Source organism: Amycolatopsis sp. NPDC033938 (genome assembly GCF_055575975.1).
On sequence record NZ_JBVIRO010000002.1, the window covers coordinates 663,801 to 720,827 of the forward strand.

46 protein-coding genes (1 of these 46 cut by a window edge) are annotated in these 57,027 nt (G+C 69.6%); 28 read left to right on the forward strand and 18 right to left on the reverse strand.

Annotated features, from left to right (window positions below; all coding sequences use genetic code 11):
- Both ACZ5ZX_RS09790 and ACZ5ZX_RS09795 read right to left on the reverse strand, forming a co-directional pair.
- A protein-coding gene (locus ACZ5ZX_RS09790; RefSeq protein ID WP_465501580.1) for an HNH endonuclease signature motif containing protein crosses the window boundary here: on the reverse strand, positions 1 to 619 show its start. The gene continues 638 nt to the left of window position 1, outside the view; the window shows 619 of its 1,257 coding nt (coding positions 1-619); it begins with the start codon at positions 617 to 619; its stop codon lies off the left edge, out of view.
- Between the two features lie 848 nt (positions 620 to 1,467).
- Positions 1,468 to 3,519, reverse strand: a complete 2,052-nt coding sequence (locus tag ACZ5ZX_RS09795; RefSeq protein ID WP_465501581.1) for an RICIN domain-containing protein — start codon at positions 3,517 to 3,519, stop codon at positions 1,468 to 1,470.
- A gap of 229 nt (positions 3,520 to 3,748) precedes the next feature.
- Between ACZ5ZX_RS09795 and ACZ5ZX_RS09800 the strand changes: the two genes are divergently transcribed.
- Genes ACZ5ZX_RS09800 through ACZ5ZX_RS09810 form a run of 3 tightly spaced genes read left to right on the forward strand, consistent with a single transcriptional unit; the run spans position 3,749 to position 9,182 of the window.
- Positions 3,749 to 4,807 (forward strand): hypothetical protein, encoded by a 1,059-nt coding sequence (locus ACZ5ZX_RS09800; protein ID WP_465501582.1) that lies wholly within the window; start codon positions 3,749 to 3,751, stop codon positions 4,805 to 4,807.
- A gap of 29 nt (positions 4,808 to 4,836) precedes the next feature.
- The gene (locus ACZ5ZX_RS09805; RefSeq protein WP_465501583.1) at positions 4,837 to 8,817 is read left to right on the forward strand and encodes a TNT domain-containing protein; all 3,981 of its coding nucleotides are present in this window, start codon (positions 4,837 to 4,839) and stop codon (positions 8,815 to 8,817) included.
- Complete coding sequence (locus ACZ5ZX_RS09810) at positions 8,817 to 9,182, forward strand: hypothetical protein (protein ID WP_465501584.1); 366 nt, start codon at positions 8,817 to 8,819, stop codon at positions 9,180 to 9,182. The genes ACZ5ZX_RS09805 and ACZ5ZX_RS09810 overlap by 1 nt, the downstream gene beginning before the upstream one ends.
- A 98-nt stretch (positions 9,183 to 9,280) precedes the next feature.
- Here ACZ5ZX_RS09810 and ACZ5ZX_RS09815 read toward each other — a convergent pair whose 3' ends face one another.
- The 5 genes from ACZ5ZX_RS09815 to cbiE are packed head-to-tail and all read right to left on the reverse strand — an operon-like array spanning position 9,281 to position 16,075.
- On the reverse strand, positions 9,281 to 12,400 hold the full coding sequence (locus ACZ5ZX_RS09815; RefSeq protein WP_465501585.1) for an arabinosyltransferase domain-containing protein: 3,120 nt from the start codon (positions 12,398 to 12,400) through the stop codon (positions 9,281 to 9,283).
- A gap of 33 nt (positions 12,401 to 12,433) precedes the next feature.
- Positions 12,434 to 13,180 carry a cobalt-precorrin-6A reductase gene (locus ACZ5ZX_RS09820; protein ID WP_465501641.1) on the reverse strand — a complete coding sequence of 249 codons (747 nt, stop codon included), beginning with the start codon at positions 13,178 to 13,180 and terminating at the stop codon, positions 12,434 to 12,436.
- Positions 13,177 to 14,172, reverse strand: a complete 996-nt coding sequence (locus ACZ5ZX_RS09825; protein WP_465501586.1) for a Gfo/Idh/MocA family protein — start codon at positions 14,170 to 14,172, stop codon at positions 13,177 to 13,179. The genes ACZ5ZX_RS09820 and ACZ5ZX_RS09825 overlap by 4 nt, the downstream gene beginning before the upstream one ends.
- A complete protein-coding gene (gene cobM / locus ACZ5ZX_RS09830; RefSeq protein WP_465501587.1) occupies positions 14,169 to 14,930 on the reverse strand; it encodes a precorrin-4 C(11)-methyltransferase in 762 nt (253 codons plus the stop codon). Before cobM ends, ACZ5ZX_RS09825 begins: the two co-directional genes overlap by 4 nt.
- Positions 14,927 to 16,075: a precorrin-6y C5,15-methyltransferase (decarboxylating) subunit CbiE gene (gene cbiE, locus ACZ5ZX_RS09835; RefSeq protein ID WP_465501588.1), complete on the reverse strand. Its 1,149-nt coding sequence runs from the start codon at positions 16,073 to 16,075 to the stop codon at positions 14,927 to 14,929. The genes cobM and cbiE overlap by 4 nt, the downstream gene beginning before the upstream one ends.
- Before the next feature lie 59 nt (positions 16,076 to 16,134).
- Here cbiE and ACZ5ZX_RS09840 point away from each other — a divergent pair, with 59 nt between their 5' ends.
- The 4 genes from ACZ5ZX_RS09840 to cobC are packed head-to-tail and all read left to right on the forward strand — an operon-like array spanning position 16,135 to position 21,122.
- The gene (locus ACZ5ZX_RS09840; RefSeq protein ID WP_465501642.1) at positions 16,135 to 18,099 is read left to right on the forward strand and encodes a putative cobaltochelatase; all 1,965 of its coding nucleotides are present in this window, start codon (positions 16,135 to 16,137) and stop codon (positions 18,097 to 18,099) included.
- Entirely contained in the window at positions 18,099 to 18,713 is a 615-nt protein-coding gene (gene cobO, locus ACZ5ZX_RS09845) for a cob(I)yrinic acid a,c-diamide adenosyltransferase (RefSeq protein WP_465501589.1), read from the forward strand. The genes ACZ5ZX_RS09840 and cobO overlap by 1 nt, the downstream gene beginning before the upstream one ends.
- Positions 18,707 to 20,041 carry a cobyrinate a,c-diamide synthase gene (locus ACZ5ZX_RS09850; protein ID WP_465501590.1) on the forward strand — a complete coding sequence of 445 codons (1,335 nt, stop codon included), beginning with the start codon at positions 18,707 to 18,709 and terminating at the stop codon, positions 20,039 to 20,041. The genes cobO and ACZ5ZX_RS09850 overlap by 7 nt, the downstream gene beginning before the upstream one ends.
- A complete protein-coding gene (gene cobC, locus ACZ5ZX_RS09855; protein ID WP_465501591.1) occupies positions 20,034 to 21,122 on the forward strand; it encodes an Rv2231c family pyridoxal phosphate-dependent protein CobC in 1,089 nt (362 codons plus the stop codon). The genes ACZ5ZX_RS09850 and cobC overlap by 8 nt, the downstream gene beginning before the upstream one ends.
- Before the next feature lie 13 nt (positions 21,123 to 21,135).
- Here cobC and ACZ5ZX_RS09860 read toward each other — a convergent pair whose 3' ends face one another.
- Genes ACZ5ZX_RS09860 through ACZ5ZX_RS09870 form a run of 3 tightly spaced genes read right to left on the reverse strand, consistent with a single transcriptional unit; the run spans position 21,136 to position 23,818 of the window.
- A complete protein-coding gene (locus tag ACZ5ZX_RS09860) occupies positions 21,136 to 22,356 on the reverse strand; it encodes a GNAT family N-acetyltransferase (protein ID WP_465501592.1) in 1,221 nt (406 codons plus the stop codon).
- Positions 22,357 to 22,409: 53 nt separating this feature from the next.
- On the reverse strand, positions 22,410 to 22,625 hold the full coding sequence (locus ACZ5ZX_RS09865) for a ferredoxin (protein ID WP_465330256.1): 216 nt from the start codon (positions 22,623 to 22,625) through the stop codon (positions 22,410 to 22,412).
- Positions 22,626 to 22,627: 2 nt separating this feature from the next.
- Positions 22,628 to 23,818 carry a cytochrome P450 gene (locus tag ACZ5ZX_RS09870; protein WP_465501593.1) on the reverse strand — a complete coding sequence of 397 codons (1,191 nt, stop codon included), beginning with the start codon at positions 23,816 to 23,818 and terminating at the stop codon, positions 22,628 to 22,630.
- Positions 23,819 to 23,931: 113 nt separating this feature from the next.
- Here ACZ5ZX_RS09870 and ACZ5ZX_RS09875 point away from each other — a divergent pair, with 113 nt between their 5' ends.
- Both ACZ5ZX_RS09875 and ACZ5ZX_RS09880 read left to right on the forward strand, forming a co-directional pair.
- The gene (locus ACZ5ZX_RS09875; protein ID WP_465501594.1) at positions 23,932 to 24,498 is read left to right on the forward strand and encodes a TetR/AcrR family transcriptional regulator; all 567 of its coding nucleotides are present in this window, start codon (positions 23,932 to 23,934) and stop codon (positions 24,496 to 24,498) included.
- 40 nt (positions 24,499 to 24,538) lie between these two features.
- Positions 24,539 to 25,453 carry a phosphotransferase family protein gene (locus tag ACZ5ZX_RS09880; RefSeq protein WP_465501595.1) on the forward strand — a complete coding sequence of 305 codons (915 nt, stop codon included), beginning with the start codon at positions 24,539 to 24,541 and terminating at the stop codon, positions 25,451 to 25,453.
- Here ACZ5ZX_RS09880 and ACZ5ZX_RS09885 read toward each other — a convergent pair.
- Together ACZ5ZX_RS09885 and ACZ5ZX_RS09890 are read right to left on the reverse strand one after the other, a co-directional pair.
- Positions 25,434 to 26,636, reverse strand: a complete 1,203-nt coding sequence (locus ACZ5ZX_RS09885; RefSeq protein ID WP_465501596.1) for a cytochrome P450 — start codon at positions 26,634 to 26,636, stop codon at positions 25,434 to 25,436. The two genes, ACZ5ZX_RS09880 and ACZ5ZX_RS09885, sit on opposite strands and share 20 nt — an antisense overlap.
- 129 nt (positions 26,637 to 26,765) lie before the next feature.
- Positions 26,766 to 29,531 carry an FAD-binding and (Fe-S)-binding domain-containing protein gene (locus ACZ5ZX_RS09890; protein ID WP_465501597.1) on the reverse strand — a complete coding sequence of 922 codons (2,766 nt, stop codon included), beginning with the start codon at positions 29,529 to 29,531 and terminating at the stop codon, positions 26,766 to 26,768.
- A 94-nt stretch (positions 29,532 to 29,625) separates the two neighbouring features.
- Between ACZ5ZX_RS09890 and ACZ5ZX_RS09895 the strand changes: the two genes are divergently transcribed.
- From ACZ5ZX_RS09895 to ACZ5ZX_RS09925, 7 genes are all read left to right on the forward strand, one after another.
- Positions 29,626 to 30,807, forward strand: a complete 1,182-nt coding sequence (locus ACZ5ZX_RS09895) for a GAF domain-containing sensor histidine kinase (RefSeq protein WP_465501598.1) — start codon at positions 29,626 to 29,628, stop codon at positions 30,805 to 30,807.
- Positions 30,777 to 31,418, forward strand: a complete 642-nt coding sequence (locus tag ACZ5ZX_RS09900; protein WP_465501599.1) for a response regulator — start codon at positions 30,777 to 30,779, stop codon at positions 31,416 to 31,418. Before ACZ5ZX_RS09895 ends, ACZ5ZX_RS09900 begins: the two co-directional genes overlap by 31 nt.
- Positions 31,419 to 31,619: 201 nt before the next feature.
- The gene (locus ACZ5ZX_RS09905; RefSeq protein ID WP_465501600.1) at positions 31,620 to 32,429 is read left to right on the forward strand and encodes an ABC transporter ATP-binding protein; all 810 of its coding nucleotides are present in this window, start codon (positions 31,620 to 31,622) and stop codon (positions 32,427 to 32,429) included.
- Positions 32,426 to 33,202, forward strand: a complete 777-nt coding sequence (locus ACZ5ZX_RS09910; protein ID WP_465501601.1) for an ABC transporter ATP-binding protein — start codon at positions 32,426 to 32,428, stop codon at positions 33,200 to 33,202. Before ACZ5ZX_RS09905 ends, ACZ5ZX_RS09910 begins: the two co-directional genes overlap by 4 nt.
- The gene (locus tag ACZ5ZX_RS09915) at positions 33,199 to 34,077 is read left to right on the forward strand and encodes a branched-chain amino acid ABC transporter permease (protein ID WP_465501602.1); all 879 of its coding nucleotides are present in this window, start codon (positions 33,199 to 33,201) and stop codon (positions 34,075 to 34,077) included. Before ACZ5ZX_RS09910 ends, ACZ5ZX_RS09915 begins: the two co-directional genes overlap by 4 nt.
- Positions 34,070 to 35,227, forward strand: coding sequence for a branched-chain amino acid ABC transporter permease (locus ACZ5ZX_RS09920; RefSeq protein ID WP_465501603.1), 1,158 nt, complete (start codon positions 34,070 to 34,072; stop codon positions 35,225 to 35,227). The genes ACZ5ZX_RS09915 and ACZ5ZX_RS09920 overlap by 8 nt, the downstream gene beginning before the upstream one ends.
- Complete coding sequence (locus ACZ5ZX_RS09925) at positions 35,224 to 36,474, forward strand: ABC transporter substrate-binding protein (protein ID WP_465501604.1); 1,251 nt, start codon at positions 35,224 to 35,226, stop codon at positions 36,472 to 36,474. Before ACZ5ZX_RS09920 ends, ACZ5ZX_RS09925 begins: the two co-directional genes overlap by 4 nt.
- On the opposite strand, the gene ACZ5ZX_RS09930 is transcribed toward ACZ5ZX_RS09925, so the two are convergent.
- Positions 36,416 to 37,489 (reverse strand): Glu/Leu/Phe/Val dehydrogenase dimerization domain-containing protein, encoded by a 1,074-nt coding sequence (locus tag ACZ5ZX_RS09930; protein ID WP_465501605.1) that lies wholly within the window; start codon positions 37,487 to 37,489, stop codon positions 36,416 to 36,418. The genes ACZ5ZX_RS09925 and ACZ5ZX_RS09930 overlap by 59 nt on opposite strands.
- 111 nt (positions 37,490 to 37,600) lie before the next feature.
- Between ACZ5ZX_RS09930 and ACZ5ZX_RS09935 the strand changes: the two genes are divergently transcribed.
- The 3 genes from ACZ5ZX_RS09935 (at position 37,601) to ACZ5ZX_RS09945 (ending at position 39,087) form a co-directional block, all read left to right on the forward strand.
- A complete protein-coding gene (locus tag ACZ5ZX_RS09935) occupies positions 37,601 to 38,080 on the forward strand; it encodes an Lrp/AsnC family transcriptional regulator (protein WP_465501606.1) in 480 nt (159 codons plus the stop codon).
- A gap of 132 nt (positions 38,081 to 38,212) precedes the next feature.
- A complete protein-coding gene (locus ACZ5ZX_RS09940) occupies positions 38,213 to 38,479 on the forward strand; it encodes a hypothetical protein (RefSeq protein WP_465501607.1) in 267 nt (88 codons plus the stop codon).
- Positions 38,480 to 38,520: 41 nt separating this feature from the next.
- A complete protein-coding gene (locus ACZ5ZX_RS09945) occupies positions 38,521 to 39,087 on the forward strand; it encodes a GNAT family N-acetyltransferase (protein ID WP_465501608.1) in 567 nt (188 codons plus the stop codon).
- A gap of 73 nt (positions 39,088 to 39,160) precedes the next feature.
- Here ACZ5ZX_RS09945 and ACZ5ZX_RS09950 read toward each other — a convergent pair whose 3' ends face one another.
- Positions 39,161 to 39,790 (reverse strand): YigZ family protein, encoded by a 630-nt coding sequence (locus ACZ5ZX_RS09950; protein ID WP_465501609.1) that lies wholly within the window; start codon positions 39,788 to 39,790, stop codon positions 39,161 to 39,163.
- A gap of 551 nt (positions 39,791 to 40,341) precedes the next feature.
- On the opposite strand from ACZ5ZX_RS09950, the gene gltB reads away from it, so the two are divergent.
- The 4 genes from gltB (at position 40,342) to ACZ5ZX_RS09970 (ending at position 49,050) form a co-directional block, all read left to right on the forward strand.
- Positions 40,342 to 44,880, forward strand: a complete 4,539-nt coding sequence (gene gltB / locus ACZ5ZX_RS09955) for a glutamate synthase large subunit (RefSeq protein ID WP_465501610.1) — start codon at positions 40,342 to 40,344, stop codon at positions 44,878 to 44,880.
- A complete protein-coding gene (locus tag ACZ5ZX_RS09960; protein WP_465501611.1) occupies positions 44,873 to 46,324 on the forward strand; it encodes a glutamate synthase subunit beta in 1,452 nt (483 codons plus the stop codon). Before gltB ends, ACZ5ZX_RS09960 begins: the two co-directional genes overlap by 8 nt.
- A 231-nt stretch (positions 46,325 to 46,555) precedes the next feature.
- Entirely contained in the window at positions 46,556 to 47,968 is a 1,413-nt protein-coding gene (locus ACZ5ZX_RS09965) for a Dyp-type peroxidase (RefSeq protein WP_465501612.1), read from the forward strand.
- Positions 47,969 to 48,264: 296 nt separating this feature from the next.
- Positions 48,265 to 49,050: a DeoR/GlpR family DNA-binding transcription regulator gene (locus ACZ5ZX_RS09970; protein ID WP_465501613.1), complete on the forward strand. Its 786-nt coding sequence runs from the start codon at positions 48,265 to 48,267 to the stop codon at positions 49,048 to 49,050.
- Here ACZ5ZX_RS09970 and ACZ5ZX_RS09975 read toward each other — a convergent pair.
- Positions 49,040 to 49,933 carry an ROK family protein gene (locus ACZ5ZX_RS09975; RefSeq protein ID WP_465501643.1) on the reverse strand — a complete coding sequence of 298 codons (894 nt, stop codon included), beginning with the start codon at positions 49,931 to 49,933 and terminating at the stop codon, positions 49,040 to 49,042. The two genes, ACZ5ZX_RS09970 and ACZ5ZX_RS09975, sit on opposite strands and share 11 nt — an antisense overlap.
- A 208-nt stretch (positions 49,934 to 50,141) precedes the next feature.
- Here ACZ5ZX_RS09975 and ACZ5ZX_RS09980 point away from each other — a divergent pair, with 208 nt between their 5' ends.
- A complete protein-coding gene (locus ACZ5ZX_RS09980) occupies positions 50,142 to 50,351 on the forward strand; it encodes a CbtB domain-containing protein (protein WP_465501614.1) in 210 nt (69 codons plus the stop codon).
- Positions 50,352 to 50,365: 14 nt separating this feature from the next.
- A complete protein-coding gene (locus tag ACZ5ZX_RS09985; protein WP_465501615.1) occupies positions 50,366 to 51,127 on the forward strand; it encodes a CbtA family protein in 762 nt (253 codons plus the stop codon).
- Positions 51,128 to 51,212: 85 nt separating this feature from the next.
- On the opposite strand, the gene ACZ5ZX_RS09990 is transcribed toward ACZ5ZX_RS09985, so the two are convergent.
- Complete coding sequence (locus ACZ5ZX_RS09990; RefSeq protein ID WP_465501616.1) at positions 51,213 to 52,670, reverse strand: cobyric acid synthase; 1,458 nt, start codon at positions 52,668 to 52,670, stop codon at positions 51,213 to 51,215.
- A complete protein-coding gene (locus ACZ5ZX_RS09995) occupies positions 52,667 to 53,599 on the reverse strand; it encodes a cobalamin biosynthesis protein (RefSeq protein ID WP_465501617.1) in 933 nt (310 codons plus the stop codon). Before ACZ5ZX_RS09995 ends, ACZ5ZX_RS09990 begins: the two co-directional genes overlap by 4 nt.
- Positions 53,600 to 53,635: 36 nt before the next feature.
- Between ACZ5ZX_RS09995 and ACZ5ZX_RS10000 the strand changes: the two genes are divergently transcribed.
- From ACZ5ZX_RS10000 to ACZ5ZX_RS10010, 3 genes are read left to right on the forward strand one after another with little or no spacing between them, the layout of a single operon-like run.
- Positions 53,636 to 54,241 carry a bifunctional adenosylcobinamide kinase/adenosylcobinamide-phosphate guanylyltransferase gene (locus tag ACZ5ZX_RS10000; protein ID WP_465501618.1) on the forward strand — a complete coding sequence of 202 codons (606 nt, stop codon included), beginning with the start codon at positions 53,636 to 53,638 and terminating at the stop codon, positions 54,239 to 54,241.
- 9 nt (positions 54,242 to 54,250) lie between these two features.
- Positions 54,251 to 55,270 (forward strand): nicotinate-nucleotide--dimethylbenzimidazole phosphoribosyltransferase, encoded by a 1,020-nt coding sequence (gene cobT / locus ACZ5ZX_RS10005; protein WP_465501619.1) that lies wholly within the window; start codon positions 54,251 to 54,253, stop codon positions 55,268 to 55,270.
- Entirely contained in the window at positions 55,267 to 56,028 is a 762-nt protein-coding gene (locus tag ACZ5ZX_RS10010; RefSeq protein ID WP_465501620.1) for an adenosylcobinamide-GDP ribazoletransferase, read from the forward strand. Before cobT ends, ACZ5ZX_RS10010 begins: the two co-directional genes overlap by 4 nt.
- A 243-nt stretch (positions 56,029 to 56,271) precedes the next feature.
- Here the strand turns inward: ACZ5ZX_RS10010 and ACZ5ZX_RS10015 are convergent, their stop codons facing one another.
- On the reverse strand, positions 56,272 to 56,898 hold the full coding sequence (locus ACZ5ZX_RS10015; protein ID WP_465501621.1) for a hypothetical protein: 627 nt from the start codon (positions 56,896 to 56,898) through the stop codon (positions 56,272 to 56,274).
- Positions 56,899 to 57,027 lie beyond the last annotated feature (129 nt).

The window sequence follows — 57,027 nt, forward strand, 5'->3', positions numbered from 1 at the left end:
ACGTTTCCAGGTCGAGTCTGGCTTTGAGGCCGAGGGTGCCGTCACGGTGTTTGACGAACCGTAACTCTGGCCGGGTGTCTTTGGGGTCTTCGTTGCGGGGTTCTTTGCCGTCGGGATCCAGCTTGTCCAAGAGTCGTCGTCCGGCACGGGCGATCTGCCGCGGCCCGGCACACCGGGCCAAGTCGACGAGGATTTTCTCCCCGCCCCGCACCGCCTCCTCCGAGACAGTGGAGGGGATCCGGGCGAGGGTGCGGATGATCGCGTCGATCTGCGCACCCCCGATCGCACCCTCCGCGGCGGCCGCCGCGGTCAACGGCGCCAGCGGCGGCTCAGGATCCCCACCGATAGACGGCCCCGGATGCAACGCCAGAACCCGATCGGCACGGGCCCCAGCTTCCGCGTCCGTCACCTGAAAGTCCTCGAAAATCATCGCCGCCAACGTCGAATGACCGGAGCAGCCGCGGATACCGCGGGAATTGATTTCCGCGAGGATCGCGTACTGCTCTGCCTCCAATTGACGTTTCAACACTTCGATTTCCTGTTTGCGGGCATGCAGCGTCGCAGTGTCGGCACGCCACCACTCGGAACGCACCACCTGAGGACTGTTTTCGCTGGCCACGACCCCAACAATACCCGTGCTCGAACAGGTGTGCTATCACATATTCAGACTACTGCGGCAACGAAACTGCGTGGAGCGCCAAACTTAAAGGCGTGTAGCGCGCGTAGGCACCTTCGCTGGGGCTTGAAACGCCACTGGCCGACCGAGATATGGAAGTGTCCTTTGTGGATATTGGTGCCTTTTTCCGCGTTGAAGTACATGAAGGCGTGCTGGTTGAGTTTCCTCGGCTGAGCCTAGGAGCTGCGTCACCGAAACTACGTGGAGCACCAAACTTAAAGACGCGTAGCGCGCGTAGGCACCTTCGCTGCGGCTAGGAACGCCACTGAATGAGACGTGGAACTGTCCCTTGTATACATTGGGTCCGTTGTTCGGGTGCTGGGAAGGCGTGACGGTCCAGCTTCCTCGGCTGAGCCTAGGAGCTGCGCCACCGAAACTACGTGGAGCGATAAACTTACGAGACGCGTAGCGCGCGTAGGCACCTTCGCCGCGGCTAGGAACGCCACTGACCGAGACGTGGAACTGTCCCTTGTGGATACCGGTACCGTTGAAAGTACATGAAGGCGTGAAGGTCGAGTTTCCTCGGCTGAGCCTAGAAGTCGCGCCACCGAAACTACGTGGAGCACCAAACCTAAAGACGCATAGCACGCGTACGCGCCTTCATCAGGCCTCGAAACGCCACTGACCGAGACACGGAACAGCCCCTTGTGGACATCGGCGCCATTATCCGGCGTTGAAGCACATAAAAGCCCCCTCACCTACGTCTAGCGCAAGCAAGGGAGCCTTCATGTACTGGGAAGCCGTGAAGGTCAAGTTTCCTCGGCCACCACGCCATAGGAGCTACGGAAGCGTCACACGGTCGGCGTGACGGTCCACTGCTGCTCGTCGCCGTTGCTGTCGGCGTACTGGCGGACGAGGGCACCGTTGTGCGTGGCCGAGTGCTCCACCGTGACCGCGCCGCCGGTCTGGGCGTTGACGAGCTTCACCGCGCCGTTGCGGCCCGCGTAGAACACCCACTGCTGGTTGGCGCCGCCGTGGCAGTCCCACTGGCCGAGGTCCGCGCCGTTGGTCGCGCGGGAGCTCAGCACATCGAGGCACTTTCCGGACTGGACGTTCTTCAGCGTGTACTTGTGGTCACCGGCGTCGGCAAGGACCCAGCGTTCCTTGGGCGCGCCGCCGATGCAATCCCACAGCTCGGTCAGCGCGCCGCGGGCGAGCGCGCCCTGGTCCGGCTGGTCCCATGTGCCCGCCACCTGGAGGCAGCGGCCGGACTGGAGGCCCTTGAGGTAGACCTCGCCCGGCTGCATGGCGAGCGTGGCCGAGTTGTGGTTCACGTCGACGAGCCGCCACGCCTGGTTGCTCGCGTGGGTGTTGGTGTACTGCACGACCAGCGCGGCGTTCTCCGTGCCGCCGCCCGCGACGGTCGCCGCCTTGCCGCTCTTGACGTTGCGCAGTTCGACCATGCCGTAGTCGCCGACCGGGAGGAATTCCCACAGCTGGGCGGTGTCGGTGCCGTTGCAGTCCTGCTGCACCAGCTGGTCGTCGTTGTTCACGCCGCCGCCGGCGACGGTGAGGCATTTGAGCGAGTTCACGTTCTCCAGCAGGTAGCGGCCGTTGCCGCGGTCGTGCAGGACCCAGCGCTGCTTGATCCCGCTGACACAGTCCCACAGCTCGGTACCGGCGCCGTTCGCGTTCGCGCCCTCGCCCGGCCCCCACAGTCCGGCCACCTGCAGGCACCGGCCCGACTGCAGCCCCTTCAGCTCGATGACCATGCCCTCCTTGGGCTTGGCGAGGTCGAGCTTGGCGGCCTCGTGCTGGCCCTTCGCGAGGAAGTCGGTGAGCACCTTCAGCGTCGGGTTCTTCAGCGCCTCCTTGGCGGCGGCGACCAGGTTCGGCTGGAAGCCGTCCCGCTCCGCGTTGGCCAGCACCTCCTGGACCTGGCGCAGCTTGGCCTCGCGGTCCTTGGCGTTCGCGGCGTCGATGTCCCGCTGATGCGCGGCGTGCACCCCGGTGAAGATGAAGTCGTGCAGTGCCTTCGGGTCGGCGCTGTCGAGCGCGGCACGGGCGGCGAGCCGTACTTCGGTGCCCTCGGTCTTGCGGTAAATGAGATCCACGAAATCGCGGTCGGAAAGGGCGAGCATGTTCGCGTCGGCCGCGACGTTCATCGCCGCCGGTGCGGCGGACTCGCGGGCGGCTTTGTTCGCTCGCGCTTCTTCTTCCTTGCGCTTGGCCTCGTCCGCGTCCGCCAATTCTTTCTGACGATCGATTTCCCGGAGGGCTTTGATATCGGTTCCGATGAACTTCTGCAACGCTTCCGGTGTCGCGTTTTCCGGGCGCAGAACCGTGGCGGCCCCGGTCTTCACCTGGGAACCGTCCTTGGCGTTCTGCCAGATCGCGAAAACGAAATCCTTGCCCGACATCGCGTAGATCTCGTCGCCCGGCTTCCAGCCGGGGACCTGGGCGACCGCGTCCTGACGCAGTTTGCGCTTCGCGGCCTCGGCCTGCTCGCGCTCGGCTTCCTTCTTGATGTCGAGCAGCGCGGCGGTGCGGACGCCGGTCTTGATGAACCGGGTGGGAGCGTAGGAGTCTTCGCTGGTGAACGCCGCGAGGGCGGCGCTCTTCAGCTCGCTGCCCTCTTTCGCCTTGCGCCACACGGCGACCACGAAGTTCATGTCGTTGAGCGCGAGCAGGTCGCGGTTGTGCGGGATGGCGGCCCAGTCGAGCGCCTCCATCTTCTCTTCCACAGTGGACTGCTCGAGCGGTGCGTCGGCCGCCACCGCGGTAGTGGCGGGCGCCGCCGTCCCGGTCGCCGGAGCGGCCTCGGCGACCCCCGCGCCGAGTGACGAGACGAGTACGGCGAGTACGGCGACGCCGGTGGTCGCACGAATTCTCAAATTACGCATTCCGCGATAACTCCCCAGTTTTCGAATTCCTGAACCGCTCATCGCGATGATCCACTGTCGCGTTACCGGGATCGCCGTGTGAGCTGCTTCACCAGACTAAAGTAGTTCCCTGCTTGCTTACCGATCAGTTCGTGCGGTTGGATCTGCTCGCACTGTTCTCTGCATTTCTTACTGGGGTCTGGGGCGGATCGGTCGATCCGCGAAAATTTCGCATGGCTAGGGGGATTCGATGACGACCAAGCGATCGTTGGTGACGATCGCGCTGCTCGCCGCGCTCGGCGCCGGGACCGCGGTTCCGGCGGCGTACGCGGCCGACGCGGCGGCGCAGGCGGGCGCGGCCACCGCGCTGCCCGCGTGGAAGCGGGACTTCGTCGTCCGGCTGACGGAGACCGATCCGCGGCCGGAGGTGGTGCTCGCGGCTTGGGCCGCGTTGCGCAACGGGGACAACGGGATCCTGACGTTCATGGCGCCCGACGGCGGTTTCGCCAAGGCCAAGGCGCGGCACCTGGAGCAGGCGAGCCGGTACGACACGATCATCGCCAGGGTGCTGCGGACGACGACCCGCCAATCCTCTCCCGCGGTCTGGCGTGCCGCGGATTTCGCCTCCCGCGGGGTTTTCAGCGACAAGGACTATTTCGTCAACACCGGCTGGGACGCGGCGATCGCGGAGGACGAGCGGACCGAGAACCACGAAGAGGCGCAGGTCGCGCAGCAGGCGCAGGCCGATCGGGACTACGTCGCGTCGCTGGCGCGCGACGATCCCGGTGCGTGGGTGCGCGCCGCCGCGACGCTGGCGGGCCGGGGCGACGCCGAACTGGCCGACTTCTTCAAATTCGGCTGGGACACCGCCGCCCGGGGCGACACCGAGGCGCACCGTGTCCGCGTCGGCGATCAGGAAGCCGTGTGGCAGCACCGCGTGACCACCCTGCTCCGGGCAGCCGAGGAGGCGGAGGACGCGCTGGCGAACGCCGACTCCGCCATGGTGGACAAGGCCCGTGAGACAGCGCTGAACGCGTGGCGTGACGTTTCCGGCCTCGCCGCGTCCGCCCAGCGGGGCTGGGACGCCGAACGGGCGCGTGCGGCCGGGCAGGCCGCGTCCTGGCGCGCGGTCGCCGAGTTCGCCCGCACCGCGGCCACCGCCCAGAACTGGCACGACATCTCCGAACACGCCGGCGCGACGGGTACTTCGTGGACCGGCGAGCGCGACTGGGCCGAGGCGCAAACACGCCAGTGGACCTCGCTGCTCGAGTCCGCGCGCGCGGCCGAAGCCCGCGTCGCCACCGTCTGATCTTCACACTCACTGGGAGCACTTTCTTCATGTACGAAAAGAAAACCGGCCTGAGACGTGCCCTGGTGCACGTCCTGGTCATGCTGCTCGTGCTGGCGCTGCCCGCCGGATTGGCGGGCCAGGCGGTGGCGGCCGAACCGGCGCCGCCGCCCACCGCGGCACCGGCACAGGACCCGCCTCCGCCGATCGACGAAGAAGACGCGTTCAACCGCGAACTCGTCCGGGACATCGCCGATCACGCCGAGGACGTCGAAGTCCGGGACGCGGCCCGTGCCGCGCTCGCGACCGGCGACCCGGCCAAGATCCGCGAGTATCTGGACACCGGTGACGCGCTGGCCAGGAAGGCGGCCGCGGACCGCAAGAAGCGGGTCGCCGCCGAGAACCGCGCACTGGTCACCGACTGGTCGAAGACGGCGGGACCGATAGCGCGTCAGCGTGCTCTCGACGTCCTCGCGACCAACGACGACAAGAAGATCGCGGACTTCGTCGCCTTCGGCAAGGACCTCGCCGACGCGGAGGACCGCGACACCGTCGAGGACGCCGCGGCCAAGGCGGAGCGCATCAAGGCGCGGGTCGCCGACATGGTCGCCCGAGGCGGACCCGAGGTCCAGGTTCTCGGACAGGCCGCTTTGGACAGTGGTGATCCCGCTGTCATCGAGGAGTTCTTCACCACCGGCTACACCGAGGCGAACAAGCGCGACGGTGAAGCCCGTGCCGCGATCGAAGCCGCGCAAACCGCGCGGAACAAGGCGTTGCAGGAGCTGCAGGAGCTCGCCGACCGGTCCGCTCGCGCCTCGAACGCCCGTACCCAGATCCTGAAGTCCAGCGTCCAGGCCGTGAAGTCGCTGACCGACGCGTCGAACGCGATGGGTTTCGGCAACCAGGCGGCCAAACGCGCCGACCAGATCTTCGAAGAGGACAAGCCCGGCCGTCCGGCCGGGAAACGCGGCCGCGCGGCCGAACTCGCGGGGCTCACCGCCGAGGCCAAGCGTCAGTTCGACGGCGCCACCGCCGCCGCGAGGGAGGCGACCACCCAGGCCGGGCTTTCGGACGCCGCCGCGCAGCAGCTCAAGGAAACCGGGCTGACCCAGGGACTCGACTGGGTTCAGGTGACCAAGGCCGTCTCCGCGGCCGCCCAAGCCGCCGTCAAGGCGGCCGAGACCGCTTGGCACGCCACGGAAGCGACCGAAGCCGCGAGTCTGGCACTCGACGCCAACGCGAACGCGCAGGCGCACGCCGACAACGCCAAGAAGTACCGCCTGTCGGCCGAGGAACACGCGCGCCAGGCGCATGATCTCGAACTCGCCGCGGCCGCTCAGGCCACCGCGGCCCAGCAGGCCGCTGCCAACGCCCACGACGCGCGGATCAAGGCCGAGCAGGCCGAGAAGAACGCTTGGGCGCACGCGGCCAAGGCCCGTGCCGCGCTGGACCGGGCCAGGGCGCAGCGCGCGATCGCGCAGCGGGCGATGACGAACGCGATCAGCCAGGCCGGGATCGCCAACGCCGCCACCCGCCGGGCGATCGGGCAGCAGGACATCGCCATCCTTCACGCGGGCAAGGCGATCGAGGCGCACAACAACGCCGTCGGCGCCGGGAACCGGTTCATCGACGCGGGCAACAAGGCCGCCGACGCCGCCGGGCGGGCCCAGCGGGCCAGGGACGCGCTGAACTCGGCCGAGTTCAACCTCGCCGCGGCGGACGCCGCCGCGGCCGCCAAGGCGGGTACCCCGGAGGCGGACACCGCCGCCAGGGAAGCGAAACGCGCCCGCGACGAGGTCAACCTCGCCCGGCCTGCCGCGGAGAGCTCCCGCAACGAGTCCAACGCCGCCGGTGCGGCCGCCGCCGCGGCGGGCGCCGAAGCGTCGCGGGCCAGTGCCGCCGCCGCGCAGGCGAGGGCCGAAGCCGCGACAGCGTCCCGCGAAGCCAAAAAGACCCACGACGAAGCCATGCGGTCCCGCGCCGAAGCCGATCGCGCCAACGCCGAGGCCGTCACCGCGAACACCGACGCGCAGGCCGCGGTCAATCTCGCACAGGCCGCGATGGAACAGGCCGCGCAGGCCAAGACCGACGCCGAACTGACCAGATCGGAGGCGGAGGCGGCCGCGAGCGAGTCCGTCATCGCCCAGGTGCAGGCGAAGGTCGCGGGCCGGGCGTCGCTCAACGCCAGGGTCGCCGCGAGCGGTATCGCCTCGCCTGCCGCGCAGGCGCTCGACCTGGCCGGACCGCTGGCGGAGACGGATTCCGACGCGGCGCTCGCCGCCGACGTCGCGACCGTCGCCCTGGCGATCGGCCAGGATCAGGCCGCCAAGGCCCAGTACCACGCCGACCAGGCCGACCAGGCGGCAGACGAAGCCGCCGAAGCCGCGAAACGAGCGCTCGGCGAAGTCGCTCCGGCATTCCAGGCCGCGGCGAACGCGGCCCGATCGGCGGCGAACGCGGTCCGATCGGCGGAAACGGCGATCAAGGCGGCCAGGCAAGCGGCCGTCGACGCCGCCTTCGCCCGCGACGCGAGTCGCCGCGCCGGATACGCCGACGCGCAGGCACGGCAGGACGCCGAGTCCGCGCACGGGGCCGCGGCCGCCGCGTCGAACGACGCGTCGATCGCCCGGCAGGCCTACAACCAGGCGCTGAGTGACGCCTCCGTCGCCGACCAGGCGGCGTCCGCGGCGGAGGGAGCGCTCAAGCAGGCCGACGGCGCGGCGACGGCCGCGGAGACCCTCGCCAACACGATCGGCCCGATCGCGCAGCAGATGCGCGATCTCGCCACCACGCTCGAAGGAATGGCCCCGCAGATCCGCGAGGCGGAGCGGACCAAGTGGGTCACCGACGTCCAGAAGTGGCTCGACGAACACCTTCCCGGCGACACCAAGGGCGAGTTCCTCAAGGGTGTCGCCGGCGAGATCGTCAACATGGGCTTCGGGATCTGGACCCTCGCCAGCTGTGGGATGGGCCCGCAGACCGGCTCCGGCCCGATCATGGGCAGGGAAGAGGCCTGCAAGTCCATTGTGGACGGTATCGGCAAGGTGATCGCCGACCCGAAGCAGCTGCTGCACTGGGACGAGTGGGCGAAGAACCCGGCCAAGGCGCTGGGTATGACCGTCGTCGACATCGGCTCGTTCTTCATCCCCGGCGCCGGTGGACTGAAGGTCGGCGAAGGGGTCGGCAAGGGCGCGGGCAAGGCGATCGCCGCCGTCGGCGCCGGTGCCGCGAAGACCATCGGCTCGGTGCTCATGAAGGGCATGCTCGAGATCGGCGGCACCAGATTCGCCGAGCTGGTCGGGAAATTCGGCTCGGTCAACCTGTCGAAGGTGCTCGGCGAGGTGAGCATCGCCCAGTTCGTCAAGACGCTCGACTCGGTCGGGGCGGCCTACGTCACCAAGTACATCGCCGACAAGGGTGGCGTCGACCTGGGCAGGCTGCTCGTCGACAAGTCGCCCGCCGACGTCGCGAGCGCGCTGAAGATGGTGGCGGACGCGTCCGACCGGGCGGCGCTGGCCAAACTGGTCGACGAACTCACCACCCGCGGCAAACTCGGCCCGGACGTCATCCCGGCCAACGTGCCCGCGAAGCTGCTCGACGGCTGGAAGCCGTTCGAGAAGATGAGCCGCGAGGACATGGCCAAACTGTGGGTGCCGGACGGCGGCTGGGACAAGACCGGCGCGTGGGACTGGCCGAAGGCCGCCCCGAACAACGGCAAGGTGCCCGGGACGAGCAACCCGAACTACCAGCCGAGGCCGGGCGACGTGTGGGACCGCTTCGGCGACGCGAAGTTCGGGAAGAACCTTTCGCCCGACGGAGTGCCCTACGCCGAGCGCGCGATCCCGCCGACCAACCTCGGTGACGGCTACCATCGCTACGAATGGATCAAGCCGTGGGATTCGAAAGTGGGCGCGATCGAATCCAGCAAGGTCGCCCCCGCCTTCGGCCAGCCTGGCGGCGGGATCCAGTTCCAGACGTCGAAGACCGTCCAGGAGCTGATCGACCTCGGGTACCTGAAGGAGATCTTCTGATGGACGTTCGGCAGCTGCTCGCGGCGCTGGACCAGGCGGGCGTCGACAGGGCGGCGTACTACTTCCCCGGGATGCCGCCACGGGAGAGCTCCCCGGACGGTGGCACCTATCTCGAAGTCGAGGGCGGCCGCTGGCACGTCAAACAGGCCGAACGGGCCGAGTCGTGGACGCGCGGGTCCTTCGACACCGAGGACGAGGCGTGCCGGTTCATGTACGACCTCCTCACCTGGAAGGCGCCCGAGCCGTACCGGCAGACGCCCGAGGAGGCCGAGGCCTCGCGGATCCACAACGAGCGCAGGCAGGCCGAAGAGCGGCGTGAGATGGAAGAGCGGCTGGCCCGCTACAACCGGGAGCACGGCCGGTAAGGCGTCGGTACCGGGGTTGAATGTCCGTGAAGGCCTCCTTCCCTACCTTGAGAGTAGGGAAGGAGGCCTTCACGGACACGCGTATTCGGCTTGGCCTGCTAGCGCGTCGGGTCCTTGCCGTTCGGCTGCCGCGGTCCGGGACCCGGCGACCACCAGCCCGGGACGACCTTCTCGCCGTGGATGATCGTCGGCGCGATCCCCTCGGTGAACGGTTCGACCTGCAGCAGCTGGCCCCATGACTGGCTCGGCTGGCCGATCAGGTAGCTGGGCACCTCGGGTTCGTCCGCGACCTCTTCGAGCCAGCCGATCGGGCCGCCGTTGGTGCTGGACGCCCAGTTCGCCTCGTCGGCGACGGCGCCGGCGGTGATCCGGTAGTCGGGCATCTTCGAGATGCCGTCGTGCGAGGTCACCGGCTGCACGCACGGGTAGACGAACGACGCGGGCCAGTCGACGTACACCTGCTTGCCCGCGATCTTCTCGGTCAGCGTGGTGAACGTCGGGACCCGGGGCGCGGACGCGGCGATCCAGCCGTCCTCGGTGAGGTCGTTGTCCACGATGTTGATCCGCACCGACGTCGTCTCGGCGGGGAGGTCGCGCAGGTTGATGCGGGTGTCGTTCCAGCCGTTCGTCCCCGCGCCCGGCGGGAGCACGAACTGGCTCCGGAGCACCTTCACGCCTTCACCGGTGTTCACGCCGTAGTCGAGGCTGACCGACGTCGGCCGTCGTGACGCACCGGCGGTGGCGACCACGATCTGGCCGTCCGCGGGCTTTTCGGCGAGGGCGTACCAGTCGCTGCGCAGCCGTCCGGCCCGCGTTTCGGGGTCGAGGAAGCTGCTCCACATCGGCACTTCGTCGGGTTTGAACCCGTGCGGCGGTTCGGCCAGCGGGTCCTTGTCGTCGATGGCGCGGGTGTGGAACCCGGTCTGCACGCGGCCGTTGTCCTGTTCCGGATCGGGCAGCGGCGGCGGGGTCTGCCCGGCGGGCGGCTCCTCCTTCTTCACCGGCACGGTCCGCTGTTCGGGCTGGGCCCGCAGGATGCTCGTGGCGGCGTCCCGTTCCACCATCACGTGGTCGGAGAGGTTGCAGCTCTTGCCGGACAGATGCCCGAAGTTCGCGGCGCCGAGGCTGTAGGAACCGGCCTGGTTGTGGATCGCCCACGCCATGCTGACGAACTCGCCCGTGGCCATCAGACCGCAGACGACCACCAGTGAGAGTGAACCGAGCCGCAGCGACCGTCCCCGGCCTTCCTGCGGCCCGACGGGCAGACCCGGCCGGTGCGCGCGGACGTTCTCCACGAACGCGTACACCCCGGAGATCCCGGCCGCGATGAGCAGGATCGTCGACAGCGGGATCCCGCCGATCGAGGGCGCCACCGCGGTCCATTGCACGCCGAGTTTCGAGACGAACCAGTACGAGTTGGGTCCGGTCGCGGCCAGCGCGCCGACCACGAGCAGCCCGGCGAGGAACGCCGCCCGGTTGCGCCTCGACCGCAGCACCGTCGAACTGGTGGCCAGCGCGGTCAGCGCCGCCATGGCCGCGCCGACCGCGGCGAACGCGCCGAAGTGATGCGTCCACTTGGTCGGGGTCAGCGCCAGCAGCAGGAAGAACAGCGCGACCGTGCCGATCAGGCGGCGGCTGGGACCGAGCGCGGCGCCGGGGATCCGGCCGCGGCGCAGCAGCACCACCAGACAGGTCCCGGTGCACAGCAGCACGAGCAGGACGGGGAACCGGCGCGGTGCCGAACCGTCCGGCAGGCTTTCGAAGAGCAACTGGTAGCGCGCGAGTTCCTGGAACCACGACAGGTTCGGGCCGACCTGGGTGCGGATCCGGGTCGCCTCCTGGACGGTGGCGAAGGTCTGGTCGGCGAACACCACGACCAGCACCAGCAGCCCGGCGGCCAGCACCGGCGCGAGCACCGGCAGCCAGCCGTTCTCGGCGCGCTGGCGGACCAGTTTGAACAGCGGGCGGGCCGCGACCAGGAACGGCGCGACGGCGATCAGCCCGGTCGGTGTCGCGGCCAGGGTGAACCCGGCGGCGGTGAGGCCGAGGGCCAGCGGCAGCAGGCGGCGGGTCACCAGCGCGCGTTCGACGGCGCAGATCGCCAGCAGCGAGCCCAGCGCGGCGACCGGTTCCGGCCGGACGCCGTTGTTGAACGGCATCCACCAGACCAGGAACACCGCGGCGGCGGCCCAGCCCGCCGCGCGGCTCGTCCGGACCTGGGTGCCGAGGCGGGGCATGACCTCGCGGCTGATCAGCAGCCAGCTCAGCACGCCGAGCAGGAACGACGGGAGCCGGATCCACGGCGGCACCGTGCTGACGTGCGCCATCAGCTGATACACGTGGTAGAACCAGCCGAACGGCGCCTCGGCGACACCGAACCAGCGGTGGTAGTTGGTCAGGTAGCCGGTCTCTTCGGCGACTCTCGACATCGTGAGGATGTAGCCGTCGTCCGAGGTGACCGGGCCGATGAAGACCCAGGCGCCGAGCGCGACGATCACCGTCGCGTCGCGGGCGGTCAGCCGCCACCAGCCGACCGGCGCCCACCGGGGCGCACGGCGCGCGAAGCCGGAGTCCATCCGCCACACCGCGATCAGGCAGCCGATGAACGACAGCGCCGCGATCACCCCGATGATCCACTTCAGCACCGTGGGTGAGGTCTGGTAGCGGGTGTCCGGGACCACCGAGACGTGCAGGCCGTCGATCGGGTCCTTGCCCGCGTTGAGCGACGAGTAGATCCCGACCAGCCGCGGCCGGACGTCGCCCTCGGCGTGGAACACCACGGTCTCGGCGACGGTCACCGTCATCTGGTTCGCGTCGGTACGGAGCTTGACGTCGCAGTTGTGCGGGGACGCCGACTGAGGAGGCAGCGGCTGCTGCACGATCTGCTGACCCTGGCTGGAGGCGAGCAGCACGCCGTTGTCGATGCGCAGCTGCAGGCCGACGCCCTTGCCCGCGCGCGGGTCGGTGCGGCCGTCGGGCACGGTGGAGAACAGCAGTGCCTGGCCCTGCGAGCGCGCGTCCAGCGAACGGATGGTCGTGCACGGCAGATCGACGCGCAGGTCCTGTGCCCAGTACCCGGTCAAGGGCGCGTTGACGGAGCGGGTGTCGCCGCCCGTTGGCCAGACGACCTCCGCTGTGTCCTGCACCACCGGCAGGAAGGGGAAAGCCAACGCGCACAAGGCGGACAGCAACCCCAGCGTGACAGCGATCAGACGCATCGGCGCAACGCTAACGGGTCTGCTCCGAACGGCTTACGCAGGGCTGCCCTTGTCCGGGGCCCCGAGCCAGGTTAAGGCGTCCTGAACCGTCGTCACGCTGGCCGTTTCGGGTCGCGGAGGCCGTCGGACGACGACAACGGGGAGGCCGAGTTCGCGGGCGGCGGTCAGTTTCGCCGCGGTCATCGCGCCGCCGCTGTCCTTCGTGACGAGCACCTGGACGCCGTGCCGCTCCATCAGTTCGCGCTCCTTCTCGACCGTGTACGGGCCTCGGTCCAGCAGGACTTCGTGCCGCCGGGGAAGCGGCGCCTCGGGCGGATCGACGCAGCGGATCAGGAACCAGAGGTCGTCCAGCCCGGCGAAGGCGGCGAGCCCCTGCCGTCCGCTGGTGAGGAACACGCGTTCGCCCAGTTCCGGGAGCAGCCGCGCGGCGTGGCCGAGGTCGTCCGCCCAGTGCCAGGTGTCGCCTGGTCGCTCGGTCCAGCCAGGCCGGGCCAGCCTGAGCAGTGGCGTTTTCGTCGCCTGCGCGGCCTTCGCCGCGTTGGCGCCGATGCGTTCCGCGAAGGGATGCGTCGCGTCGATCATCGCGGCGACGTCGTTCTCGGTCAGCCAGCGTGCGAGACCCTCCGGGCCACCGAAGCCACCGACGCGGACTTCGCCGTCAGGCAGTTTCGGGCGCGCGACCCGGCCCGCGAGTGACGACACGACGTGCTCGCCGCGCGCCACCAGCTCCGTCGCCAGCTCGCGGGCTTCACCGGTGCCGCCCAGGATGAGCAGCGTCATCGAGCCACGGCCGCGCGCCACCGTTCCAGCGTGCGCAGGTTGGCGAGCGTTTCCGCCCAGGTGAGTTCGGGCGCCTGCCGGTCGGCGAGATGCGCGGCGACGTGGTCGGCTTCGCGAGCAAAGAGGCCTTGAGTCGCTTCCACCTCGATCGCCTCGGGCTCACCGCCTTCCGGCGTGAGGATGATCTGCGACGACCTCGGCTGGCGCATTTCGTGGATCCACGCCGGTTTCGGCACGTACAGCTGCCCTTGCGAGCCGTAGACGCGGATGTGGTCGTCCTGGGTCAGCTGGAAACCGCAGGCCAGCTGCGCGAGGACGCCGCCGGGCAGCCGCAGCAGTCCGAACGCGACCTCGTCGACGCCGTTCTCGTCGAGCTTGGCCATCCCGAGTACCTCTTCGGGCTCGACGACGTCCTGCCCGGTCGCGGCCTGCGAGACCAGCCGCGCGAGCGAGGTGCAGTAGCAGCCGACGTCGAAGATCCCGCCGCCGCCGAGCGCCGGATCGGTGAGCCGGGGAGTGGCGAAGTTGTAGCTGAAGGCGACGTCGACGGCGCGGACCTCGCCGATGGCGCCGCTGGAGATCAGCTCGGCCAGCCGCCGGATCTGCGGGTGCAGCCGGTACATGAACGCCTCCATGAGGAAGACGTCGTTGGCACGCGCCGCTTCGATGACCTTCTCGGCTTCGCTGACCGAGACCGTCAGCGGTTTCTCGCACAGGATGTGCTTGCCCGCCTCGGCCGCGCGGATCGCCCATTCGCCGTGCAGCGGATGCGGCGTCGAGATGTAGACGGCGTCGACGTCCGGATCGGCGAGCAGGTCCTCGTAGGAGCCGTAGCACTTCGGGATCTCGAAGCGGCTCGCGAACTCGGCCGCCCGGGCACCGGACCGCGCGGCGACGGCCTCCAGCACGCCGTGCTTGCTTTCGTCGACGCCCGCCGCGAACTCGGCGGCGATGGTCCCGGCGGCCAGCAGGCCCCAGCGCAGTTCCTTCATAACGACTCCGGTTGGTTGGCTCGATCACGAGTGGCCGAGTACAGGAAACTGTCGGGAAACCCTTCGGCGGCAAGGACTCTTCCGACGAAGATCATCGCCGCCCTGGTGATGCCGGCTTCGCGGGACTGCGCGGCGATGGTGCCGAGCGTTCCGCGCAGCACCTGTTCGCCGGGCTGACTCGCCAACGCGACCACGGCCGCGGGGCAGTCCTCGTCGTAGAAAGGCCGCAATTCGTCGACTACTTGCTCGATGCGATTGACCGCCAGATGCAGCGCGAGGGTGGTGCCGGTGCGCGCGAAGTTCGCCAGCGTTTCACCCGGTGGCATGGCGGTGGACCGGGCCTGTGCCCGGGTGATGACCAGGCTCTGGCCGACCTCGGGCACGGTCAGTTCGCGGTTGAGCAGCGCGGCCGCGGCGGCGAACGCGGGCACCCCGGGCGTGACGTCGTAGGGAACGCCCGCGGCGTCGAGACGGCGCATCTGCTCGGCGACCGCGCTGTAGATCGACGGATCACCCGAGCACAGCCGCGCGATCTCGTGGCCCTTCTCATGCGCTTCGACCATCCGCTCGACGATCGCGGGCAGAGCGAGGTTCGCGGTGTCGACGAGCACCGCGTCGTCCGGGCAATAGGCGAGCAGATCCGTCGGCGTCATGCTGCCGGGGTACAGACAGGTTCCGCAGCGGCCGAGCAGGTCACGGCCTCGTACGGTGATGAGGTCGGCGGCGCCGGGGCCCGCGCCGATGAAGTGCACTGTCAAGGTTTGCTCCGATAGGTCCACTGTGTCACGGCACGCGCCGGGGTCCAGCCGGTGAATCCGCCCAGCGGCGCCGCCTGTTCGACGCCGATCCGGATCAGCTCACCACCGTGTTCGGTGTACGCGCGGGCCAATGCCTGTTCGGATTCGAGGGTCACGCCGTGCGCCACGATCCGTGCGCCGGTCGCCAGGCACGCGTCGAGGACACCGGGCACGGTCAGCCCGCCACCGACGAAGATCGCGTGCGGCTTGGCCAGTCCTTCGAGTGCTTCGGGCGCCGCGCCGATCACCACGTCGAGTTCCGGGACCCCGAGCGCGTCCGCGTTCCGGGTGATCCGCGCGCCCCGCTCCGGCGACCGCTCGATCGCGATCGCGCGGTTCAGCGGATGCGCCCGCGACCACTCGATCCCGACGCTGCCCGCGCCCGCGCCGACGTCCCACAGCAGTTCGCCGGGCGACGGCGCCAGCCTGGCCAGCGCGGACGCGCGGAGGTCGCGTTTCGTGAGCTGACCGTCGTGCTCGAACACGTCGTCCGGGAGGCCGGTCAGCGGCAGCGCGGGTCCGTCGGCCTCGATGGCGAACACCGTCAGCGAGCCCGGGCCGATCCGCTCGTCGGGGCCGCCGAGATCGGACAGCGCGGTGACGCGGCTCTTGCCGTAGCCACGGACTTTGAGCAGGTCGAGCAGGTCTTCGGCGTTCGCGCCGAGGACGAGGATCTTCCGGCCGGGAGCCAAGGCCCGGCTCACCCGGCCGATCGCGCGGCCGACGACGGTGACCACTTCGGTCTCCTCCGCCGACCAGCCGAGCTTCGCGCGGGCGAGCGTCACCGAGGAGAGGGCGGGGAGGATCTCGACGTCGTAGCCGCGCTGGACGAGCGTCGTGCCGATGCCGGACAACAGGGGATCGCCGCTGGCCAGCACGCAGACGCGGCCTTCGCGTTCGGCGAGGAAGTCGTCCAGGCCGGGAAGGAGCGGGCTGGGCCATGGTTCGCTTTTCACCCCGGCGGGCAGGTACGCGAGCTGACGCGGAGCTCCTACGACCACGTCCGCGTTCATCACCGCTTCCCTGGCCTGCGAGGACAGACCGGGCCAGCCGTCGGCTCCGATCCCGACGACCGTCAGGGGTGATTTTTCGCGCACGGTCGTCACCGTAGATGAAGGTTTTCCTATGCGATGATCGGCCGAGGTCGCCGACGATGAGGAGTGCTGTGAAGCCGTACCCGTTCACCGCCGTTGTGGGGATGCCGGATCTGCGCCTGGCGCTGGTGCTTTCCGCCATCTCGCCCGCCGTCGGCGGGGTGCTGGTGCGCGGGGAGAAGGGCACGGCGAAGTCGACGATGGTGCGCGCGCTGGCCGGTCTGCTGCCCGGCGTCGACGTCGTGGACGCGTGCCGGTTCTCCTGCGACCCCGTCGAACCCGACCCGGCCTGCCCGGACGGTCCGCACGCCGAGGGCTCGCCCGCGCACCGCCGTCCCGCGCGCCTGGTGGAACTGCCGGTCGGCGCGGCCGAAGACCGCGTGATCGGCTCGCTGAACCTGGAACGCGCGCTGGCCGACGGCGTCACCGACTTCCAGCCCGGCCTGCTCGCGGCCGCGCATCGCGGGCTGCTGTACGTCGACGAGGTCAACCTCCTGCACGACCACCTGGTCGACACCCTGCTCGACGCCGCAGCCATGGGGCGCGCGACCGTCGAGCGCGAGGGTGTCTCGGTGTCGCACGCCGCGCGGTTCGTCCTGATCGGCACCATGAACCCCGAGGAAGGCGAACTGCGGCCGCAGCTGCTGGACCGCTTCGGCCTCACCGTCGAGGTGGCGTCCAGCCGGGATCCCGAACTGCGCGTCGAGGTCGTCCGGCGGCGGCTCGCCTACGAAGCGGATCCCGACGGTTTCGCCGGTCAGTACGCCGCTGCCGACGCCGAACTGGCCGCGGACATCGAGGCTGCGCAACGGCTTCTGCCGTCGGTCAAGCTGCCCGACGACGCGCTGCGGCAGATCGCCGAGGTCTGCGCGTCCTTCGAGGTCGACGGGATGCGCGCGGACATCGTGACCGCGCGGACCGCCGTCGCGCACGCCGCCTGGGCCGGGCGCACCGAGGTGACCACCGACGACGTCCGGGTCGCGGCCCGGCTCGCGTTGCCGCACCGCCGTCGCCGCAATCCTTTCGACGCGCCCGGAATCTCCGAGGAACAGCTGGAGCAGGCACTGCAGGACGCCGAACCGGAAGGACCCGGCCCCGACGATGACGGCCCCGGTTCCGGTACCCCACCGGAGGGTGGCGAGGCTTCGGGGCCGCCGCCGTCGGAAGGCGGGCAAGAGCCCTCAGGTGGTGGAAAGAGCGGCGGCGAGCAGAAGCCGGTCGGCGCAGGGGAAGCCTTTCGTGCCAGGCGTTTCGAGGTGAAGGGCACCGGCGAGGGCGCCGCCGGACGGCGGTCCAGGGCGATCACCGACAACGGCCGGACCATCGGTGTCCAGCCCGCCGGGGTGAAGGACGGGCATCCGCATCTGCTCGCGACCGTGCGCGCGGCCGCGCCGCATCAGCGCTCCCGCGGCCGGAGCGGCGCCGGACTCGTGGTGCGGCCCCAGGATCTGCGGTTCGCACGGCGGGAAGGGCGCGAGGGCAACCTGGTGCTGTTCTGCGTGGACGCGTCCGGTTCGATGGGCGCGCGGCAACGGATGCGCGAGGTCAAGACCGCGGTGCTGTCGTTGCTGCTCGACGCCTATCAGCGCCGGGACAAGGTGGGCTTGGTGACCTTCCGTGCCTCCGGTGCCGAACTCGCGCTGCCGCCGACGATCAGTGTCGACGCGGCGGCGTCCCGTTTGGACGGTCTCGCGACCGGCGGCCGGACCCCGCTGGCGGAAGGACTCCTTGAAGCGGCGAGGGTGCTGCGCATCGAAGCGGTCCGCGATCCGCTGCGGCGCCCGCTGCTCGTCGTCGTCACCGACGGCCGCGCGACCAGTGGCGCCGACGCCGTCCAGCGGGCACGGCAGGCGGCCGGGCTGCTCGCCGGCAACGTGACTTCGATCGTGATGGACTGCGAGAGCGGCAAAATGCGCCTCGGGCTCGCCGCGGAACTGGCGGAACACCTTGGTGCGGAACATGTTCCGGTCGCCGAGGTCGCCGCCGACACGCTCGCGGGCGCCGTCCGCAGCCGTATCTCCGGAAAGGCGGCGTAATGCCACAGGGCAAACCGGAAACCGTGCCCGCCGACGGGCTCACCACCCGTCAGCGCCGTAATCGTCCGCTGCTCGCCGTGCACACCGGCGAGATGAAGGGGAAGTCGACGGCCGCGTTCGGGATGGCGTTGCGCGCGTGGAACCAGGGCTGGTCGATCGGCGTGTTCCAGTTCGTGAAGTCGGCGAAATGGCGCGTCGGCGAGGAAGCCGCGTTCCGCGCGCTCGGCAAACTGCACGAAGACACCGGCCAGGGCGGGCCGGTCGAATGGCACAAGATGGGTGAAGGCTGGAGCTGGGCGCGCAAATCCGGGACCGAAGAGGACCACGCCGCCAACGCCCGCGAGGGCTGGGCCGAGATCAAACGCCGTCTCGCCGCCGAAACCCATGACTTTTACGTCCTCGACGAGTTCAGTTACCTGCTCAAATGGGGCTGGCTCGAAGTGGACGACGTCGTCTCGGCGCTGACGGAACGCCCGGGTCATCAGCATGTGGTGATCACCGGCCGGTACGCGCCGCCCGAACTGATCGAGGCGGCGGATCTGGTCGCCGAGATGACCAAGGTCAAGCATCCGATGGACGCCGGGCAAAAGGGCCAGCGAGGCATCGAATGGTGAATCGCGTGGTCATCGCCGCGCCCGGATCCGGACACGGCAAGACCACGATCGCCACGGGGCTGATGGCGGCGTTGCGCGCGCGGGGACTGAAGGTGTCCGGGCACAAGGTCGGCCCCGACTTCATCGACCCCAGCTATCACGCCCTCGCGACCGGGCGGCCCGCGCGGAACCTCGACCCGTTCCTGCAGGGTGAGGAGCAGCTGATCCCGTTGCTGCTGCACGGTTCCGCCGGGGCCGACATCGCGGTCATCGAAGGCGTGATGGGCCTGTTCGACGGGGCGCTCGGCACCGAGGGCTACGCCTCGACGGCGCACGTCGCGCGACTGCTGGACGCGCCGGTCGTGCTCGTCGTGGACGCTTCGGCCGCGTCGCGCAGTGTCGCGGCGACCGTGCTCGGGTTCGCGCAGTACGACACCCGCGTCCGGCTCGCCGGGGTGATCCTCAACAAGCTGGGCTCGCAGCGGCACGCGGACGAGATCGTCACCGCACTGGAGGCGACCGGGGTCCCGCTGCTGGGAACGTTGTACCGCAACGAAGAGATCCACGCACCCAGCCGTCATCTCGGCCTCGTGCCCGCGGCGGAGCGGGCCAGTGAGTCGGAGCGGCTGCTGCCGGAACTGGCCGGGTGGATCAGCGAAGGCGTCGATCTCGGCGCTGTCGTCCAGGTCGCGCGATCGGCTTCGCGGCTTTCGGGTGAGCCTTGGCGGCCCCCGCTTTCTCACGACGGTCCGCGTACGGTGGTCGCCGCCGCGGCGGGTCCGGCGTTCACCTTCCGCTACACCGAGGCGGTGGAACTGCTCGCCGCTGCCGGTGTCGACGTCGTCGATGTGGATCCCTTGCAGGACAAGGAACTTCCCGAAGGCTGCGCCGGGCTGTACTTCGGCGGCGGCTTTCCCGAGGTCCACGCCGAAGAGCTGTCGGCGAACGTCCCGCTGAGGACGGCGGTCGCACGAGCGATCGGCGACGGGATGCCTGTCGTGGCCGAATGCGCGGGACTGTTGTATCTGTGCCAGGACATCGACGGGCTGCCGATGACCGGTGTCCTCGACGCGTCGGCCACCATGACCAAACGCGGGAAACTCGGCTACCGCAAGGCGTTCTCACCCGCGGACAGCGTGCTCGCCGTCGCGGGCCAGCGCGTCACCGGGCACGAATTCCACCGCACGGTGATCGAACCCGGCAGCGGACCGACACCCGCCTGGGGCTGGGACCGCACGCCGGACGGATTCGCTTCGGCGTCACTGCACGCGTCGTACCTGCATGTCCACTGGGCAGGCTATCCCGAACTCGCCGAGCGGTTCGCCGCCGCGGTGCACGCCCATGGCTGACTACGATCTCTGGCACCACGGCGACCGCGAGGTCGGCGAGGGACTCGTCGATCTGGCGGTCAATGTCCGGCTTCCGGCTCCGCCCGCTTGGCTGCGTGCGGAACTGGCGGCGGCACTGGACGATCTGGCCGCGTATCCGGACGTCACCGCGGCGACCGCGGCGGTGGCCGCCCGGCACTCCTTGCCGGAGTCGCGGGTCTTGGTGACCTCTGGCGCGGCCGAGGCTTTCACGTTGCTGGCCACGGCGTTGCGGCCTTCGCATGCCGTGGTCGTGCACCCGCAGTTCACCGAACCCGAAGCCGCTTTGCGCGCGGCCGGTCATACCGTGCACCGGGTCCTGCTGTCGCCGGACGACGGTTTCCGGCTGCGTCCGGTTCCCGAAGAAGCGGATCTGGTGTTCGTCGGCAACCCCACGAATCCGACTTCGGTCCTGCATCCGGCCGCGGACCTGCTGGCGCTGGGCCGCCCTGGCCGCTTGGTCGTCGTCGACGAGGCCTTCCTCGACGCCGTCCCCGGCGAAACCGAAAGTGTCGCGGGGCAACCGGGTTTCGCCGTTCTCCGGAGCCTGACCAAGACGTGGGGCATCGCCGGTCTCCGCGCCGGGTACGTACTCGCGGACGAGTCCATTGTGGACACTCTGCGCGCGGTTCAGCCGCCGTGGTCGGTCTCGTCGCTCGCCGCCGTCGCCGTGGTGGCTTGTTGCCGCCCGTCGGCGCTGGAAGAGGCGGAAAAGCTCGCGGTGGCGGCGGAATCGGATCGGGAGTACCTCGTTTCCGGCCTGACCGCACTGGGCGTCGAGGTGCTGGGGGAGCCGCGGGGGCCGTTCGTGCTCGTGCGGCTGCCCGGCGCGGACGGCGTGCGGGACCGGTTGCGGGAGGCCGGTTTCGCGGTCCGGCGCGGGGATACCTTTCCGGGGCTGGACGCGCGGTACCTGCGGATCGCGGTGCGGGACCGGGAGACTGTGGACGCGTTCCTGACGGCGTGGGCTGAGGTGGTGGTGGGGGGGGGGTTGGGGGGGGTGGGGTATTGGGTTACCACCCCCTACCCCCCCCCCACGACCACCGTCACCGACCCGCCATAGTGACTTGCCCTCATCAGAAGGACTCCAGGCAGCACGGCTCCCGATCGGTGGCGAACGCCGCCGTCGCCCGGGAAACCGCCCCGGCCGTCCGCTCCTTGATCCGCCCCGCCGCGGCCAGCGTGCTCGGCCGGGTTCCGCCGAGGAAGATCGCGCCGAGGTCGGTCACGTCCAGTTCGAGATCCGGCGCGTCCTCGACGGGGGTCACCTCGGCGTGGCCGTCGGCGCCGGTGACGAGCCGCCAGTTCCCGGTGTTCCACGGGCAGAAGGCGTCGCGCACGCCGAACACCAGGTCCACCGGAGCGTTGTAGCGGCGTGTGACCAGGGCACGATCGACGTCGACGAGCCGGAACCACAGCGAGTCGCCGGCGGAGCGGGTCATGGCGCGCGGATCGGCCAGCAGGTGGATGAGCGGTTCGTCGAGGGCCGCGAAGGTCTCCACCGTGACGACCAGGTCGTAGTCGAGCAGGAAGCGATACAGCGTCGCGTACGCCTCCGGCGTGGTCGCGACCAGTTCCTGCACGGTCAGGATTCCCTGCGGGCCCTCTTCGTTCCAGCCGTTCTTCACGCGGTAGATGGCGTAGCCGTCCGGCAGGACGGCGAACTTGAGCGCCGTCGCGCCGTGACGGCGGTACTCCGGGTCGTCGAGGACGAACTCCCACGTCGACTCCGGCCGGTCGAGCGCGCCGACCCGCTGCGGCGCTTCCTTCTCGTAGATCGACTTGATCAGCGGGATCGCCTGCGCACGCCTGACTTCGCGCACGGGTTCGGCCTCGAGTTCGACGCCGGGCCGGAACGCCGACTTCGCCCGCACCTTCGCCCGGTAGAACTGCGCCGCGAGGCCGTAACCGAAGCGGGGATAGATGACCGCTTCGGACGCCCACAACGCGGCGATCGGCTCGCCGCCGTCCTCGTGCAGGCCGTGCAGCTGCGCCCGCATGACACGGGTGAGCGCGCCGCGCCTGCGGTGTCCTGGAGCGACGCCGACCGAGGTCACCGCGGCGAGCGGTGTCTGTCCGGCGCCGGGCACGGTGATCTTCCGGGTGAGCAGTTCCCCGGTTCCGATGAGTTCGTCACCGTCGAAGACGCCGTGCGCGCGTTCCGGCTCGAACACCAGCCGTTCGCGGTGCTTCAGCCCTTCCGTGAGATCGGTGAGGAAAGCGTTCGCGAGCAACTCGGCGAACGCGGGCAAGTCGTCGGTGGTCAGGGTGCGGATGGTCAGGCTGTCATCGCTCACACCGTCGTCCTACGCCTGTTCACCGACGACCGCCACGCATTAAAGTGCGGAAATCAGGGCCGAGGCCCGATCACCTTTCCGTCCTCCTTGACCTCGATGGCCATCGCGGGACAGGAATCGGCCGCGTCGAGCACGGTCTCGTCCGCGTCGACCTGGTCCGCGATCACCGTCGCCGTGGCACCTTCGAGTTCGAAGACCTCCGGCATCAGCGAAGCGCACATCCCCGAGCCGATGCATGTTCCGCCATCGACCTCGACTTTCCAGCTCATGGTCACCATCCGATCGGCATGGAGCGGGGCCCCCGCACCAGCATTTGCGTCTTCCACACGATATCGCCGTCGAGGCGCAGTCCGGGAAGATCGCGGAGCAAGGCCCGCAGGGCCTCCTGCAGTTCCAGCCGGGCCAGCGGGGCACCGAGACAGTGGTGCACGCCGTGACCGAAACCGAGATGCGGATTGGCTTCCCGGTCGAAGTCGAGGGTTTCCGCCGAGCTGAACTGGAGCGCGTCCCGGTTGGCGGCGCCGATCGCGACCATCACCGGTTCGCCTTCCTTCACCAGCACGTCACCCACCTGGATGTCTTCGGTGGCGTAGCGGGCGAATCCGGCTCCGGCACCCAAGGGGATGAACCGGAGCAGCTCCTCCACCGCGGCCGGGATGAGGTCCAGGTCCGCGCGCAACCGGGCCAGCTGTTCCGGCTGGTCGAGCAGCGCGTAGACGAAGTTGGGGATCTGACTCGCGGTGGTCTCGTGCCCGGCGATCAGGATGCCGATGCACATGTCGACCAGTTCCAGCTCACTGAGCCTGTCGCGGACGTCGCGCGCCTCGATCAGCGCGGTCATCAGGTCGTCCTGCGGCCGGGCACGGTGTTCTTCGACGAGCACGTGCATGTACGCCCGCAGCTCCTCCTGGTTGGCCATCATCTGTTCGGTGGTCAACGGGCTGGTCGACAGCGCGGCGTCGCTCCAGACACGGAACTTCGGCCGGTCCTCGACGGGGACGCCGAGCAGTTCGCAGATCACCGCGACCGGGATCGGCAGCGCGTAGTCCTCGACCAGGTCGGCGGGCTGGCCCTTGGCCTTCATGTCCTCGATCAGTCCCGCCGCCAGTTCCGCGACCCTCGGCCGCAGCAGTTCGACGCGGCGCATGGTGAACGCCTTCGCGACCAGCGTGCGCAGCCGGGTGTGATCTGGCGGGTCCATGCTCAGGATCCCGCCGGGACGCCTGCCCGGCGCCATCCTCGGCTCGTCCCGGTCCGTGGCCATCGCGCGGGAGAACCGCCGATCGCCCAGCACGAAACGCGCGTCCGCGTACCGCACGGCGAGCCAGGCGGGCTCACCGTGCGGCATGCGGATGCGGAGCATGCCCTCGGCCTCGCGGGCGGCGGCGTAGGCCTCGTCGAGTTCGAGTCCTGCGTCCTCGTTGAACGGATACGCGACGAATTCGGTGTGCGTGGTGGTCATTTGTCCGGAAACCCCCCGGCTCGGCGGTTTGTAAGCGGCTGCTTACAACGCTAACCATGATCACGGACAGCGTCAATGCGCCTACCGTGCGACAGCCGGATAGCCTGTGCCCGATGACGGAAGAACCGCAGGTCCGCAAGCGCGACGCGGCCGCGACCAGGGCGGCCCTGCTCGACGCGGCCGGGGTCCTGTTCGGCGAGCGCGGTTTCGACCGGACGACGGTGCGCGACATCGCGAAGCTCGCCGGGGTCAACCAGGCGCTGTTGTTCCGCTACTTCGGTTCGAAGGACGCGCTCTTCGAAGAGGTGCTGGCACGCGGTGGGCGCGAGCAGCTCGCCACCACCCCGCCGGGTGAACTCCTCGGGACGGCGCTGCGCAGCATGCTGCAATCCGACACCGGCCGCGATCGCTCCCTCGACGCCTACCTGCGCTCGACCGGGCACGACAGCGCCGCGGCCGCGGTCCGGCGGCAACTCGGCGAGGAATACGCGAAGGTACTGGCCACGCTGACCGACGCCGAAGACGCGGAGCTGCGCGCCGACCTCATCCTGGCGTGGCTGCTCGGGATCGGCCTGGTTCGCGAAATCACCGGCAAGGAACCCCTGGCCAGCGCGGATCCGGACGACGTCTGCCGCCTCGTGCTCGGCGCCGCGCGGACGTTGCTGGAACGCAGCGGGTAATTCGGTCGCCGCCCGTGCCGCGCTGCCCTACGGTCGCGTCGTGACCTCGTTTCCACCCGCCGGCACCGAAGCCGAGTTCGACGCTCTGACCAGGCAGGACCTGATGCCGGCGGTGACGTCGCTGTCCGGGTCGCTCGGCCTCGGCGACGTCGTCCCGTTCACCGAAGGTTCGCTGCCGGTCTACGCCGTCGGCGAAGATCTGGTGCTCAAACTGTTCCCGCCGGTGCATCTCCACGAACTCCCCACCGAACGGGCGATGCTCGAGGTCCTGCACGGGAAACTGCCGATCCCGACACCCGCGGTGCGGGACGTGGGCGAGCGGGACGGCTGGGGCTACGTGCTGATGGAACGCCTTCGGGGTGAAACCCTCAAGGACGCCTGGCCGAAACTGTCCACAGAGGACAAACACCGGCTCGCACCCGAACTCGGCGAGGCGCTGGCCGCCCTGCATTCGCTGCACGACCCGCGGCTGGACGTCCTTGGTCCGCCCGACTGGGCCGCCTTCATCGCCGGACAGCGCGCGAAAGCCGTCGAGCACCATCGCCGGACCGGCCTCGACGAGAGCTGGATCGGGCAGATCCCGGCGTTCCTCGATTCCGTCGAGCTGGGCAGCCCGCCCGTGGTCCCGCTGCACACCGAATTCATGCGCGATCACGTCATGGTCACCCACGACGGCGAACGCCCGCGGCTGAGCGGGCTCTTCGACTTCGAACCGGCGATGCGGGGCGCGGCCGAGTACGACTTCGTCGCCGTCGGCCTGTTCGTTTCCGGCGGGGACAAGGATTTCCTGCGGCGACTGCGCGCCGGGTACGGCGCCGATCCGGACGAGGACTTCGCGCGACGCTGTCTGGCGTACGCGCTTTTGCACGTCTACAGCAATTTCACCTGGTACTTCAAGGTTCTTCCGGCGCCGGAAGAACCGACGCTGGAGAGCGTCAGCCGCGCTTGGTGGTAGCCCACGTCACCGGCACGGCTTCGGGACCGCGGATCGAAAGCGGCGGCCGCCAGACGATGGCCGAGGCCGGGACCGCGAGATCCAGTCCGGGCAGTCCGTCGAGCAGGGTCCGGAAGGCGATTTCCCCTTCGAGCCGGGCGAGTGCTGCGCCGAGACAGAAGTGGAGTCCGTGCCCGAAGCCGAGTTGCGGCGCGTTCCGGCGCCGGATGTCGAACCGCGAGGCGCCGGGAAAGGCGCTCTCGTCGCGATTCGCCGCGCCGGTGTGCGCCAGCACGGCCTCACCGCGCCGGACCAGGCCCGCGCTCAATTCGACGTCCTCCAGCGCGACCCGCAGCAGCGACGCGTCAGCCGGTCCGTCGAACCGCAGGATCTCCTCGACGGCGCCTTCCGTCAGCGCGGGATCCGAGCGCAACGCGGCGAGCTGGTCCGGATTCTCCGACAGCAGCACGATCCCGGTCGCGATCAGGCTGACCGTGGTCTCGTGCCCGGCCAGGAGAAGCTGCGTGGCCAGGTCGATCAACTCGGCCTCGGTGAGCCTGTCACCGTCCTCGTCGCGGGCGTGCACAAGCACGCTCAGCAGGTCTTCACCCGGCGTCACCCGCTTGACGGCGACGAGGGCCGCCATGTCCTCCGCCCCGTCTCGCCGGGCCTGCGCCACTTCCTCGGGGCTGTGCGCCACCGGGGTGACGATCACCCGCGACCACTGGCGGAACCGTTCCCTGCCCGCGAACGGGACGCCGAGGATCTCGCACATGACGGCGGTGGGCAGCGGAAAGGCGAACATCTCCACGAGATCGACCGGCGGCCCGTGTTCGACCATCGCGTGCAGGAGTTCGTCGGCGATCTCCTGGATCCGTGGCCGCAGCGCGGCGATCCGGCGGACGGTGAAGGCCTGCGCCGACAGCTTCCGCAGCCGGGTGTGATCCGGCGGGTCCATGTTCAGGATGCTGTGCTCACCGGTGGAGAAATCGCCCGGTTCGATGAGACACGGCGCACCCGGAGCGAGCAGGTTCCGGGAGAACCGCTTGTCCGAGAAGATCAGCCGGACGTCTTCGTACCTGGTCACCAGCCAGCCTTCGCAGCCGCTCGGGAAGACGACCTTGGACATCGGCGGATGGCCGGCGTAGATCGCGCCCATCGGCGTCGCGGGATCGTCCTTCGCCGCTGGATACGTGGCTGTCATGGGCCGATGATGAGCGGGCGGTTCCGGGATCGGAAGCCTCCGGCCGGTCACCCGCCCGAAGAGCCGAAGATCCTTCTCATACCGTGATAATCGCCAAGGCGGTGCTGATGGCCAAGGCAGTGCTAAGGGCTAAGGCAGTGCGCGCCGGAGTAGTTCCGCGAGGTGCACGGCCCGGCGTCCGTCCAGTTGCTCGATCTGCGTCCGGCAGCTGAACCCGTCGGCGACCACTTCGGTCCCTTCGGCCGCGGCGCGGATCGCGGGCAGCATGCGATCCTCGGCGCAGGCGACGGAAACGTCGTAGTGCCCGCGTTCGAAACCGAAGTTGCCGGCCAATCCACAGCAGCCGGAGTCCATTGTGGAATTGTGGATACCCGCGGCGCGCATCGCGGCCTCGTCGGCGTCGAAACCGAGCACGGCGTGCTGATGACAGTGGACCTGGCTGAGCGCCTCGACGTCGAGCGAGCGGAACTCCAGCGGCGAGTCCTCGACGAGTTCGGCGAACGTCCTGGTCTGCCCGGCGAGCAGTTTCGCGACCGGGTCACCCGGCAGCAGGGCCTCCAGATCACCGCGGAACAGCGCCGTGCAGCTCGGTTCCAGCCCGGCGACCTGGTACCCCGCGCGCAGATACGGTTCGAGGACGGAAAGCGTGTTGCGCAACACCTTCTTCGCCATGTCGAGCTGCCCGGTGGAAACCCAGGTGAGCCCGCAGCAGACACCGCGATCCGGCAGGACGACGTCGTACCCCGCCGCGGTGAGCACTTCGGCCGCGGCGTCGAGGACGTCCGGGGTCAGGTAGTTGTTGAACGAGTCCGGCCACAGCACCACCGGCCTCGCCCCGGTCGCCCAGCCCCGGAGATCCTTGCGCCGCTTGGTGAACGGCAGCCGGGCGAAGGTGGGCAGCTCCCGTTCCGGCGCGATCCCGCCGAGCCGTTTCAGCAGACCGGGGAACCGGCGCGACATCGTGTTCGCCAGCCGCGGCGCCAGCGCGGCCGCGCGCAACCACACCGGGAGCCAGCCCATCGAGTAATGCGACGCCGGACGCAGCCGTCCCTTGTGATGCTGGTGCAGGAATTCCGCCTTGTAGGTCGCCATGTCGACATCGACCGGGCAGTCGGACAGGCAGCCCTTGCACGACAGGCACAGGTCCAGCGCCTCGGCGACCTCCTTCGAACGCCAGCCGTCGGTGATCAGCTCACCGTTCACCATCTCGGCCAGCAGATGCGCACGGCCCCGCGTCGAGTGTTTTTCCTCGCGAGTGGCGCGGTAACTCGGGCACATCACGCCCGCCCCGGTGGTGTTACGGCATTTCCCGACGCCGACACAGCGCCGCATCGCCTGCCCGAAGCTCCCCTGATCCTCCGGATAGGCGAGCGCGGTGACATCTTCGAGTTCCAGCGGCGCGCGCCGCACCCGGAGATCGGCGTCGACCGGCCTCGGGGCGACGAGGATACCGGGGTTCATTTTCCCGTCCGGGTCGAAGATCCCCTTGAACCGCGCGAAAAGCGCGAGGATCTCTGGGCTGTACATCCGGGGCAGCAGTTCCGAGCGGGCCTGGCCGTCGCCGTGTTCCCCGGACAGCGAGCCGCCGTGTTTGGCGACCAGGTCGGCCGCCTCTTCGAGGAAGGACCGGAACCCGGCGATCCCTTGCGGGGAAAGAAGATCGAAGTCCAGCCGCAGATGCAGGCAGCCCTCACCGTAGTGGCCGTAGACGACGCTCTTGCGGCCGTGCGCGCGCATGAGTTCCTTGAACTCGCGCAGATACGCGCCCAACCGCTCGGGCGGGACGGCGGCGTCCTCCCAGCCGGGCCAGGCCTCCTCGCCACCGGCGAGCCGCGTGGCGAGACCGGCGCCCTCTTCCCGGATGCGCCACAGCCGCTTCTGCGCGGCCGCGTCGTCCAGCAGGGTGGATCCGGTCAGCGCTCCGCGCAGTCCATCGATCAGGCCGCGCGCCTTGTCCGGGTCGGCCATCTCGACGAACAGCCAGGCACCACCGGGCGGCAGCCCGTCGGCGCGGCCGGGTTCCAGCAGCGCGACGAGGTCCGCGTCGACGCCCTCGACGGTCAGCGGCGACCAGGGCAGGATCGCCGGGACGGCGTCGGCGGCGGCGATGTCGGACTCGAAACCGAGCACCGCCAGCACTTTGCGCTTCGGGACCTCGGCGAGGGAGACCGTCGCCTCCAGCACGGTGACGCAGGTGCCCTCGCTGCCGACCAGCGCCTTGGCGACGTCGAAACCGTTCTCCGGCAACAGGTGTTCCAGCCCGTATCCGGACACTCGTCTGCTGAACGTGGACAGTTCCGTGCGCATCAACGCCAAGTTGTCCCGGACCAGTGCGCGCAGTTCGGAGAAGACCCGGCCTTCCGTGCCCGGCATGGCCGCGCGAGCGTCCACTTCGGACGGTGAGGTCGGTCCGACGGTCAGCCGGGTGCCGTCGTAGAGCAGCACGTCGAGTTCGCGGACGACGTCGACCGTGCGCCCATAGGCGACCGAATGCGAGCCGCAGGCGTTGTTGCCGATCATCCCGCCGATCGTGCAGCGCGAATGCGTCGACGGATCGGGCCCGAACCGGAGCCCGTGCGGCGCGGCGAGTGCCTGGAGGTCGTCGAGGACGGTCCCGGGCGCCACCCTCGCCGTCCGCGCGGCGGGATCGAGGTCGAGGACCCCGCCGAGGTGGCGCGAAGTGTCGATCACGACGCCCGGCCCGCACGAGTTGCCCGCGACGCTGGTGCCGCCGCCGCGGGCGATCACCGGCAGCCCGGCCTCACGGCAGGCGGCGACGGCCTCGATCACCTCGTCGGCGCTCCGCGGCAGCACCACGCCCTGTGGCACGTGCCGGTAGTTGGAGGCGTCGGTCGTGTACAGGGCCAGTGTCGCGGCGTCGGCCAGTATCTCCACGGGTCCATTCAAGACAACCGCGGCCGAGAACGCATCGGTGAACCTCTCCGGACGGGTGTGTCGGAAACCACGTCCGGTATGCGATCGTGAGCGCGTGACGGCGAAACGCCAGGTCGCGGAGGAACTCGCCGCCGAGCACAGCGCGGTGCTCGGCGGGCTTCTGCGCGAGCGCGAAGAGCTGCTCGCCACCCTCGACAGGGTCGCGGCGCTCAACGGGACAGCGCGGCTGATCCGCGAGTCCATCGGTACGCACTCCGGCTTCGTCGCCGAGCTGGCGGGCCCCGAACAGGCGGTGATCCGCTGGACGTCCGGCACCCGCACGGACGCGCTGCAGGATCTCGCCGTGCCGATCGGCCAGGGCATCGGTGGCCGGGTGCTCGCGCTGGGCAGGCCGGTCCGGGTCACCGACTACGTCAGCTCGCCGAGTATCACCCACCAGTTCGACGCGCAGGTCCGCGGCGAGGGCCTCGCCGCGATGATCGCCGTGCCGATCATCAGCGAGTCCGGCGGGAAGACCGAGACAGTCGCCATCGCCTACGCCGCGATGCGCGAACCCCGCGACTTCGGCGACGACGCGGTGCAATCCCTGGAAGACATCGCCGGTGAGGCCGGCCGGGCGCTGAAACTGGCGTCGGTCGCCGAGGCCGACCGTGAGACGGCCCTGTCCGCCGAACGGCTCCGGATGCAGAGCGCACTGCACGATTCGGTCGGCGCGCTGCTGTTCTCCATCGGCGTCCAGGTCCGGAACCTGCACGAGGACATCAGCGACAACCCGGCGCTGGAATCACGGCTGCGGCGGCTGGAAGGCGACGTGTCGGCCGCGTCACGGGCACTGCGCGAGTCGCTGCTGGCGCTGTCGGAGTCGAGCCCGGAACGCGCGCTGCCGGTGGAGCTGGCCGAGCACTGCCGCTCGTTCCAGGCCCGCTGCGGCGTCCCGGCGCGGTTCGTCCAGCTCGCCCCGGTGCCGCGGCTGGACGCCGAGCGCACCGGACTGCTGGTGGCTGCCGTCCGGGAAGGCCTGCTCAACGTCGAGAAACACGCCGACGCGCTGTCGGTCGTGGTCAGCCTGCTGCCCAGCGAGGACGGCGTGCAGGTGGTCGTCGCCGACGACGGTGCCGGTCATCGCGACGAGGAACCCGGGCCCGGCACCGGGATGGGCCTGCGCGCGCTGTCCGAACGCGCCGCGCGGCTCGGCGGCCGGGTCAGCCTGGTCCGCGACGATGACGACGGGTGCACACTGCGCGCTTGGGTGCCGGAACCGTGCCGTCGCCGGTGACCGTCCTCGTCGTGGACGACCATCCGGTGGTCCGCGACGGGGTGAGCCTGCTGCTGCGTTACGACCCGTCGATGACCGTCGCCGGTTCGGCCGAGACCGGGCGGGCCGCGATCCAGCGGGCGGGTGAGCTGAAACCGGTGCTGATCCTGCTGGATCTGCGGCTGCCGGACATGCTCGCGCCCGAGGTCATCGCCGGACTCCGGCGGGTGCATCCGGCCGGGCGGATCGTGGTGTTCACCGCGCACGGCGACCATCAGGGGGTGCGGGCCGCGCTGGACTCCGGCGCGCACGGCTGCCTGCTCAAGGACGTCGCCGGGACGGATCTGGTGGCGGCGTTGCGGCAGGTGCTGAGGGGCGAACGCGTCGTCGATCCGCGGATTTTCCCGGACGACGGCCAGCGGTCCGACGCGCTGGCCCGCAGCGGCCTGACGCGGCGCGAGTACGAGGTTTTACGACTCGCCGCGCAGGGCCAGACGAATCCGGAGATCGCGGAGTCGACCGGCCTGGCGCGGAACACGGTGAAGACCTACCTGCAGTCCGCGCTGCACAAACTCGGTGCCCGCAACCGGGTCGAAGCCATCGGCAAGGCCTCCGAAGCCGGCCTCCTCTAGCCGGAGCTGAAGGGGACTTTCCCCGCATGTGACGCGGTGAAAGCTCCCTTCACCGCGTCACATGCGGCCATGGGCCCCTTCAGCCCCCGTGTCCGTTTCGTAGCCGGGCACCTCTCCAGGTGGGGGTAACGCGACGGAGGGTGCCCACGCAGGATGACCGCCACCGATCGTGACTCGCGTCACACGAACGGAGGAGGCGGCTTGCTGAGTGTCCGTGATCTTGAGGTGCGGTACGGCCGATCGGTGGCCGCACTGCACGGGGTCGACCTCGACGTTTCACCCGATGGAGTACTGGCCGTCCTCGGCAGCAACGGCGCCGGGAAATCGACCCTGCTGCGGACCATCTCCGGGACGCTGCGCATGCACCGGGGCTCGGTTTCCGCCGGTGAGGTCCGCTACGACGGCAAGCCGCTGACCAGGCTCGACCCCGCCCGCATCGTCGGTCTCGGCGTCGTCGGTGTCCCCGAGGGCCGTCAGGTCTTCGCGCGGATGACGGTCGAGGAGAACCTGCGCGCGGGAGGGATCGGCGCGCGCTCCCCCGGGCAACGCGCCGCCGCGAGGAAACGCGTCGACGAACTCTTCCCCGTCCTGTCCGAACGCGCCAAACAGCGCGCCGGCCTGCTTTCCGGCGGCGAGCAGCAGATGCTCGCGATCGGCCGGGCGCTGATGTCCGGACCTCGGCTGCTGCTGCTCGACGAACCCTCGCTCGGCCTCGCGCCGAAGATCGTCGAGCGGATCGGCGCCATCATCCGCGAGATCCACGAGCAGGGCACGGCCGTGGTGCTGGTCGAGCAGAACGCCGTGATGGCGTTGCGGGTGGCCGATCACGCGATCGTCCTCGAAGTCGGCCGGGTCGCCCTGTCCGGCACCACGGCCGAGCTTGCCGCGAGCGAGGACGTCCAACGGCTCTACCTCGGCGGCCACGCCGAATCGCAGGCCACCGCCGAAGCCGAAGCGGCGGACGCCCGCAAGCAGCTGGCCGGCCGGAGCCTGTCGAGGTGGGCCGGATGACGCCACCGGAGTTGCATGTCGAGAACGTGACCCTGCGCTTCGGCGGGATCCGGGCGCTGGACGACGTCTCGTTCACCGTCGGCTCCGGGGCGCTGCACGCGCTCATCGGTCCGAACGGCGCCGGGAAGTCCAGTTGCTTCAACGTGATCAGCGGGCTCTACCGGGCGAACAGCGGCACGGTCCGGCTCGGCGACACCGTCCTTTCCGGACTCCCGCCGCATCGGCTGGCCGGGCTCGGTGTCGGCCGCTCGTTCCAGAACGCCGCGCTCTCCCCCGGCTCGACCGTGCTCGACAACGTCATGCTCGGCCGGCACGCGCTGACCAAGGGCGGCTTCCTCGCCTGCGGCCTCCGGCTGCCGTGGACGGTCCGGGCGGAACGGCGGCATTCCGCGCGGGCCAGGGAGATCTGCGACTTCCTCGGCATCGGCGCGCTGGTGGACCTCCCGGTCGGGGCCCTGCCCTACGGCGCGGTGAAACGCGTCGACCTCGCCCGCGCGCTCGCCGTCGAACCGGTCCTGCTGCTGCTCGACGAACCCGCGGCCGGGATGAACGCGACCGAGACCGCCGAACTGGCCGGGACGATCCGTGACGTCCGTGACGAACTCGGCATCTCGATCCTGCTGGTGGAACACGACATGGGGCTGGTGATGGGCATCGCGGACCGGGTCACCGTGCTCGACTTCGGCAGGCGCATCGCCGACGGGACCCCCGCCGAGGTCCAGTCGGATCCGGACGTGATCAAGGCATATCTCGGCACGGAGGCCAGCGCGTGAACACTTTTGTGCAACTCGTCGTCAACGGACTCGGCAAGGGCGCGGTGTTCGCGTTGCTGGCGCTGGGTTTCGTGATCATCTTCAAGGCCACCGAGGTGGTCAACTTCGCGCACGGCTCGCTCGTGCTGTTCGGCGGCTACCTCGTCGTCGTCACCAGGGACGCGCTCGGCTGGGCCGGTGCGTCGCTGGTCGGCATCGTTTCGGCCGGTCTGCTCGCGCTGCTGCTGGAACGGTTCCTGCTGTCCCGTTCGCGGCACGCGGACGCGAACAGCCTGGCGTTGCTGACCATCGGCGTCGACGTGATCGTCACCGAGGAGATCGTCCGGCGCCTCGGTGTCACGCTGCCGTTCCTCGGCGACGCCTGGGACGCGCGACCGTTTCAGCTCGGCGGGATCACCCTGTTCCGCACGCATCTGGTCGCGCTACTGGTCGCCGCCGTGCTGATCACCGCTTTCACCCTCGCGTTCAAGTACTCGAACTGGGGTGTCGCGATGCGGGCGCAGGCCGAGAACCGCGAGGCCGCCGCGCTGATGGGGATCCGCAGTTCCCGGGTGACGGCGACGGCGTGGTTGGTCGCCGGTGTGCTCGCCGGGGTCGCGGTGCTGTTCATCGCCACGCAGGACTTCTCGGGCGCGGGACTGTCGCGCGGCACGCATTCCATCGCGCTCGCCGCGTTCCCCGCCGCCATCCTCGGCGGGCTGGACTCGACGGCGGGCGCGGTGGTCGGCGGGCTGGTCGTCGGGCTCGTCGAAGCCCTTTCGGCGCAGTACGTGTCGTTCGACTTCTCCAAGAGCGCGGTCTTCCTGGTGATGCTCGTGGTCCTGGTGGTGCGGCCGTCGGGATTGTTCGGGACGAGGGAGAGCACCCGTGTCTGACACCGCCGTGAAAACCCCGCCCGCGGCGCCGCCGACACCGCCGGTCGAACACGCTCGGGGACGGCTGTTCAAAGCGCTGGCCTGGGTCGCGCTGCTCGTCGTCCTGCTGGCGATCCCGCTCTATCTCGACGCCGCCTGGCTGAAGGCCGGGCAGTACATGATGATCGGCGGGGTCGGCGCGATCGGGCTGACGCTGCTGGTCGGGCAGGCCGGGCAGCTGTCGCTGGCGCACGCGTTCTTCCTGCTGGCGGGCGCGACCGGGTACACCGTCCTATCCGGACCGGCCGACGACGAGCGCGTGTTCGGGCTCGGCCTCGATCCCGGGCTGTCGCTGGTCGGCGCGGTGGTCATCGCGGCTCTGCTCGGACTGGCGTTCGCGCCGGTTTCGGGACGGCTGCGCGGGATCTACCTCGGTGTCGCGTCGCTGTCGCTGGTGTTCCTGGGGCTCTACTTAGGACAGTCCGCCGAGACGCTCACCGGCGGGACGTCGACCGGGCGTACGCCGGAGCCGTTCTCCCTGTTCGGCTTCCCGTTCACCAACGGCGGCCCCGAAATCGAGCTGATGGGCGTCCCGATCCGGCAGGCGGAACGGCTCTGGTACCTGTTCCTGCTGCTGACCGTGCTCGCGTTCGTGGTCGCCCGGGCGGCGGTCTCCAGCCGGGTCGGCCGATCGTGGCGGGCGGTGCGGGACAACGAGGCCGCCGCGTCGGTGATGGGCGTCAGCGTCACCAGGGCCAAGGCGGGCGCGTTCGCGGTCTCCTCGGCCTACGCGGGACTCGCCGGCGCGATGACCGTGCTGTGGTTCGACATCCTCAAACCCGACGAGAGCGAATTCGGGACGTACGGCATCAACATCTCCATCGCCTTCCTGGCCATGGTGATCATCGGGGGACTCGGCTCGGTGCCCGGCGCGCTGGTGGGCGCGCTGATCGTCAACGGGCTGCCGCAGGTGCTTTCGCTGTACTCCGCCGATCTCGGCTGGTTCTCCGGAACCGGGGACGGCGCCTTGACCCCGATCCTGGTCAGCTCGTTCGTCTACGGTGCCGCGATCATCCTCGTGGTGCTCTTCGAACCGGGCGGGCTCGCCGCGATCGGCCGCCGGATCACGTCCGTCAAGAAACATCGTCTCCCGGAGGAGCCAGACAAATGAAGCGCACATATCCGGCCGTCGCGCTGGCGGCGGTCCTCGCCCTCTCGGCGTGCAGCACGAAAGCGGGCGACTCGGGGTCCTCGGGGGCGGACGGTTCGGGGGTCAAGGCCGGTAAAGGGGTGACCGCGTCGGAGATCACCCTCGGCGTGATGACCGACAAGACCGGGGTGTTCAAGAACCTCGGGCTCGGCATCACGCAGGGGAACGAGTTGTGGGCCAAGGACTTCAACGCCGCGGGCGGGGCATGCGGGCGCCAGGTCAAACTCGAGACCGTCGACCACGGCTACAAGGCGGACACGGCCAAGACGCTGTATCCGCAGATCGAGCCGAAGGTGCTCGGCTTCGTGCAGTTGCTCGGCTCGCCGGTGGTGGCCGCGCTGAAACAGAACATCGCCTCGGACAAGACCGTCGCCGCGCCCGCGTCGTGGTCTTCGGAACTGCTCGACAACCAGTACGTGATGATCGTCGGGACGACCTACGACCTGGAGATCATCGACGGGCTGTCCTATTTCCAGGAGAAGGGGCTGGTGAAGGACGGCGACACGATCGGGCACGTCTACATCGACGGCGAGTACGGCAAGAACGGTTTGCGCGGCTCACAGTTCTACGCCAAAAAGCACAACCTGACGGTCAAGGAGGTCAAGGTGACCTCGACCGACAACGACCTCACCAACATCATCACCGGGCTCAAGGGCAGCGGCGTGAAGGCCATCGTCTTGACCACCACCCCGGCGCAGACCGGTTCCGCGCTCGCGGCGAACAAGGCGCTCGGGCTGAACGTGCCGGTGCTCGGCAACAACCCGACGTTCGACCCGGTGCTGCTCAAGAGCCCGGCCGCGAACGCGCTGGACAAGCTGACGATCGTCGCCAGCAGCGTCCCGTTCTCCGCCGACATCCCGAAGGCCAAGGACGTCGCCTCGAAGTACAAGGCCGCGTACAAGGAGACCCCGAACGGCGGCGTGCCCTACGGCTACGCGGTCGGCGAGGTGTGGGGCGCGGTGCTCAAGAAGGCCTGCGAGAACAAAGACCTCACCCGGGAGGGCATCGCCGCGGCGCTGAAGCAGACGACGTCGGCGAGTACGGAGGATCTGGTCGCGGCACTGGACTTCTCGAAGGCGGGTACCCCGGCGACGCGCCAGGTGTACGCGGCGACGCCGGACGCGTCGGCCGAGGGCGGGGTCCGCTACGTCAAGCCGCTGTTCGAGGCTCCCGAGGCGAAGGAGTACGTGGCCCCGCACCAGAAGTGAGCCGGGCTTCGGCGAGCGCGTTCGCTTCGGCCAGCGGTGTGGTGCCGTTGGCCGAAGCCGCGTCGAGGAGGTGTCGCGTGGTCGTCTCCAGGGTTTCGACGCGGGCGAGTGCCTCGGCATGGGTCAGCGCTTCGGCTTCACGTCCGAGTGTGTAGAGGACTCCGCCCGCGCTCGCGACGAAATCCGGGATCCACAGGACACCCCTGGCGGCGAGCTCGTCCGCCACCGTGTCGTCGGTGAGCTGGTTGTTGGCCGGGCCGACCACGAGCGGCGCGGCGACCTCGGTGGCATGGCCGAACACCCCGCCGACGGCGGCCGGGATCAGGATGTCGGCGGGGAAACCGAGCACCCGCTCCGGCCGGATCACGCCCAGTCCCTTGCCCGCCGCGAGAGCGAGCCGTCGTTCGTCCACATCGGACACGGTGACTTCGGCGCCCTGTGCGGCCAGCTCGGTGGCCAGATACTCCCCGACCGAACCGTACCCGCCGATGACCACCTTTCGTTCTTTCATCGAGGCGTCACCGAAGGCAGTCCGTGCCCCGGCCCGCAGTGCCGCGAGCACCCCGATCGCGGTCGGCCCGCTCGACGAACCGGTGCCGCCGTGCTCCTCCGGCACGCAGAACGCGTACGGGGTCCGCTCACGCAGCACGAGCATGTCGTCCGGACCGGTGCCGACGTCCGGACCGGCGCGATAGGCGCCGTCGAATGCGGCGATGAGGTCGGCGTGGTCGAGCAGGATGTCGCGCCGCTCCGCGGGCGTCGGCGTCCTCTCCAGCGCGACGACGCTCTTGCCGCCGCCGAAGCCCAGGCCCGCGACGGCGCATTTACGGGTCATGGCCTCGGACAGCCTCAAGACGTCGTCGATCGCGTCGTGGATCCCCGGATAGACCTTGAACCGGCAACCCCCGACGGCGGGTCCGAGCGTGCGGGAGTGGACGGCGACCATCGTGGTGACCCCGGAGCGGGCGCCTCGCCGGACGACGAGGCTTTCGTGTCCCCAATGCTGTACGGACATTCGACTTCCTTCCGCGCAATCAGTCGGCTACTCACGCTGAAGTTAGGCTGATTCCCAGGACTGCAGGGCTCCTGCCGAACGATATTCGGTGGACTCGGGGAAGGAAGCGGCGTGGACGAACTTGATTCGGCGATCATCCGGGAACTCCAGGCGGATGCGCGGCAGTCGAACCGCGACATCGCCCGCAAGGTCGGCGTCGCGCCGTCGACCTGTCTCGAACGCACGCGGTTGTTGCGGGAACGCGGCGTCATCCGCGGCTATCACGCGGACATCGACCTGCGCAGCCTCAACCGCGGCGTGCAGGCGATGGTCTCGGCGCAGGTGCGGCCGCTGAGCCGAGAGGTGATCGACTCCTTCCAGCGCTCGGTCGCGGAATTGCCGGAGGTCCTTTCCGTCTTCGTCACCGCCGGCAGCGATGATTTCCTGATCCACGTCGCCGCACAGGACGTCGATCAGCTCCACTCCTTTCTGGTGGATCGCTTGTCGAAGCGCAAGGAGATCGTCGGCTTCCGGAGCTCGATCATTTTCCGGCATCTGCGCAAGACCGAGCTGGAACCGCTTCCGCGACGAATACCGGGTGACAACGCCTAGGAGTTCACCCTTGATTACGCGACACACCGCCCCTGAGTACGTCCGAAATCCGAGGAATCGCATCGGAGAAGACGGAAACTGTCGGTGGTATGGGTTTAACTGTTCACCAGCGGAACAGAAAGGAGGCGCGCCATGGACGTCCAAACCGAGCTGAACCATCGTGAGCGGGCCACCCTGAGAGCCGTGGCAGAGGGCCACGCCGAGATCAGCTGCAGCTGCGAGCCGGATCTGTTCGTCGACGGTCTCGCCTGCTGCGACCAGCACACCGCGCACCGCCTCGCGCGCCTCGGCCTGGTGACGGCCGCCAGGGTCGGAAGGTGGGGCGAACGCGTCCCCGCCCTGCTCACCAAGGCGGGAGCGGCGGCACTGGGGGTCGCCACACCGGAGCTGGCCGCGTAAAACGGGTTGCCCAGGCGGTTCCCGGGCGCGACGCTTTGCCGATGCGTGTCTTTCTGGAGACCGAACGGCTCCTGCTGCGGCAGTTCACCGGCGCCGACGTCGACAATCTGTTCGCGCTCTACGACGATCCCGAAGTGATGCGGTACCTCAATGGGGGCGAACCCGCCGACCGGGCGGAGATCGAAAAACACGATCTTCCCGCTTTCCTCGGTTACTACGAGCGTTTCCCCGGTTACGGGTTCTGGGCGGCGATCGAGAAATCCAGCGGTGCTTTCCTGGGGTGGTTCCATTTCCGGCCGCTGCGCGGTCATCACCCGGCTGATCCCGAACTGGGTTACCGGCTGAACCGGTCGTCTTGGGGCAAGGGATATGCGACCGAGGGATCGCTCGCACTCCTGGAGAAGGGGTTCACCGAACTGGGGGTCCAGCGGGTCTGGGCGGGGACGATGGCGGTGAACCTCGGGTCGCGGCGGGTGATGGAGAAGATCGGGATGCGCCACATACGGACCTGTCACGAGGACTTCGACGATCCGATCCCCGGCACCGAGGAGGGCGAAGTCGAGTACGCCATCACCCTGGAGGAGTGGCAGGCCCACACCCGCCCGTGATCAGACGGCGCACTCGCGTGATCAGACGGAGATCATCGTGTTCGCCGCCCAATCACGCGTGTTCGCCGTCTGATCACAGGGTGGGGAGCCAGGTCTCACCGACGTCTTCGGCCAGGGCCTCCCCGCCGGTCAGATCGGCCAGCCAGGCGTGGAAGGCCTCCCCCTGGTCCGGCGCGAGCCCGACGTCGAAGTGCGCGACGTCCTCGAAGCGGGTCGCGTGCAGCAGGTACGGCGACGAGCGGAGGTCGTTCTCCAGCCGCCCGGCCCGGTCGTAGTCGACGACGACCTCCACCAGCCGCAACCGCCGGTACTCCCGCACCCCGACGACGTCGACGGCTTCCGACACCGCCTGCCCGTACGCGCGGATCAAGCCGCCCGCGCCGAGCAGCACCCCGCCGAAGTACCGGGTCACCACCGCGACGGTGTCGGTCAGCTCCCGGCGACGGAGCACCTCGAGCATCGGCGTGCCCGCCGTTCCCGCGGGCTCGCCGTCGTCACTGGAGCGCTGGGCCCGTCCGTCCGCGCCAAGGACGAAGGCGTGACAGTGGTGCCGTGCCGCCGGATCGGCCTTCTTCCGGGCGGCGATCACCTCACGGGCGGCCTCTTCCGAGGTGACCGGCGCGAGGGCGCAGAGGAACCGTGAACGCCGGATTTCGATCTCGTGGACCCCGGTGCCCGCCACGGTGAGATAACGATCCGCCATCGGCCCAGCCTCTCAAACCAGTCAGGACGCTCTGCCGTTCGGGCGATCCGCCGGTCACTTGAGGTGACCGCAACACCCACGATACGCACTCGGATGCGCGATCCAGGTCACACTTCCGAGTGACGTGAGCGATCGTTCACGCAGGTCAGCGCACTGATGCCCCACTCAGTGGACACATCGTTCCAGCCAGTGGGCAGATGATGTTTGAAGTCAACGCCCGCGTGGCATTTCCCACCCCGACCAAGCGACGTATGTCGATAACAGCGATTTCACACTATCGTCATAAGACCGGCGAACCCGGGAGTAACACGTGTACCCGTCAGCCACTCACCACAGCGGCCAGGCGGCACCCACGTGCACAGCAGTACCGATATGCGCATCGGCCGCCCAATGCAGTGCGGCTTTACGAGGCCTGCCCCCGTTTCCGCGGGCGGGATCGTTCCCTCTCGACTGACCATCGCGGTCCCGGACCACTCTGTTAACCGGTTCACGAACGAACCACCCGAACGGAGTGGTACCGGTCGCGCCGACGCCTTGGGAGGCGGCCAGCCGTGACCCACCATGCCAGCTACAAGGGCAGCAAGGCCCCCGAAGGCCTGTACGACCCGGAGTTCGAACATGACGCCTGCGGTGTCGCGTTCGTCGCCGACCTCTCCGGCAAACGCGATCACGGCATCGTCGCCAAAGCACTGATCGCGCTGCGGAACCTGGAACATCGCGGGGCCCGCGGCGCCGACCCGGAGACCGGCGACGGCGCCGGGATCCTCATCCAGGTCCCCGACGAGTTCTATCGCGAGGTCGTCGACTTCGACCTGCCCGAGGCCGGCGCCTACGCGGTCGGCACGGCTTTCCTTCCGCAGGACGAAATCGCCCGCGGCCGGGCGATGACGACCATCGAGCGCGTCGCCGCCGAAGAAGGCATGCGCGTCCTCGGCTGGCGTGACCTTCCCGTCCACACCGAACACGTCGGGACGGGCGCGGCCGAGACCATGCCGCACTTCAGCCAGCTGTTCCTGGCGGGGCAGGACGCGTTGGAGGGCCTGGCCCTGGAACGCGCCGCCTTCGTTGTGCGCAAGCGGGCCGAACACGACCTGGCCGAGGACGACGTCTACTTCCCGAGCCTGTCCTCGCGGACGATCGTCTACAAAGGAATGCTCACCGAGCCGCAGGTCGAGAAGTTCTTCGACGACCTCACCGACGAGCGCGTCACCAGCGCCATCGGCCTGGTGCACTCCCGCTTCTCCACCAACACCTTCCCGTCGTGGCCGCTGGCGCACCCGTACCGGTACGTCGCCCACAACGGTGAGATCAACACCCTGCGCGGCAACCGGAACTGGATGGACGCGCGTGAGGCGCTGCTCGAATCCGACCTGATCCCCGGTGACCTCAAGCGGATCTACCCCGTCATCACCCGCGGCGCGAGCGACTCGGCGTCCTTCGACGAGGTGCTGGAGCTGCTCCATCTCGGCGGCCGGTCCCTGCCGCACGCGGTGCTGATGATGATCCCGGAGGCCTGGGAGAACCACCAGGAGATGGACCCCGCGCGCCGCGCGTTCTACGAGTTCCACTCGACGCTGATGGAACCGTGGGACGGCCCCGCGCTGGTGTCCTTCACCGACGGCACCCAGATCGGCGCGGTGCTCGACCGCAACGGCCTGCGCCCGGCGCGGTACTGGGTCACCGAAGACGGCCTCGTCGTCCTCGCCAGCGAGGTCGGCGTCCTGGAGCTGGAGCAGTCCACGATCGTCCGGAAAGGACGGTTGGAACCGGGCCGCATGTTCCTCGTGGACACCGCCGCGGGGCGGATCGTCGAGGACGAGGAGATCAAGGACCAGCTCGCCACCGCCCACCCGTACGACGAATGGGTCGAGGACGGGCTGCTGCCGCTGGACGGGCTCCCCGAACGTGAGCGGGAGATCCCGCCGCACGCCGCGCTCGTGCGCCGTCAGCAGGCTTTCGGCTACACCGAAGAGGAACTCGACGTCCTGCTCGAACCGATGGCCCGCACCGGCGCGGAGCCGATCGGCTCGATGGGCAACGACTCCCCCATCGCGTCGCTGTCGAGCCGTCCACGGCTGATCTTCGACTACTTCATCCAGCTCTTCGCCCAGGTGACCAACCCGCCGCTGGACGCGATCCGCGAGGAACTGGTCACCGCCCTCGGCACCCAACTGGGCGCGCAGCCGAACCTGCTGAGCGGCGACGCGTCGTCGTGCCGCCGGATCGTGCTGCCGTTCCCGGTGCTGGACAACGACGAGTTCGCGAAGCTGGTGCACGTCAACGACGACGGCGACCTGCCGGAGTTCCAGTCGGTCACCGTGCACGGCACCTACGACGTCCACGGCGGCGGCGAGGCACTCGTGCGGAGGCTCGACGAGATCCGCGCCGAGGTGTCCGCGGCCATCGCCGAGGGCGCGCGGCTGATCGTGCTGTCCGACCGCGGGATCGACGAGGATCACGCGGGCATCCCGTCGCTGCTGCTCACCGGCGCGGTGCACCACCACCTGGTGCGCGAGAAGACCCGCACGCAGGTCGGCCTCATCGTCGAGGCGGGCGACGCACGCGAGGTCCACCACATCGCGCTGCTGATCGGCTATGGCGTCGCCGCGGTGAACCCGTACCTGGCGATGGCGACCGTCGAAGAGATGGCCGACCAGGGCCTGATCCCCGGCGTCACCGCCAAGCAGGCCACGGCGAACCTGATCAAGGCACTCGGCAAGGGTGTCCGCAAGACGATGTCGAAGATGGGAGTGTCCACAGTGGCCTCCTACACCGGCGCGCAGATCTTCGAAGCGGTCGGGCTCGGCGACGAGGTCATCCAGAACTGCTTCACCGGCACCACTTCCCGGCTCGGCGGCGTCGGCTTCGACACGCTCGCGCTGGAGGTCGCGGAAAGGCACCGCCGGGCGTTCCCGCGCGACGGGTTCCGCGCGAACCACCGCGAGCTGGAGACCGGTTCGGACTACCAGTGGCGCCGCGAGGGCGAGCCGCATCTGTTCAACCCGCAGACGGTGTTCAAGCTGCAGCACTCCACCCGTGCCGGGAAGTATGAGGTCTTCAAGGAGTACACGAAGGCCGTCGACGACCAGGCGCAGAAGCTGTACACGCTGCGCGGCCTGTTCGACTTCAAGATCGGCCAGCGGCCCGCGGTGCCGATCGAGGAGGTCGAGCCGGTCTCCGAGATCGTCAAGCGGTTCGCCACCGGCGCGATCTCCTACGGCTCGATTTCGGCGGAGATGCACGAGACCCTGGCCATCGCGATGAACCGGCTCGGCGGCAAGTCGAACACCGGTGAGGGCGGCGAGGATCCGGAACGGCTCTACGATCCCGAGCGCCGCAGCGCGGTCAAGCAGGTCGCGAGTGGACGGTTCGGCGTCACGAGCGAGTACCTGGTGAACGCCGACGACATCCAGATCAAGATGGCGCAGGGCGCGAAGCCCGGCGAGGGCGGCCAGCTGCCCGGCGCGAAGGTGTACCCGTGGATCGCGAAGACGCGGCACTCCACGGCGGGCGTCGGGCTGATCTCGCCGCCGCCACACCACGACATCTACTCGATCGAGGATCTCGCCCAGCTGATCCACGACCTCAAGAACGCCAACCCGGCCGCGCGCATCCACGTGAAGCTCGTGTCCGAGGTCGGCGTCGGCACGGTCGCGGCAGGCGTGTCCAAGGCGCACGCGGACGTCGTGCTCATCTCCGGGCACGACGGCGGCACCGGCGCTTCCCCGCTGTCGTCGATCAAGCACGCGGGCGGGCCGTGGGAACTCGGGCTCGCCGAGACGCAGCAGACGCTGCTCGCCAACCGGTTGCGCGACCGGATCGTGGTGCAGACCGACGGCCAGCTCAAGACCGGCCGCGACGTCGTCATCGCCGCGCTGCTCGGCGCGGAAGAGTTCGGTTTCGCGACCGCGCCGCTGGTGGTGTCCGGCTGCATCATGATGCGCGTGTGTCACCTCGACACCTGCCCGGTCGGCGTCGCGACGCAGAACCCCAAGTTGCGTGAGAAGTTCAGCGGCAAGGCCGAGTACGTGGTGAACTTCTTCGAGTTCATCGCCCAGGAGGTCCGGGAGTACCTGGCGGAGCTGGGTTTCCGGTCCATCGCCGAGGCCGTCGGGCACGCGGAGATGCTCGACAAGCGCAAGGCGATCGACCACTGGAAGGCCGCCGGGCTCGACCTGACGCCGATCTTCCACGTGCCCGAGATGGCCCCGGCCGGACGGCGTCACCAGCAGACGGTGCAGGACCACGGACTGGAGAAGGCGCTCGACAACACGCTGATCCAGCTCGCCGAGGGCGCGCTGTCCTCCGGCGACAAGGTCCGGCTGGAACTGCCGGTGCGCAACGTGAACCGGACCGTCGGCACCATGCTGGGTCACGAGCTCACCAAGCGCTGGGGCGGCGAAGGCCTGCCGGACAACACGATCGACGTCACCTTCACCGGGACCGCGGGTCAGTCGTTCGGCGCGTTCGTGCCGAAGGGCATCACCCTGCGGCTCTACGGCGACGGCAACGACTACGTCGGCAAGGGACTGTCCGGCGGACGGCTCATCGTGCGGCCGCCGAAGGTGGCGCGGTACAACGCCGAAGAGCACATCATCGCGGGCAACGTGATCGGCTACGGCGCGACCAGCGGCGAGATCTTCATCCGCGGCAAGGTCGGCGAGCGGTTCTGCGTGCGCAACTCGGGCGCGCTGGCCGTCGTCGAAGGCGTCGGTGACCACGGTTGCGAGTACATGACCGGTGGCCGGGTGGTCGTACTCGGCGCGGTGGGCCGCAACTTCGCGGCCGGTATGTCGGGCGGTGTCTCCTACGTGCTGGACCTGCCGGTGCACCGGGTCAACCCGGAGATGGTCGACGTCGACCCGCTGGATTCGTCCGATGTGGACTTCCTGCGCGAGGCGCTCGAAAAGCATTACGACGAAACGGAGTCCGCGGTCGCGCGCACGCTGCTCGCCGACTGGGAGGCCGCCGTCGAACGGTTCGGCAAGGTCATGCCGAAGGACTACAAGCGGGTGCTCGCGGCGCAGGCGAAGGCCGAACGTGACGGGCGCGACGTGAACGAGGCGATCATGGAGGCCGCACATGGCTGACCCCAAGGGCTTTCTGACCACCACTCGCGAGACGCCGAAGAGCCGTCCCGTCGACCTGCGCCTGATGGACTGGCGCGAGGTGTACGAGGACTTCGCGACGTCGAAACTGCAGAAGCAGGCCGGGCGCTGCATGGACTGCGGCATCCCGTTCTGCCACCAGGGCTGCCCGCTCGGGAACCTCATCCCCGAGTGGAACACACTGACCTGGCGCGACGATTGGCGCGACGCGGCCGAGCGGCTGCACGCGACCGACAATTTCCCGGAGTTCACCGGGACCCTCTGCCCGGCGCCGTGCGAGACGGCGTGTGTGCTCGGGATCAACGACGATCCCGTCACCATCAAGCGGGTCGAGATCTCGATCATCGACCGGGCCTTCGAAGAAGGCTGGGTCACGCCGCAACCGCCGGTGGCGCTCACCGGCAAGAAGGTGGCGGTGGTCGGGTCCGGCCCGTCGGGACTCGCCGCGGCGCAGCAGCTCACGCGCGCGGGCCACAGTGTCGTGGTCTTCGAGCGGGCCGACAAGATCGGCGGGCTGCTGCGCTACGGCATCCCCGAATTCAAGATGGAGAAGCACCGCCTCGACCGCCGTCTGGACCAGATGCGGGCCGAGGGCACGGAATTCCGGACGTCGGTGAACGTCGGTGTCGATCTCACCGTCGAGGAACTCAAGTCGTCGTACGACGCGGTGGTCCTCGCCGGTGGTGCGACGGCGTGGCGCGACCTGCCGATCCCGGGCCGCGAGCACCAGGGCATCCACCAGGCGATGGAGTTCCTGCCGCCGGCCAACCGCGTCGCGGCCGGTGAGCTGGACGTCTCGCCGATCAGTGCCGAAGGGCTCGACGTCGTCGTCATCGGTGGCGGTGACACCGGCGCGGACTGCGTCGGGACCTCGCACCGGCAGGGCGCCAAATCGGTGACGCAGCTGGAGATCATGCCGAAGCCGCCGCTTTCGCGGTCGGACGCGCATCCCTGGCCGACGTACCCGATGATCTACCGCGTCTCGTCCGCGCACGAAGAGGGCGGCGAGCGGCTGTACTCGGTCAACACCCAGGAGTTCCTGGCCGACGCCGACGGGCGTGTCCGCGCGCTCAAGCTGGTCGAGGTGCGCAACGAGGGCGGCAAGTTCGTCCCGGTCCCGGGTACCGAGAAGGAACTCCCGGCACGGCTGGTGCTGCTCGCGATGGGCTTCGTCGGCCCGGAGCGGGAAGGGCTGCTGGAGGCGCTCGACGTCGAATTGGACCAGCGCGGCAACGTCGCCCGCGACAAGGCGTTCAAGACCAGCGTCGACAACGTCTTCGTGGCCGGCGACATGGGCCGCGGCCAGTCGCTCATCGTGTGGGCGATCGCCGAAGGCCGCTCCGCCGCGGCGGGCGTCGACGCGTTCCTCACCGGGCGTGACGTGCTGCCCGCGCCGATCGCCCCCACCGACCGGCCCCTCTCCTGACGCGTGTTCGGTCCTCTGAATGCGGTAGTTCAACGGCGAACTACCGCATTCAGTGCGGTAACCACCTCGTTGGTTCTTTCGAGTGAAGAAACCGCCGAAAGAGCGCACTTACGGGTGCGGACGGCCGACTTTCGGTATCGGTTGTAGCAAGGGGTAAGGCCCGCCCGGCGGCGGGGACCGGCAAGACCTGCCGGAGCCGTCGAGCGGGTTCCGATGAGGGGGTTCCTTGCTATGACCATCGACCTGAACGCGCCCTTGGAATGGAAGAAGGCGACCGGCGACGCCGCGAAGATGCTCGACGAACTTCAGCCGAACATCCTCAAAGCTCACGCTCGCGACCATTTCTCCGCGCTTTTTCTACGTTTTTCGGAGCCGACGGACGCGAAAGTGTTCCTCGCGTCACTCGTCCCGCTGATGAAGTCCGCGAAAACGCATCTGACCGAGGTCGACCGTTTCAAGACCGAGGGCGTTAAGGGGTCGCCCTACGTCGGCACCGGCCTCACCGCGGCGGGCTACCGGTTCCTGAAAATCGACGCGCCGCAAGACAAATCCTTCCTCCTCGGCATGCGTGACCAGGAGACCCGCGAGAAGCTGAACGACCCACCGCTCTCCACGTTCGACGGTGGGTACCACCACGACATCCACGCCGTCGTCATCATCGGCGACGGTGCCGACGCTCCGATGACCGCGCGCCGGAACGAGGTTCTCGCGCTGATTCCGCCGACCATTTCCGTCGTCGCGGAGGAAACCGGACTCGGCCGGGTGAACGCCCATGGCGAAGGAATCGAGCATTTCGGGTACGTCGACGGCCGGAGTCAGCCGATCTTCCTGGTGGAAGACCTCCGCGAGGAAAAGTCCGAGACGGACGGGATCACCACCTGGGATCCGGCCGCTCCACTGAACCAGGTACTCGTCCCGGATCACTCGGCGCCCGATCCCGCCGTGCATTTCGGCAGCTACTTCGTTTTTCGCAAACTGGAACAGAATGTGCGGCGATTCAAGCAGGCCGAGGAGGCATTGGCGGATCAACTGGGGCTGGTCGGCGACGATCGGGAACGTGCGGGCGCGATGATCGTCGGCCGGTTCGAGGACGGCACCCCGCTGACCGCGCAACGGGAAGACGGGGTGGAAAGCCCGGTACCGAACAACTTCGACTACCGGAGTGACGCCGCCGGCGCGAAATGCCCCTTCCAGGCGCACATCCGGAAGACGAACCCGCGGGGCAGCGGCGACGCCGAGGAGCCGTCGCTGGAGCGCCTGCACCTGATGGCGCGGCGGGGTGTGCCCTACGGCGAACGGGCCGACGACCCGAACGCCGACCTGCCGCCGTCGGCCCGGCCGAGCGGCGGGGTCGGCCTGCTGTTCATGGCGTTCAATTCGGCACTGGGCAACCAGTTCGAGTTCACCCAGGCGGTGTGGGCGAACAACCCGTCGTTCCCGATTCCGCCCGACGGGGTCAAGCCGCCCGGCCTCGATCCGGTCATCGGTCAGGGTCCGCGCCCGGAATCGGTCTACGCCAAGGAATGGGCCGGCACCGAGACGGTGACCGCGGATCCGTTCCCGCAGGCGGTGACGCTGAAGGGTGGCGACTACTTCTTCATGCCGTCACTCGCCTTCCTGCGCGGCCTGGGCGGGAAGGGCTGATTTCTCACGCACTGTGACCGATCACGGTCACCGGGCGGCGGGGTATCCGCTAAACGTCACCGGAACGGACGCAAAGCGGATATCAGTCCGCGATCAACGGCACTAGCCTGCGAGGCGGGCCGGTTCTGGGCGTACCGGCCACGGGGCGGGCGCCGGTCACACTGGGGGTGGCCGGCGCCCGTTCTTCCCTTTTCTCCTCGACGTCCCAAATCAGCCGCTTCTCTCCGTCCGTACCGCGACGCGTAGTACTTTGTCCGGTGCGGTAAGCGACATCGCGCTTCGGGGAGGGAGCTGGGATGAATCGGCATGAACGGCTGACGGCCTTATTGGACATGGTGGGAGAGCGGGAAAAAGTCGACGTCGAAGTCTCGGCGGACGAACTCGGTGTCTCCCCCGCGACGATCCGGCGGGACCTCGATCACCTGGCCGGCCGCAATCTCGTGGTCCGCACCCGCGGCGGCGCCGTCGCGAGCAACGTCGCCTACGACCTTCCGTTGCGGCACAAGGCCGCACGCAACGCGCCGGAGCAGCAACGGATCTCGGCGGCCGCGGCGAGAATGGTCGACCCCGGCATGGTGGTCGGCCTCAACGGCGGCACCACGAGCACCGAGGTGGGCCGCGCGCTCGCCACCCGGCCGGAGATGGGTGAGCCGAGCGGCGGCCCGTCGCTCACCGTGGTGACGAACGCGCTCAACATCGCCCACGAACTCGCCGTGCGGCCGAACATCAAGATCGTGGTGACCGGCGGGGTCGCGCGGCAGCAGTCGTTCGACCTGTCCGGACCGCTGTCGCAGCTGTTCCTCGACCAGATCTCGCTGGATCTGGTGTTCCTCGGAGTGGACGCGTTCGACCCGGTGCACGGCGCGCAGGCGCATCACGAGGGCGACGCGAGCACGAACCGGCTGATGGCGGCCCGCGCGCGGCAGGTCGTCGTACTCGCCGACGCCGGGAAACTCGGCGGTCACGCCTTCGCGAAGATCTGCGCGACCGCCGACGTCGACGTCCTCGTCACCGACGGCCGCGCGGATCCCGAACAGGTGCACGCCTTCGAGGAGGAAGGCGTGCGAGTCGTCAAGGCTTGAGCCGGTCCAACGCCAGCAGTGCCGCGCCGAGCCTGCCCGCCTCGTCGCCGAGCTGCGCGATCCGCAGTTCCGGCATCCGCTGGAACTGCAGGTTCGCCGTCAGCCAGGCACGGACCGGTTCGAGAACGTAGTCACCCGCGGTGAACAGGCCGCCGCCGAGCACGACGACCTCGGGGGCGAGCAGCGTGACCAGGGTCTTGATGCCGTGGCCGAGTCCGTCGAGCGCGTCGTTGACGACCGAGATCGCGGCCTCGTCGCCGTGCCGGGCGGCGTCGACCACCTGCTCGGCGCCTTCGGCCGGGCGTCCGGTGTGCTCGCTGTAGCGGCGGGCGATGGCCGACGCCGAGGAGATCGCCTCCAGACATCCCGTCGCGCCGCAGCCGCACGGCAGCCGGTGGCCGACGTCGATATGCCCGACCTCGCCGCCGAGCCCGCCCGCGGCGTACAGCTTCCCGTCGAGCTGGAGCGCGGCCGCGATCCCGGTGCCGACCGGGATGAAGGCGGCGTCCGCGCAACCCTTGCCCGCGCCGACGCGGAACTCGGCGAGCCCGCCCGCGCGCACGTCGTGCCCGAACGCGAACGGCAACCCCAGCCTGCTGTCGAGCAGCTCGCCGAAGGCCACGTTCCGGAAGTCGAGGTTCGCCGAGAACCGCGCCACCCGCTCGACCTCGTCGACGATGCCCGGGATGACCACGCCGACCGCGTCGGGGGTGCCGGTGCCCGCCTGCTTGCCCAGTGTTTCCACGATCCGCGCGACCTGGTCCGCGAGCGCCTCGCCGTCCGCTCCGCGCGCCGTCGGCTCGCGCAAACTGGCCAGATCCTTCAGGTCCGCGTCGTACAAGGCCGCCTTGATGGACGTGCCGCCGACATCGAGTGCCGCCACCGCAGGTGTCATACCCGCGATTGTCACATTGACCGGACGCTTTGCGGAGACCTACGCTCGACCGGCCAGACGACGGTATCCGGAACGCGGTGAGATTCCGCGCGGTCGCGCCACTGTGACCTCGGACCGGCAGGTTCGGGGAAGCCAGACCCGGCGCCGTCGTGTCACCCCTGAAGAGGCCGCGCTAGCCCGAGGAGGTCCCACCGCCATGTCGTCCCCCGCGGTAACCGCAATTCCCGTCCCGATCCGGATCCCCGTCCGCGAGATCCTGCCCTGGGCGGTGCTCGTCATCCTCCTTTCGCTGATCACGCTGTACTTCGTCAGCGCCGAGCAGGGCGCGGTGTCGGTGTTCGCGAACTCGTACGTCCACGAGTTCGTCCACGACGGCCGGCACCTGCTGGCCTTCCCCTGCCACTAGGCGGCACGCACCCCATGATGAGGACCTTGCTGGTCCGCGGCATGCTCGCGGGCCTGGTCGCTGGTGTCCTGGCGACCCTTTTCGCCTATTTCTTCGGTGAGCCTTCGGTCGATACCGCCATCGGTCTCGAAGGCACCTCCGCGCACTCGCACAGCGCTCCCGGCGCCCACGAGCACGCCGCGCCAGAGGCGGCGGAGGAAGAACTCGTGACCCGTGGTGTGCAGAGCACGGTGGGCCTGCTGACCGGTGTCGGGCTCTACGGCGTCGCCGTCGGCGGGTTGTTCTCGCTGGCGTTCGCCTTCGTCCACGGACGGCTCGGCACGCTGCGGCCCAGGGTGACCGCCGCCCTGCTCACCGGCGGCGCCTTCGTGGTCGTGTTCCTGGTGCCGTTCCTGAAGTACCCGGCGAACCCACCGGCCGTCGGGCAGGCGGGCACCATCGGGAGCCGGACTTCGCTGTACTTCGGCTTCGTGGCGCTTTCGCTGCTCATCGGCATCCTCGCCGCGGCGTTCGGCCGGAAGCTGGCCGACAAGATCGGCGCCTGGCGTGGCGGCTTGATCGCCTCGGGCGGGTACCTCGTGCTGATCGCGGTGGCGGCGGCGCTGCTGCCGTCGATCGACGAGGTCCCCGACGGGTTCCCCGGGGCCACGCTGTGGACCTTCCGGCTGGCCTCGGTCGGCACACAGGTGGTGCTGTGGACCGCGCTCGGCCTGGTCTTCGGCGCGCTGGTCGAGAAGGCACTGGCGCAGAAGGCGCCGGCCCGCGAGACCGCATAGGGTTCTTGCTCGCGTGACTGCGCGTGAAGGCCCCCTTCCCTCGGCTGAGCCGAGGGAAGGGGGCCTTCACGCGCAATTAGAACCGTCAGACCCCAGGCGGCACGAAAGGCAACCCCGCCACCGCGCCGTTCTCGATCAGGCGCAAAAGTGCCGCGGTGTCGACGTGCTCCTCGACGGCGTCGGCGAGCCGGTCCAGCATGGCCTCCCGCAGCGAGCCGAAGCCCGGTGCTCCGGGGGCGGGCGACCAATCCGCCACTTCGCCCAGCCAGGCACGGCGGAAACCGTCGTTCTCGAAGGCACCGTGCCACATCGTGCCCCACACCGAGCCCCGCCGATGTCCATCCAAAAAGGACTCGGCGGGTCCGGTCGCCGAGACCACGCCGTGGTGGATCTCGTACGCCTCCACCGGCTGGCCGCGCCATTCACCCGAGGGACGGGCCAGCACCTTGTCGGCCCTGAACGAGACCCTCGTCGGCAGCAGCCCGAGACCGGGAACCGTGCCCGCGCCGGACTCGACGTCGTCCTCGATCTCGGCGGCCAGCATCTGGTAGCCACCGCAGATCCCGAGTACCGGACGGCCCGCGTCGGCGCGTTTTCCGACCGCGGCTGCGAGCCCGCGGGCCCGCAGCCACGCCAGATCGTCCACGGTGGCACGGGAACCGGGCAGGATCACCACATCGGCGGACAGGACCGTGTCCGGATCCGCGGTCAGCGTGACCGAGACCCCGGGCTCCGCGGCCAGAGCGTCCACATCGGTCGCGTTGGAGGCACGCGGGAACCGCACGACCGCGACCCGCAGGGAGCCACCGGTGGCGCCCCAGCCCGCCGCGGCCAAGGCGTCCTCGGAGTCGATCCACACCTGGTCAAGCCAGGGCAGCACGCCGAAGACCTCGCGGCCGGTGAGTTTCTCCAGCGTCTCCAGCCCCGGCCGGAGCAGGCCGACGTCACCGCGGAACTTGTTGACCAGCCAGCCCGAGACCAGCGCCTGGTCTTCGGCGGAGAGGAGCGCGAGGGTGCCGAACATCGCGGCCATGACGCCGCCGCGGTCGATGTCGCCGACGACCACCACCGGCAGGCCGAACCGCCGTGCCAGCCCCATGTTGACGTAATCGCCTTCGCGCAGGTTGATCTCGGCGGGACTGCCCGCGCCTTCGCACAGCACGACGTCGAAGCGCTGTTTCAAGGAGTGAAACGTGTCGAAGGCGATCTCGGCGAGCCCCGCCCGGCCGGTCGCGTACTCCCCCGCTTCCAGCGTGCCGAACGGTTTCCCGAGCGCCACGACATGACTGCGGCGGTCGCTGCCGGGTTTCAGCAGGACCGGGTTCATCGCGGCCTCGGGTTCGACACGCGCCGCCCGTGCCTGGAGCCATTGCGCGCGGCCGATCTCGGCGCCGTCCGCGCACACCATCGAGTTGTTCGACATGTTCTGCGACTTGAACGGCGCGACCCGCACCCCGCGACGGGCGAGCCAGCGGCAGAGCGCGGCGGTGACCAGGCTCTTGCCCGCGTCCGACGTCGTACCCGCGACGAGCAGGCCGCTCATCGCGTGACCGCCACCGCGACGGCCAGCGCGGCGAGCCCGACCGCTCTCGACAGCCGGACCGCGCGACGCACGTCCACCGGTTCCGGCTCGCGGCCGTCGCCGAGGAGACCGCGCCGCTCGGTGCGGCCGCCGTAGCTGTTCGTCCCGCCGAGCCGGACCCCGAGCGCGCCGGCGAACGCGGCCTCAACCTGTCCGGCGTTGGGACTCGGGTGGTGCTTCCCGTCGCGGCGCCAGGTCCGGAACGCGGGTTTGGCGAAGCCGCCGGCCAGTGGTGCCGCCGCCACGGTCAGCGCGGCGCCGACGCGGGACGGGACCAGGTTGGCCAGATCGTCCGCGCGCGCCGACGCCCAGCCGAAGTTCGCGTACTTCGGCGAGCGGTAGCCGACCATCGCGTCCAGGGTGTTGAGCGCGCGATACCCCAGCAGCCCGGGGATTCCGGCGACCGCTCCCCACAGCAGTGGCGCGACGACGGCGTCCGAGGTGTTCTCGGCGATGGATTCGGTGGTCGCGCGCGCGAGCTGCTCGGTGTCGAGCCCGGTGGCGTCGCGGGCGCACAGATGCGACAGCCGCTGCCTCGCCCCTGGCAGATCGCCGTCGTCGAGGAGCCGGGCCATCCGGGTGCCCTCGGCCGCGAGCCCGTGCCCGCCCAGAACCACCCAGGTGGACGCCGCGGTGAGCGCGAACCGCGCGAGCGGCCGCTTCCGGGTCAGAAACCGCGCGGCGACCCCCAAACCGGTGACGGTTCCCGCGCAGGCGGCGGTGTACGCGGCGCCCCTGACCTTCGAATCCGCCCAAACCCGCTGTTCAAGGGCTTGCGCGGCACGGCCGAAGCCGGCGACCGGATGCCATCGTCGTGGATCTCCGAAGACGGCGTCGGCGACGTAACCGGTAACGAGTCCGGCTGCGGTGGCGGCTTGTCGGAGTGGCACGTGGCGAACCGTAGCGCGTGCACGAGAATGCGGGGTATGACCAAGCTGACGCATCGCCTCGCGAGGGTTCTGGAGACTCTCGCGCGGGCACTTCGCCGCTATTCGCGCGACGACGGCAAGGTGCTGATACTGGGCGGCGTCCGCTCCGGGAAGTCCCATCACGCCGAGCGGCTCGCGTCCCGCCACCCGCACCTGACCTACATCGCGCCCGGGTTGCCGCCGAGCGCCGAGGATCCCGAATGGGCCGCTCGTGTGGCCGCGCACCGCGCGCGGCGGCCGAGCACCTGGAAGACGATCGAGACCACCGACCTGGCCACGGTGCTGCGCACGGCGACGCATCCGCTGCTCATCGACTGCCTCGGCACCTGGATCAGCCGCGTTCTCGACGAGGTCGGCGCCTGGGAGCAGCGCGCGGGCTGGGAACGGCGGCTCGACGAGCGGCTCGAGGACTTCCTGGCGGCGTGGGCGCAGGCCGACGTGCCGGTGATCGCGGTCAGCAACGAGGTCGGCAGCGGTGTGGTGCCCGCGACGGTGTCGGGACGGGTGTTCCGTGATGTGCTTGGCGCGCTGAACAACCGGGTGTCCGCCGTTTCCGACCGGACCGTACTGGTCGTCGCCGGACGGACGCTCGACCTGCCTTAGGGAGCCGCTATGCGTTTCGCCATCGCCACCCCCGACGCCACCGCCGAAGCCGCCGCGCGCACCAGACTGGACGGCCTGGTCAAACCGCTGGGTTCGCTCGGACGGCTCGAAGACCTCGCCGCGTGGCTCAGCGCCGCGCACGGCGTCGTCCCGCCTCGGCCACTGGACGACGTCCGGGTGGTCGTGTTCGCCGGGGACCATGGGGTGTCCGGCATGTCGGCGTATCCGCGCGAGGTCACCGCGGCGATGGTCCGGGTGTTCCTCGCCGGGAAGAGCGGCGTCGGCGTGCTGGCCGAACTGGCCGGGGCGAAGGTGCGGGCGCTGGACATCGCGGTGGACTGGGACGGCGCGGACGTACCCGCCGAGGTCACCGCGCACAAGGTGCGGCGGGGTTCCGGCTCGATCGACGTCGAGGACGCGCTTGCCGAGGGCGAGGCGCGCACGGCGTTCGAACACGGCCTCGCGATCGCGGACGAGGAAATCGACGGCGGCGCGGATCTGCTCATCCCCGGCGACATGGGGATCGGCAACACGACGGTCTGCGCGGCCGTGGTCGCTTCGGTGCTCGGCCTGGCCGCGGGAGAAGTCGTCGGCACGGGTACCGGCATCGACGAGGACGGGCGGGCGCGGAAGGTCGCGGTCGTCGAAGCCGCGTTGGCGCGGGCCGGGGCGATGAAGGACCCCTTCGCGGTGTTGACCGCGCTCGGCAGCGCCTGTCTCGCCGCGACGGCGGGCTTCCTCGTGCAGGCGGCGGTCCGCGGCGTGCCGGTGCTGCTCGACGGTGTCTTCTCCGGCGCGGCCGCGCTCGTGGCCAGGGAAATCGCGCCGGGTGCGGAGCAGTGGTGGCTGGCGGGGCACCGTTCCACCGAGCCCTCGCAAGCGTTTGCGTTGAAGGCGCTCGGACTGGAGCCGATCCTCGACCTCGGGCTGCGGCTCGGTGAGGGCAGCGGCGCGGTGCAGGCGGTGCCGACGTTGAGGGCGGCGCGGGCGATCCTCGCGGAGATGGGCCTGCTGGCGGACCTCGCTTGATCGGCGACGCGCTGAAGATGGCCGTCGGCACCCTGACCACGGTCCGGGTGCCCGCGCCGGGGGTGATCGACCGGCGGGTGGCCGGGGGCGCGATGGTGCTCGCTCCGCTGGCCGTCGTACCGCTCGCGGCCGTCGCCGCTGTCATCGTCTACTTGGGTGAACTGATCGGCCTGCCCGCCTTCGCGTCGGCGGCACTCGCGTTGGGGGCGGTGGCGCTGGGCAGCCGCGGGCTTCATCTGGACGGCCTCGCCGACACGGCCGACGGGCTCGGCGCCTCGTACGACCGCGCGCGGGCACTGGAGGTCATGCGCCGAGGGGACTCCGGGCCGACCGGGATCGCGACGCTCGTGCTGGTCCTGCTCGTGCAGGTCGGCGCGCTGTCCGGGGCGATCACGGCCGGGCACGGGATCGCGGCGGCCGCGATCGCGGTCGTCGCCGGACGCGGCGTGCTTTCCCTGTGCTGCGCGCGGGGTGTCCCCTCCGCGCGGCCCGAGGGCTTGGGCGCGACCGTCGCCGGCTCGGTGCCGGTGTGGGCGGCCGCGGCGGTGTTCGTCGTGCTCGCGGGTTCGGCGGCGTTGACGGTTTCCTGGTGGCCGATTTCCTGGTGGCAAGGCGCGGTCGCGGTGGTGGTCGGCTATCTGGCCGCGTCGGCGTTGCTGGCGCGGTGCGTTCAGCGGCTGGGCGGGGTCACCGGGGACGTGCTCGGGGGCTGCGTCGAGGTCTCCGTCGCGGGGGTCTTGCTGGCTTCGTCGTTCTGAGGAGCCGCAGCAGCGGCGGAACGCGTGAAGGCCCCCTTCCCTCGGCTGAGCCGAGGGAAGGGGGCCTTCACGCGCAGCCGGTGTGACAGGTGGTGCTGCTGAGGCTCGTGACGGCCGTCCGCGACGAGTGAAGGGAGCTTTGAGGGACTCCGAGTCCCTCAAGGAGTCCTTCACGGCCTGGCCGCTACCGCCCTCGCCCGCCATAGGTACGTAAACATCCTTGGCTAGAACGACATTTACCACTCACGAGCACTTGCTGCGGTCAGCCGCCAGTTTCTCGTCGATTTCCGGGAGCCAGAAGCACAGTTCGAGCGTCTTCATCCCGGCCCAGAGCCCGAGTTTGCGGCCCTGCGAGATCAGGGTGATCGACGCGAACATGAGCAGGACCGCGATCCCGGCGGCGATGAACGGGTGCTTGCCGGTGAAGATCTCGACGACCGCCGCGATCGCCCCGAACAGCAGCGGCGGAGCGCAGTTGCGCACCATGAGGCCGGACGCGCGTAGCCGGGTGACGTCGACCGCGACGTCCTTGTCGTGCAGTTGCAGCGCGCCCAGCAGGAGATGCGGGCTCTCCTTGACGTACGGGCGGTCCTTTGCCGACGGCATCCGGCGGAGGAATTCCTCGGCGGGGACCCGCTGCCGACGGCGTGGCACGATCCGCTCCATCGCGTCGCCGAGCGGATAGGCCAGATAGCCCAGCAGGAAGCTCAGCACCACGATCACGACGACCAGCACCACCGTGGGCACGCCACCGATGCTCGCCGCTGTCAGGATGTGCAGCTTCGTGCCGAGGTAGCCGAAGAACGCGACGTACAGCGCGCCGGGGATGGTGTAGGCGAAGAGATCGAAGACGCCGATCACGAAGTTCACCGGCTCATCCAATCATCTTTGCCCGGCGAGGTGGTCGGGAGGCGCGGAAGCAGGGGGAAACCCCCAACCCCGCAACCGCACCACCGCCCCCGCCCCCCGCGGACACGAGGCCCCCGACCCCCGAGACGC

Coding starts and splice junctions, on each gene's coding strand:
- ACZ5ZX_RS09960 (WP_465501611.1), top strand. CDS start 44,873: ATGGCTGACCCCAAGGGCTTTCTGACCACCACTCGCGAGACGCCGAAG.
- ACZ5ZX_RS09825 (WP_465501586.1), bottom strand. CDS start 14,172: ATGAAGGAACTGCGCTGGGGCCTGCTGGCCGCCGGGACCATCGCCGCC.
- ACZ5ZX_RS09930 (WP_465501605.1), bottom strand. CDS start 37,489: ATGTCCGTACAGCATTGGGGACACGAAAGCCTCGTCGTCCGGCGAGGC.
- cobO (WP_465501589.1), top strand. CDS start 18,099: ATGCCACAGGGCAAACCGGAAACCGTGCCCGCCGACGGGCTCACCACC.
- cobC (WP_465501591.1), top strand. CDS start 20,034: ATGGCTGACTACGATCTCTGGCACCACGGCGACCGCGAGGTCGGCGAG.
- ACZ5ZX_RS09965 (WP_465501612.1), top strand. CDS start 46,556: ATGACCATCGACCTGAACGCGCCCTTGGAATGGAAGAAGGCGACCGGC.
- ACZ5ZX_RS09805 (WP_465501583.1), top strand. CDS start 4,837: ATGTACGAAAAGAAAACCGGCCTGAGACGTGCCCTGGTGCACGTCCTG.
- ACZ5ZX_RS09810 (WP_465501584.1), top strand. CDS start 8,817: ATGGACGTTCGGCAGCTGCTCGCGGCGCTGGACCAGGCGGGCGTCGAC.
- ACZ5ZX_RS09885 (WP_465501596.1), bottom strand. CDS start 26,636: ATGACAGCCACGTATCCAGCGGCGAAGGACGATCCCGCGACGCCGATG.
- cobT (WP_465501619.1), top strand. CDS start 54,251: ATGCGTTTCGCCATCGCCACCCCCGACGCCACCGCCGAAGCCGCCGCG.
- ACZ5ZX_RS09800 (WP_465501582.1), top strand. CDS start 3,749: ATGACGACCAAGCGATCGTTGGTGACGATCGCGCTGCTCGCCGCGCTC.
- ACZ5ZX_RS09875 (WP_465501594.1), top strand. CDS start 23,932: ATGACGGAAGAACCGCAGGTCCGCAAGCGCGACGCGGCCGCGACCAGG.
- ACZ5ZX_RS09870 (WP_465501593.1), bottom strand. CDS start 23,818: ATGACCACCACGCACACCGAATTCGTCGCGTATCCGTTCAACGAGGAC.
- ACZ5ZX_RS09795 (WP_465501581.1), bottom strand. CDS start 3,519: ATGCGTAATTTGAGAATTCGTGCGACCACCGGCGTCGCCGTACTCGCC.
- ACZ5ZX_RS09925 (WP_465501604.1), top strand. CDS start 35,224: ATGAAGCGCACATATCCGGCCGTCGCGCTGGCGGCGGTCCTCGCCCTC.
- ACZ5ZX_RS09850 (WP_465501590.1), top strand. CDS start 18,707: ATGGTGAATCGCGTGGTCATCGCCGCGCCCGGATCCGGACACGGCAAG.
- ACZ5ZX_RS09990 (WP_465501616.1), bottom strand. CDS start 52,670: ATGAGCGGCCTGCTCGTCGCGGGTACGACGTCGGACGCGGGCAAGAGC.
- ACZ5ZX_RS09980 (WP_465501614.1), top strand. CDS start 50,142: ATGTCGTCCCCCGCGGTAACCGCAATTCCCGTCCCGATCCGGATCCCC.
- ACZ5ZX_RS09970 (WP_465501613.1), top strand. CDS start 48,265: ATGAATCGGCATGAACGGCTGACGGCCTTATTGGACATGGTGGGAGAG.
- ACZ5ZX_RS09820 (WP_465501641.1), bottom strand. CDS start 13,180: ATGACGCTGCTCATCCTGGGCGGCACCGGTGAAGCCCGCGAGCTGGCG.
- ACZ5ZX_RS09910 (WP_465501601.1), top strand. CDS start 32,426: ATGACGCCACCGGAGTTGCATGTCGAGAACGTGACCCTGCGCTTCGGC.
- ACZ5ZX_RS09985 (WP_465501615.1), top strand. CDS start 50,366: ATGATGAGGACCTTGCTGGTCCGCGGCATGCTCGCGGGCCTGGTCGCT.
- ACZ5ZX_RS09950 (WP_465501609.1), bottom strand. CDS start 39,790: ATGGCGGATCGTTATCTCACCGTGGCGGGCACCGGGGTCCACGAGATC.
- ACZ5ZX_RS09940 (WP_465501607.1), top strand. CDS start 38,213: ATGGACGTCCAAACCGAGCTGAACCATCGTGAGCGGGCCACCCTGAGA.
- ACZ5ZX_RS09945 (WP_465501608.1), top strand. CDS start 38,521: ATGCGTGTCTTTCTGGAGACCGAACGGCTCCTGCTGCGGCAGTTCACC.
- ACZ5ZX_RS10000 (WP_465501618.1), top strand. CDS start 53,636: ATGACCAAGCTGACGCATCGCCTCGCGAGGGTTCTGGAGACTCTCGCG.
- ACZ5ZX_RS09815 (WP_465501585.1), bottom strand. CDS start 12,400: ATGCGTCTGATCGCTGTCACGCTGGGGTTGCTGTCCGCCTTGTGCGCG.
- ACZ5ZX_RS09865 (WP_465330256.1), bottom strand. CDS start 22,625: ATGAGCTGGAAAGTCGAGGTCGATGGCGGAACATGCATCGGCTCGGGG.